The organism is Streptomyces sp. NPDC033178 (genome assembly GCF_055577685.1).
The window spans coordinates 56373-114043 of the sequence record NZ_JBVIPT010000015.1 but is presented as its reverse complement, the minus strand read 5'-3'; the positions used below and the strand labels follow the sequence as shown (position 1 = coordinate 114043).

The following is a 57671-nucleotide window of genomic DNA, read 5'->3' as shown; positions in this document are numbered from 1 at the left end:
GTTCGTTGTGGCCGAGGGTCTCGATGACCGCCGCCTGGCGGCCGGGCACGTGCATGTCGAGCTGGATCGTGCCCGTGCGGATGATCCAGAACCGGTCGGCGCGACCGCCCTCCTCGAAGAGGCGCGTTCCCTGCGGGAACGACACCTCCCGGGCGAGGTGCATCAGTCGCTGCCGGTGCTCGGCGGGCAGTGCCCGCAGCATGCTGGGCGTGGGCGAAGCGTTCATGACCGGCCTCCAGGACGGACGTTCGGACCCTACGACTTCCAGCGTGTGCCCGTGCTCCGGCTCGAACCATGGGCCACCCGGCCCCAGGGAGGGACTGTGCGGCCCCTTCGCACGCGGGCGTTCCTGTACGAGGCTCTGTATGAGATCGGGCAGGACCGGACAGGACACAGGAGGTGCCCACCATGGTTCGGCACATCACCACAGGAATCGACGGATCCGCCGAGAGCCTCGCCGCCGCGCACTGGGCGGCTAGGGAGGCGCTGCGTCGCGGCGTCCCGCTGAACCTCGTGCACGCCTGGACGTGGCACCCACGCCCCGCCCCCTCCGTCCCCGCGGACAGGACCGAGCGCGACTGGGCCGAACAGACCCTGGACCGGGCGGCGGGCAGCGTCCGTGCCGCGCACCCCGGGCTGCGGGTCGTCGAGCGACTGGTGGCCGACTCCGCGGTGGCCGCCCTTCTCGCGGCGGCCGAGGACGAGGAGTTGCTGGTGCTCGGGTCCCGTGGCCTCAGTGGCGTCACGGGGTTCATGGTCGGCTCGGTGTCCCAGCGGGTCGTCGCCAGGTCCCCCCGTCCCCTGGTGCTCGTACGTGCGGGCGAGAGTGCCGCCGACGAACACTTCACCACCCCGGACGGCGTCTCGCCCGAGGAGATACCCCGGACCCCGTATCGCGATGTCGTCCTCGGCCTGGACACCCGGCGCCCCAGTGACGAGCTGATCGGGTTCGCCTTCGAGTCCGCACGCCGATGCGGCGCCACGCTGCACGTGATCCACGCCTTCGGAACGCCGCGGGTCCAGCCGGCCGATGGACCGTGGGACCCCGTGACCGGGCCGGAGCTGATCGCGGCACAGGAACACGCCATGGTCGCGACCCTGCGCCCGTGGTGCGAGAAGTTCCCGGAGGTCTCCGTGGTCGAGACCGTCTCCGAGGAACGGCCCGCCACCGCGCTGGTGCGGGCGTCGTCCGGTGCCTCTCTCGTCGTCGTGGGGCGCCGGACCCGGGACAGCCATCTCGGCACGCACATCGGCGCCGTCACGCACGCGGTGCTGCACCACGTCGGCTGCCCCGTCGCCGTCGTCCCGCACGACTGAACCGGCGCCGTGACGGTGCTCCGGGCACCAACGGCCCCAGGGAGGGAACAGTCATGACTGCACGTCACGTGGTCGTCGGGGTGGACGGCTCCGTCACCGCCGTACGAGCACTGGACCTGGCCGCCGACGAGGCAGCCCTGCGTGCCACCACGCTGGAGGTCGTGTACGCCGTGCCCGACCTCGACGAAGCAGGCCCTGTGCTGGCGTCCGCCGCCTCACGGGTGGGCCACCGCCACCCGGGCCTACCGGTCGTCACCGTCCCTGCCGAGGGACGCTCGGCGGCCGTCCTGGCGGAACACGGACGCGAGGCCGCGCTGACCGTCGTCGGCTGCCGGAGTCTCGGCGGGCTCGCGGGCACGGTGTTCGGCTCGGTGAGCAGGCGCCTGGCCGCGCACGCGCCGGGCCCGCTGCTGGTCGTACGCGGAGACTCTCCGCCGCACCTGCACAACGAGGTACTGCTCGTCCTCGACGAGGAGGACGACGCGGACACGGCGGTGTTCGCCTTCCAGGAAGCGGAACTCCGTGGGGCGTCACTGCGGATCTTCCGGTCCTCGTTGGATCAGCACCCGGTTCCGGTCGCGGTACCGATGCCGCACCGACGGAGCGAGTCGACTGCGTCGTACCTCCCGGCCGGTGACTCGTCGGTGGAGCTCGGCGAGCGGCATCCTCTCGTCCGGACGGGGAGCCAAGACGCCGCTACGACGCAGACGCTGCTGGAGGTCACACGTACGGCGGACCTCGTCGTGACCAGCTGCCGCCCCAGGCGGAGCGGGCACGGCCGCCAACTCGGTTCCCTGACAAGTACGTTGCTGCATCGGGCCCACTGCCCGGTGCTGGTCGTTCCCGCCGGGCCGGAGAGCGCCGCGCCCTCGGCCCGGTGAGGACACTCCGCCGCGTCGCGCGCCGGGGATACGGGCCGGCGGCCTACTGAGTGTCGTCCCGGGCGCGATTCCACTCCCGGTACGCCGCGACAGCGGTGGGCAGCGTCGGGAAGACCAGACCGGCGCCGACCGACTTCGTCAGTCCGTACGCGACCAGTTCGTCCATCAGGTCCTGCTTCACGCGGGCGAGGGCGAACACGATGCCGCGCCGGGCCAGTTCGAGGCGCAGCGCGTCGACGGCGTCCAGGGCGGTGATGTCGACCTCGACGTTGGCCTCGGTGTTGAGGACGAACCAGCGGACCGGGTCCTCCTGTTCGTCGACTGCGGCCAGGGCCCGGCGCCGGAAGTCCTCGGCGTTGGCGAAGAACAGGGGCGAGTCGTAGCGATAGACCAGCAGGCCGGGGATGGTGCGGGCCTGCGGATAGTCGTCGATGTCGTGCATGCCGGCCACACCGGGGACCACTCCCTGGACGGCATCGTGCGGACGGGCCACGCGGACCAGCAGTTCCGCGACCGACAGACCGACGGCGACGATCACGCCGTACAGGATGTCCAGGGCCAGTACCCCGGCCAGGCAGCCGAGGGCCAGCAGCAGTTCCCGGCGGCGGAAGGACGCCAGTCGGCGGAAGCCCGCCAGGTCGATCATGCGGACGGCGGCGTACACGACGAGCGCGCCCAGTACGGCCGAGGGCATGCGGGTCAGCAGCGGGCTGAGGAAGAGCAGCACCGCGAGGACCGCCGCACCGGCGACCAGCGCGTACGCCTGGCTGCGGGCGCCCGCCGAGGCGGCGAGCGCGGTCCGGCTGGCGCTGCTGCTCACCGGGAAACCGTGCAGCGCACTCGCACCCAGGTTGGCCGCACCGAGGGCCAGGAACTCCTGGTTGGGGTCCAGGCCGGGGCCCTTGTCGTCGGAGGAGTCGACGGTGAAGGCCCGCGCGGTGAGGATGAAGTCCGTGTAGCCGACGAGGAGGACTCCGAGGGCCGGGAGGACCAGGTGCGCGAGTTCGGTCAGGTCGGGCAAGGCGATGCCGGGCAGCCCCGACGGGACCTCGCCGATCACCCTGATGCCGTACCGGTCGTCGAGGTCGAACATCGCCACGGCCGCCGTGCCGAGCACCACGGCCAGCAGGGGACCGGGGACCGTCCGGAAGAACCGCGCCACCGTGAAGAGGAACGCGAGCGTGACGGCGCCGAACAGCAGTGTCGCCGTATGGACCTGCGTCAGGTGCCGTACGAAGGACCAGAGTTGGGCGAAGAAGGCGGAACCCGTCGTGCGTACGCCGGTGAGCTTGGGCAGCTGGTCCACGATCATGATCAGCGCCACGCCCGCGAGGTAGCCGATCAGGACGGGCCGGGAGAGCAGGTCCGCCAGGAACCCCAGCCGCACCGCCCACGCCACCACGCACAACAGGCCCACCGTGAGTGCGAGGGCGGCCGCCAGTGCGGCGTAGCGGTCCGGGTCCCCGGCGGCCAGCGGGGCGACTACGGTCGCCGTCATCAGCGCGGTCGTCGACTCGGGGCCGACCGACAGCAGACGTGAGGAGCCGAACACGGCGTACAGCGCGAGGGCGGGCAGGATCGCCCACAGCCCGGCGACCGGCGGCAGACCCGCCACGCCCGCGTACGCCATCACCTGGGGGACGAGGTACGCGGCCACGGTCACCCCGGCCAGCAGGTCGCCCTTCAGCCACGATCGCCGGTAGCCGAGGAGCGTGCCGACTCCGGGCGCGACGTGCCCGAGGAGAGTGCCGAGCCCCGGTGCCGGACGGCCTCCCGGATCGTGCCCGCCCGCGCTCCTTGCCATGAGTCTCCTTCTGCCGTGTGACCTCAGGATCCACCGAGGGGCGGACGGCCGCGCGACGCGGCCGAAGGAAACCTACAGGCGCTGCGGTCCCCTTACCGGCAGCCCAACCGGCCCTGTGGAAAGGGTCGTTCAGCCCCGGCACCGCGGACCTTCGGCATCCGGCGACGCTCGCCCGACGCGACCAGAGTGAGCGGTGACGGACCACGACCCGACCGTCCCCGAATCCCCGAATCTCTGAATCCTCGAAGGGACCATCACCATGGCCGTGCACGAGCACCCTCACCGGAGCCCGGGGTTCCACCTGCCGTCGTTGCACAGGAACCGGACCGCCGCCACCTCCGAGTCCGCCGTGTCGGCTCGTACCGACACGCACACGGCGCGGGCCTACGCCTTGGTGTCCCTGCGCCTGCTCACCGGGTTCGTCTTCCTGTGGGCGTTCCTCGACAAGACCTTCGGCTTCGGCTACGCCACCCCGTCCGGCAAGGGCTGGATCGACGGCGGCTCGCCGACCATGGGCTTCCTCAGCGGCGTCGCCGCCGGGCCGATGGAGTCCACCTTCCACTCCTGGGCCGGTGCCACCTGGGCGAACTGGCTGTTCATGGCCGGCCTGCTCGGCATCGGGCTGGCCCTGGTCGGCGGGTTCGCGCTACGGCTCGCGGCCGTCGTGGGCACCGCGATGATGGCGCTGATGTGGGTCGCCGAATGGCCGCCCGCCAAGCTCCTCTCCGACGGGTCGCCGAGCATGTCCAGCAACCCGTTCGTCGACTACCACCTCATGTACGCCGTGGTCCTGATCGCCCTTGCCCTGGCCTCCGCCGGAGACACCTGGGGCATCGGCAGGCTCTGGGCCAGGCTGCCGTTCGTCCGCGCCAACCGCTGGCTGCGCTGACCACGGGGAACACGGCGGGACTCGTAAACGGGCCCGCCGCGCCCGCCGACCCGACTGGGGCCGATCGGCCCCAGTCAGGGACCTGCGGCCCCTGCACCACGAACTCGATCGACACGACGCTGGGATCGGATCGGATCGGATCGGAACGGACCGTGCGATGCGATTCCGATCCAGTGCGATCCGATCCCGATCCAGAAGGTGGAGACCATGCCCCGAACTGTCATCGTGGGACTTGACGGCTCGCCCGAGAGCCACGCCGCGGCCGAATGGGCGGCCCGGGAGGCTGGGCTGCGCGGACTGCCGCTGAAGCTCGTCAACGTCTGGGAACCCGATCCGGCGCCCATGGCGCAGGACCCGGTCCACGGCGCCGAAACCCAGAAGCACTGGAGCGGCAGGATTCCCCGCGAGGCCGCCGAGGGCCTGCGTCTGCGGCACCCCGGTGTCGAGATCACCGCCGAGCAGGTCTACGGCCGGCCGGGCGAGATCCTGACGCATCTGGCCGAGGACGCCGCGCTGCTCGTCCTGGGCTCGCGCGGCCTCAGCGGGATCGGCGGGTTCCTGGTGGGCTCGGTCGGCCTCACCGTCGTGGCGCACGCCGAGCGGCCCGTGGTGCTGGTCCGTGCCGGGGAACAGGCCGCCGACGAGCACGTGATGGATCCGTCCGGCATCCCGTCCGCCGCGACGCCCTTCCGGCCCGTCGTGCTCGGCATGGACCCCGACAGCCCGGACGACTCGGTGCTCACCTTCGCCTTCGAGGAGGCGGCCCGTCGTGCCACCGCCCTGAGGGTTGTGCACGGCTGGAACCTTCCGCCCTACTACGCCTACGGCCTGTCCGCCGACCTCGGCCTGCACGAGGAGATCGTCCGGCAGCAGACCGCCCGGCTCACCGAGACCCTGCAGCCGTGGCGACAGAAGTACGCGGATGTTGAGGTCGTCGAGGAGTCCCGCTCGGGCAGCCCGGCCAACCAGCTGGTCGACGCCTCCCGCGAGGCCTCCCTGGTCGTCGTGGGCCGCCGCGTCCGCCGCAGCCCGCTCGGTGCCCACATCGGCTCGGTCACCCACGCCGTGCTGCATCACGCCACCGCCCCCGTCGCCGTCGTCGCGCACGGCTGACGCATCCCGAGGAGAACGAGAACCATGAAGGCAGCGGTCGTACGCGCATTCGGCGAGCCCCTGGTCATCGAGGAGCGCCCCGATCCCGAGCCCGGCCCCGGCCAGGTCCGCGTCCGGGGCGAGGCCTCCGGGCTCTGCCACACCGACATCCACGCCGCCCACGGCGACTGGCCCGTCAGGCCGAACCCGCCGTTCGTCCCCGGCCACGAGGGCGTCGGTCTCGTCGAGGCCCTCGGCGAAGGCGTCACCCATCTGGCCCTCGGGCAGCGGGTCGCCGTGCCCTGGCTCGGCAGGACCTGCGGTCGGTGCGAGCACTGCCTGTCAGGCTGGGAGACGCTGTGCGAGCAGCAGATCAACACCGGATACGGATGCGATGGCGCGTACGCCGAGAAGATGCTGGCCTGGGCCGACTTCGCGCAGCCGGTGCCCGAGGGGATCTCCGCGCTCGACGCCGCCCCGCTCACCTGCGCCGGCGTCACCACGTACAAGGCCTTCAAGGTTGCAGGCGTCCGGCCCACCCAGCTCGTCGCCATCTCCGGTGTCGGAGGGCTGGGCCATCTGGCGGTGCAGTACGCGAAGATCGCCGGAGCGACCGTGGCGGCCATCGACGTCACCGACGAGAAGCTCGAACTCGCCGCGGAACTCGGCGCCGACATCGTGATCGACGCCCGCGAGCACGACCCCGGCGAGGTGCTCAAGCGGCACGGAGGCGCGCACGCCGCCATCGCGCTCGCGGTGAACGAGGCCGCCTTCTCCGCGGCCTATTCAGGGCTCCGGCGCGGTGGAAAGCTCGTCATGGTCGCACTGCCGGCGCACGGCACGATCCAGGTCCCGATCTTCGACACCGTCCTGGGCGGAATCTCCGTGATCGGCTCCATCGTCGGCACCCGGCAGGACCTGACCGAGGTCTTCCAGCTGCACGCGGCGGGCCGGACCAGGGTGATCCAGGAGCCCCGACCCCTCGCGAGCGTCAACGAGTCCATCGACGAGGTGCTGCGCGGCCAGATCAAGGCAAGGATCGTCTTCGACCTCGGCGAAGGAAGGTGAGGACGGTGGAGCTTCCCCTGGTCGTCGGTGTCGACGGCTCCGAACCCGGCATGCGTGCCGTGGACTGGGCGACGGACGAGGCCGCCCTGCGCGGCGTACCGCTGCGGCTGGTGTACGCGTCACTGTGGGAGCGCTACGAGGGCGCCGCACTTGCCGAGGGCCTTGGCAGGTCCTCGGAGCAAGTGCTGGCCGACAACGTCGTCGAGGCTGCCGCCAGGCGTGCGCACCGGCGCGAGGTGGACCTGAAGATCTCCACCGAGGTGCTGCCCGAGGAGCCGGTGCCCGCACTGCTGCGGGAGGGGCGCAATGCTTCCGCGCTGGTCCTGGGCACCCGCGGCCGCAGCGGAATCGCCGAGCTGCTGCTCGGCAGCGTCAGCCTCGCCGTGGCCGCCCGCGCCCACTGCCCGGTGATCGTGCTGCGCGGCGGCCACGACCATCAGGTGACGTCCAGGATGCGCAGGCGCATCGTGCTCGGCATCGGTGAGGAGCCCGAGAACTCGGCCGCCGTGCGGTTCGCGTTCGAGGAGGCGCGGGAACGCCGGGTACCGCTGGAGGCGGTACGTGCCTGGCGCTGCCCCGCGCACCAGACCACCGACCACCCTCTGCTGGCCGGCGAACCGGCCCGCCTGTACGAGCAGCAGGCCACGGAAACCCTGGAAGCGGCACTGCGTGACGCCCCGGCTGGGGTGGAACTGCACCGGCGCATCATCGAGGGCCCGGCCCGCAAGGTGCTGCTCGACGCCTCGGCCGATGCCGACCTGCTCGTCGTCGGAGCCCAGCGGCGCCGCGGCCACTTCGGGCTCCAGCTGGGCCGCGTCGCCCACGCGGTCCTGCACCACTCCGCGTGCCCCGTCGCCGTCGTCCCCCAACGGGCATGACCGGCTCAGAGGCTCGCCGCGTGATCGGGGACGTATGTCTGCAGATCGCGGGGCGGGCGCTGGTAGCCGGTCGAGGGCGGCCGGGGCGGCAGCTCCAGCACCGGCGGCGGCACTTCGTGGTACGGCACGGAACTCAGCAGATGGGCCATCATGTTCAGGCGGGCCCGGCGCTTGTCGTCGCTCTCCACGACGAACCACGGGGCCTCCGAGATGTCCGTGTGTACCAGCATCTCGTCCTTCGCCCGGGAGTACGCCTCCCAGCGGGTGATCGACTCCAGGTCCATCGGGGAGAGCTTCCAGCGCCGCGTCGGGTCCTTCAGCCGCTGCCGGAACCGCTTCTGCTGCTCCGTGTCGCTCACCGAGAACCAGTACTTGCGCAGCAGGATCCCTTCCTCCACCAGCATCCGCTCGAAGATCGGGCATTGACGGAGGAAGAGCTGGTACTCCTCCTTGGTGCAGAAACCCATGACGTGTTCGACGCCGGCGCGGTTGTACCAGCTGCGGTCCAGCAGCACGATCTCCCCGGCCGCGGGCAGATGCTCGACGTACCGCTGGAAGTACCACTGGGTGCGCTCGCGCTCGGTCGGCTTGGGCAGCGCCACGGTCCGCGCGACGCGCGGGTTGAGGTGCTCCGAGACCCGCTTGATCGTGCCGCCCTTGCCCGCCGCGTCCCGACCCTCGAAGACCACCACGAGCCGGGTGCCCTCGGCCCGCACCCACTCCTGGAGCTTCACCAGCTCCGTCTGCAGACGCAGCAGCTCCTGCTCGTACACCGCACGCGGCACCCTCGCCGTCTTCTTGCCGGCCATGCCGCCTCCTCCGCTCGATGACGTCCTTCGATGACACCCACGGAGTCACCATGACCAACGTCGAACACCAGGACAGCACCGTACTGACCGACGAGGAACTGCGCACCCTGGACGCTCACTGGCGGGCCGCCAACTACCTTGCCGTGGGCCAGATCTACCTGCTGGCCAATCCGCTGCTCACCGAGCCTCTGGCCCCCGAGCAGATCAAGCCCCGGCTGCTCGGCCACTGGGGGACCTCGCCCGGCCTCAACCTCGTGCACACGCACCTCAACCGCGTGATCAAGGCCCGTGGTCTCGACGCCCTGTGCGTGTGGGGTCCCGGCCACGGCGGTCCCGCCGTCCTCGCGAATTCCTGGCTGGAGGGCAGCTACAGCGAGACCTACCCGGACGTCTCGCGCGACGCGGCCGGCATGGACCGGCTGTTCCGGCAGTTCTCCTTCCCCGGCGGAGTGCCCAGCCATGTGGCCCCCGAGACACCGGGCTCGATCCACGAGGGCGGCGAGCTGGGCTACTCCCTCGCCCACGCGTACGGGGCCGCCTTCGACAACCCCGATCTGCTGGTCGCCTGCGTGATCGGTGACGGCGAGGCGGAGACCGGGCCACTGGCCGCCTCCTGGCACTCCAACAAGTTCCTCGACCCGGTGCACGACGGCGCGGTCCTGCCGATCCTGCACCTCAACGGCTACAAGATCGCCAACCCGACCGTGCTGTCGCGGATCCCCGAGCCCGAACTCGACGACCTGCTGCGGGGATACGGACACGAGCCGATCCACGTCACCAGCGACGACCCGCGCGAGATCCACCGCGCCATGGCCGGCGCCTTCGACCACGCCCTCGACCGCATCGCGCTGATGCAGAGCACGGCACGTGAGGACGGCGTGTCCGAGCGGGTCCGCTGGCCCATGATCGTGCTGCGCACCCCGAAGGGCTGGACCGGACCCGGAGAGGTCGACGGGGAGCCGGTCGAGGGAACCTGGCGCGCGCACCAGGTCCCGCTGGCCGGCGTACGCGAAAACCCCGACCACCTGCGGCAACTGGAGACGTGGCTGCGCTCGTACCGGCCCGAGGAACTCTTCGACACCGACGGCCGGCCCACCGCGGACGTCCTCGCCTGCATCCCCGCGGGGGCCCGCCGCCTGGGTGCCACTCCGCACGCCAACGGCGGCCTTCTCGTACGCGACCTGCCCATTCCGTCCCTCGACCGTTTCGCCGTCCACGTCGACAAGCCGGGCGAAACCATGCACGAGCCGACCCGCGTCCTGGGCGACCTCCTCGAACAGATCATGAACGACACATCGGGCCGCCGTGACTTCCGGCTCGTCGGACCCGACGAGACCGCCTCCAACCGACTGGACGCCGTCTTCAACGCCAGCGGCAAGGCCTGGCAGGCGCAGATGCTCCAGGTGGACGAACACCTGGACCGGCACGGCCGGGTCATGGAGGTCCTCTCCGAACACCTCTGCCAGGGCTGGCTGGAGGGCTATCTCCTCACCGGACGGCACGGCCTGTTCTCCTGCTACGAGGCGTTCGTGCACATCGTCGACTCGATGGTCAACCAGCACATCAAGTGGCTCAAGACATCGAGGGAGTTGCCGTGGCGGGCCCCGATCGCCTCCCTCAACTACCTTCTGACATCGCATGTCTGGCGCCAGGACCACAACGGCTTCTCGCACCAGGACCCCGGCTTCGTCGACCACGTCCTCAACAAGAGCCCCGAGGTCGTACGGGTCTATCTGCCGCCGGACGCCAACACCCTGCTCTCCGTGGCCGACCACGCCCTGCGCAGCCGCGACTACGTGAACGTGATCGTCGCCGGCAAGCAGCCCTGCTTCGACTGGCTCTCCATGGACCAGGCCCGAGCCCACTGCGCACGGGGAGCGGGCATCTGGGACTGGGCGGGCTCCGCCGACGGAGACCGCGAACCCGATGTCGTCCTCGCCTGCGCGGGCGACGTCCCCACCCAGGAGATCCTGGCCGCTTCCGACCTGCTCCGGCGCCATCTGCCCGAGCTCGCCGTCCGGGTCGTCAACGTCGTCGACATGACCCGGCTGCTGCCGCGCGCGGAACACCCGCACGGAATGGGCGAGTTCGAGTACGACGGCCTGTTCACCACCGACAAGCCGGTGATCTTCGCCTACCACGGCTATCCCTGGCTGATCCACCGCCTCGCCTACCGCCGCACCGGCCACGCCAACCTCCATGTCCGCGGCTACAAGGAGATGGGCACCACCACGACCCCGTTCGACATGGTCGTCCGCAACGACATGGACCGCTACCGCCTCGTCATGGACGTCATCGACCGCGTCCCCGGCCTCGGCGTCCGCGCCGCCGCCGTACGCCAGCGGATGGCCGACGCGCGCACCCGCCACCACGCCTGGATCCGCGAACACGGCACGGACCTACCCGAGGTCGCCGACTGGACCTGGACCGCCTGACCTCCCTTCCCCTGCGAGGAGTTCATCGGTGGCCCTACAGCCCCTCCGCAGCCGTCAGTGCTCCCAACGCGCTGGCCTGGGTGCGCCAGTCCGACGGATTGGGGCTCGTGCCCGACCAGCGCTGGCCGAGGCGGTTGAGGGGGTCCCGGTCCGTGGTCCAGATCGAGTCGGCCTGTTTCGTCACGTAGGCCCGGTAGGTGGCCGACCCGGTGGCGTCCGCCAGGTCGGCGAAGTGCCGCATGAAGATGCCCTTGAACTGTTTCTGGTTGTCGTCGCAGGAACCCGTGCCGACGTCGCAGGACTCGGTCAGCACGCCACCACGGGTCAGCGCCGACGAGGACATCGCGGCGTCGGCCAGCCGCTTCGCCGTGTCCAGGTACCGGCTGGTTCCGGTGGACCGCCACAGCTGGGTGAAGGCTCCGATGGCGAGGCCCTGGTTGTAACTCCACACGGTCTGGCCGTTGTTGGCGCAGTTCGCGTTCAGCCCGTCGTTGACGAGTCCGGAGGAGTTGATCAGCCCGCTGCCCAGATACCAGTTCGCGGCCGTGGTCGCTCGCGAGCCCCACACGGTGTCACCGGAGATCCGCTGGTGCAGCGAGGTGGTCAGCCACAGGTACTGCCCGTTGGTCACGGCGTTCTTGTACGTGCGCTCCCGGTCCCACCACACACCACCGCCGCAGGTGCCCGGATCCCAGTACTGGTGCACATAGTTGGCGATCGTCACGGCCTCGTCCAGGTAGCGCTGGTCGCCCGTGTAGTCGTAGGCCGTCAGCCAGGCGATGGCCCACCAGCCCGCGTCGTCGATCGCCCGGCTGATGAAGTGCCCCTCGATCGGGTCTGAACTGCGCACGCCCGCAGGGAAGACACCCCGATTCTGCTCGAAGGTACGGGCGATCACCCAGTCGTAGTCGTGCCGCCCGGTGCGCTCGGCGAAGTCGATGACCGAGGTGGTGGCGACGGCCGAGTTCCACCAACTGCTGCGCCACCAGCCCTCGTTGGTCTGGTACGAAGCCATCAGCGCGTCCGCCCCCGCACGTACCCGGGTCGGCGCGGGTCTGGCCCAGGCGGTGCAACTGCCTTCCTGGTGGGAGGCCTCACGGCCGCAGGCGCGGACGGCCCCGCCGTACAGCAGGCCCCGCGGGTCCCGGGTGGCGAACATGGCGGTCCGGGTCGAAGTCGCCCCGGACGGCACGCTCGTACGGCCGAGGGAAGCGCCCTCGGGCCAGCTCGCGCCACTGTCCCAGGAGCGGTCGAGCCAGATCTCGTCGCCCGCGCCGCCGCCTCCGACGACACCCCAGGCCATGCCGTTGCGCTGGTCGACATGCAGGCTGATGGTGCGCCCGAAGAGGGTGGCCGACGGTACGGGGGTGTCGTCACCCGACGCGGTGGCGGGGTCGGCGCCGTCGCAGAACGAGCCGTCGCACACCTTCGTGTACGCCCAGTCGGTGCAGGTGACACCGCCCGCGTCACCGCAGGCACGGATCCAGCCGCGCCGGTGTGCCACCGGGTCGGTGATGTTGTACATCAGCGTGCGGGTGCCGGTCCAAGTGCCGGGGATGCTCGCCTTGCCGAGCAGGCCCTCCCAGGTGGCGCCCCGGTCCCAGGAGCGGTCCAGCCAGACGGACTCGCCCGTCACGCCGTTGTCGATGCTCGCCCAGGCCATGTTGTCCGGGTCGGAGACGTGCAGCCGGACTATTCGGCCGCTGATGGTCTTGTTCGGCACCGGGAAGGTGTCCTGCCGCGCCTTCGAGGGGTCCAGGGTGTCGCAGGCCAGGGCACAGACCGGTGTCGCGGCATGGGCGGGGGGAGGGGGGAGGGCGACGAGGCCGGTCAGGGCCAGGAGCAGCGCCAGGAACAGGGTCAGGGGTCCGCCGAGGACCGGGTGGGGCCGCGCTGACATGACGTACCGCCAATCCGTGAGGGCCGTGCGCGGAAGGGAGGGGTGGCCGCCCGCCGAGGGCGGCCACCTTGCGAAGCGCCTGTTCTTCGTGGGCTGTTGACTCAGGGAGCCCAGGGTGCCGAGATCGCCCAGGTGGTGTCCGGGACGAAGCTCGCCGGGTTGTCCCAGGTGTGCGTGCCGCCCTGCTGGGCCAGCCAGAGCTCCGCGTCGATGTGCCGCAGGTACTGGCGGGGGAAGCCCGACGCCGACAGCCGGATGCCGCCGCTGCCCTGCACCGGGCACCAGGTCGCGTCCTCCTTGTAGAGCGTGGAGTTGTCGTTCGCGTCGCGCCGGACGCGGAACTCGCGGTGGCGCAGATACTCGCCCGGGTAGTTGCGGGACTCGAAGGAGTAGCAGAGCCGGTTGGCGAGACCCGGCTTCACCTTCCAGGTGGCGTCCTCCTTCAACAGGGCTGTGCTGCCGGAGTTCACCACCTCAGTGGAGCCGAGCCCGTCCTTGTGGCGGAGGTAGCGGTCGGTGTAGCCCGGCGTGGTGACCCGGATCGACACGTACTGCTCGACCGGCAGTTTCACCGTCGGGCCGACCGTGCGGGACGCCGTGATGAGCGCCTGGTTGGCCGCTCGGACGCGGGCCTCGTCGACCTTGACGACCTGACGGTCGTAGGTCAGCAGGCCGTTGGCCTCGTTCTCGACGTCCGTGATCTGTGTGTAGACGGCCGCCGAAAGCCCGCCCGCGGGCATCGAGTTCTCCCGGATGCCGTCGAGCAGCCCTACCAGCCGGTCGTTGAGGGCGGACAGGCTCGGCTGGTCCTCGTAGCTGAACCCGCCGCCCGGATACCACTCGTGGCCGGAGACCCGGATGCCGAGGCCGCCGTACTCGCCCAGCACGGAGGCCCGCACCGGCTCCGTCGGCGTGTTGCCGGGACCGACGTAGTTGTGGTTGTCGACCACGTCGCCGTTGCCGCCGTCCTGGGCTCCGCAGCAGTTGACGCCGCTCATGTTGTCGACGAGGCGCGAGGGGTCGTACGACTTGACCATGTCCGCGATGCGGGCCTGGTCGTACTGGCCCCAGCCCTCGTTCTGATTGACCCAGAGGATCAGCGAGGGCGAGCTGCGGTGCTCGTCGATGATCGCGCGGTACTCGGTCTCCCACTGGGTGCGGGCCGCGGCGGACGGGCTCTTTCCGCTGTCCATGGCCGGCATGTCCTGCCACACCAGCAGCCCCAGGCGGTCCGCCCAGTAGAACCACCGCTGCGGCTCGACCTTGATGTGCTTGCGGACCATGTTGAAGCCGAGGTCCTTGTGCTTCTGCAGGTCGTACCTGAGCGCCGCGTCGGTGGGAGCGGTGTGGAGGCCGTCCGGCCAGTAGCCCTGGTCAAGGGTGCCGCTCTGGAAGACGAACGACCCGTTGAGCACCGGGCGTTGGACGCCGTTCACGTTCTTCACCGCGATCGACCGCATGCCCGCGTACGAGCCGACCCGGTCGGCGCCCGCGCTGCCGGTGAGCTCGGCCGTGACGTCGTAGAGGAACGGGTCCTCCGGCGTCCACAGGCGGGCGTTGGGCACCGGCACGGAGAACTGCTGGCCGACCGTCCCAGTGGCTGTGCCGACCTGTGTACCACCGTTGGAAACGGTGACCTTGACGCCTGCGCCGTCGGCTCCGGCGGCGCGCACCGTCACCCGCAGGGTGTTGTCCTGGAGGTTCGGGACCATGTCGAGCCGGGTGATGCGCGCGGCGGCGCTCGGCTCCAGCCAGACCGTCTGCCAGATCCCGGACGTGGCGGTGTAGAAGATGCTGCGCCCGGCGTGCGGGGCAACGTCCTGGATGCGCTGCTTGCCGACTGCCTGGCCGCCGGTCTGCGTGGCGTCGTACGCGGACACGACGATCGTGTTGGTGGCGCCGCCGTTCAGCAGGGGAGTGATGTCGTACGAGAAGGAGTCGTAGCCCCCTCGGTGGACGGCACCGGCCTGCTGCCCGTTGACCCAGACCGTGGTCTCCCAGTCGGAGGCACCGAAGTTGAGCTGGACGCGTCGGCCGCTCCAGCCGGACGGGACGGTGAAGGTGCGCTTGTACCAGAGCTTGTCGTTCTCGGTGATCTTCCGCTGGATGCCCGAGAGCGCGGACTCCGGTGCGAAGGGCACCCGGATCTGCTCGCCGAACGTCGCCGGCTGACCGGCGTCGCGAGATGTGACGGCGAAGTCCCAGATGCCGTTGAGATTGGTCCAGTCGGGGCGGGTGAGCTGCGGTCGCGGATACTCCGGCAGCGGGTTGTCGACCGGGACCTGGTCGGTCCACGGCGTCGTCATCGGCGCGGGCTTGGGGGTCCAGGCCGCCGCGGCTGCGTCGGCCGGGGCCGTGCCGGAGGCGAGGAGGCCGGTGACGGCGAGTGCCAGCACCGCGGCGGCGGTCGTGACGCGCCGCCAGGTCGGTAGGGGTCTCAGCACGGTGATCGCTCCAGTGTCTCGGTGGCGCACGGAGGAACGCCGCCCGCAGGACGGTGGAACTTGTTCAACACGGGAGAACTTGCTGCACGAACACCACAGCATTCACCCGGCCAATTGTCCAGACCAAAGGCAGACAACGTTGTCGGGCGTTCGCTGAACTCCCGCTTCATGGCGCCGCGTTGAACAGGTCGAGGGCGCTCTGCTGCCGCGCCGCGTCCAGCTTGTCGACCGGGCCGAACCAGCGCAGTCCGTACTGGTCGAGGGCGTTCCGGTCGCTCGTATGGGCACGGTCCGCCTGGCGTTGCAGGTAGGCGGTGTACGGATGGTCCGGCAGCGCGGAGTTGAGCTTGCCCAGACCGCGCACGTGCGCACCCTTGAAGGACGGCCCGTCGCCGCCGCAGTCGCCGCTCTCGCACGGGTCGCGCAGGATGCCGTCGGCGGTGTGGAGCGAGGACGTCGTGGTCGCGGCATCGGCGATCTGCCGTGCGCGGGCGAGGAGTTGGCCGTCGCCGGTCGCCCTGTTGAGCTCGGTGAGAGCGCCGAGCAGGACACCCTGGTTGTACGACCAGACGGCCTGGCCGTTGTTGCGGCAGGTGGACAGGTCGACTCCGTCGTTGACCAGGTTCGAGCCGTTGATCATGCCTGTGCCCTGGAACCAGGACCAGCCGGCGCGGGCCCGGTTCAGGTACGTCGAGTCGCCCGGGATGCGGTTGTGCAGGGCGGCGCTGAGCTGGATGTAGAGGGAGTTGGCGATGGCGTTCTTGTACGTCTTCGCCGTGCTCCACCACACTCCGCCGCCGCAGGTGCCGTCCCAGTACGCCGCCATGTGGTCGGCGTCGGCGCGGGCGGTGTCGAGATAGCGGCCGTCGCCCGTCAGGTCGTACGCGGCGACCCAGGCGAGCCCCCACCAGCCGGTGTCGTCGATGTACTCGTTGCGGAACTGCCCGTCCTTCGCGTTCAGGTTGAGGTCGTACGTGCGGGAGATCGCGTACGAGTAACTGTTCATGCCCGTCACCCGGATGTTGTCGACGAGGGCGTTGAGGGCGTTGGCCGAGTTCCACCAGCCGGTGGTGTCGAACAGGCCGGTTCCGTAGTTGTAGAAGGTCATCAGCCCGGTGGCCGCCGCGGTGCGCCGGTTGCCGGCGTTCCACGTCGTGCGGGCCCACGGGGTGCACGCGATCTCGGTGCGGTCCCCGGCCTTGCCGCAGGCGCGCAGGGCGCCGACACCGTGGTTGTTCCAGTCGTCCACGTTGTACATGAGTGTGCGCCAGCCGCGTTGACCTGCCGGGACGGTCGTGTCGCCGAGCCTGCTGTCCGAACTCCAGGTGCGGCCGCCGTCGAAGGAGCGGTCGAGCCAGACCTCGTCGCCCGGGTTGCCGTTGCCGATGGACGCCCAGCCCATCGCGTCGGTGTCGTCGAAGTGCAGGGCGATCGACCGCCCGTGGACGGCCGCCATGACGGGAGTCCGGTCGCTCGGGGAGAGGGCGGGGTCACGGGCGTCGCAGTACCTGTTGCAGATGGTGGCTGCGGCTGAGGTTGCCGTGGCGGGGGTCGTGTCGGCGGCGGACGCGGACTGTGGGGCGAGGGACGTGAGCAGGGCCAGCGCGAGGGTCGCGGCCGATCGTCTGGGGATTCGGAGTCTCGGAAGGAGAGTCATGGGGCCTCTCTGTCAGGGCAACGCCCCTGAGCCTTGCCGTGGGATCCGTCTCGTTCCTTCGAGGACGACACGGATGCGAGCGAAGGCCGGGGCTGTGGAAACGAACATGAGAGCGCTCTCGGAAGGTAGTGAGGGGGAGGGGGAGCGTCAACGGTGTGGACGCACAAAGGAGTTGAACGAGGGGCAAGGAGGGGCATCCTCCGCGGCGGCCGGGAACCGGTGGACAGGCTCTGACGACCTCATGCCCGGTTGGCTGTGGCTCGGCGCCCAGGCTCTTCTGTCAGCGGGGGCGCATCCCGTCGAGCATCATCTGCAACAGCCGGGTCCGCCGGTGTGGGTCGGGCGGCAACTGCCCGCTGACCCAGGCTATGGCGCCGGCCAGATGCCGTACGTCGTCGGCGTCGATGTCCGCACGCAGTGCGCCGGCCCCGGCGGCGCGGCGGACGAGTGCCGTGCCGGCATCGATGGCAAGCCGGCAGTTGCCGCTCTCGTGAGCCGGTGTACGAGCGAGGGTCTGGGCCAGGCCGTCGAAGACGCTGCACTGCTCGATGTAGGCGTCCAGCCAGTGGTTGACCGCCTTCAGCGGGTCCGTCTCGTCGAGCAGTTCGACGCCGAGCCGGTGCAGGTCGGTCAGGCCCTCGTGGACCACCGCCAGGATCAGGTCGTCCCTGCTCGGAGAGTGCCGGTACAGGGTGCCGGGGCCGAGGCATGGCGCGGGCCGTGTTGTGCGCGGTGCGGGCAGCACGCTGAAAGGCGCGTCACCAGCCGGTCAGGAGCAGGTGGTTGAGAAGCAGGGCGAGCGCGGCCTGTGCCGCGAGCCAGGTGCGGGGGCGGGGCAGGAGCGCGCACGAGGCCAGTAGCCACATGGCGAACGGCAGCCAGATGCGTTCGGTCTCCGCTTTGCTCATCCCGGACAGGTCGGCGATGAGCAGAGCGGCGAATGCGGCGGCGACCAGCACGGCGAGGCGGAGTTCGGCGGAGGTGCCGGGCAGGCCTGCCCAGGGCCGGACCCATCGCCGCAGCGCCGAGCCGACCCGCGCGGAAGCGCCGTGGCGGTCGGGTGTCCGCCCGGGCGGAGGGGCGCCGAGGGAAGAGCGTGACCTGAGCCGTGTCGGGGCCTCAAGGAGCGCGGCGCCGGTGCGTCGCAGGCCCGCCACCGTTGCCGGGCCCACGATCAGGACCGTGCAGGCGAGGTTGGCCCACACCCAGTAGCCGTAGGGCCGGATGCCGCCGGCTCCCTGGTAGTAGCGCTCGACGAGCAGCCGATACGCCTCCCACCAGTTGAAGCCCGCGAGGGTGAACACGACCGGGACGACGGCGACCCCGGCGAGGGCGTAGGGCAGGGGCCGGGTTCGTCGAGGGCCGAGCAGCAGGACGGCGCCCGCGATCACGGCGAAGAGGGTGAGCCCGTAGGAGAGATAGCAGGTGAGGCCGAAGAGGAGGCCGGCGGCGAAACCGGTGAGCCGTGGCCGGTGTCCGGTGACCGCGAGGGCGAGGAACGCGATCGTCCAGGCGGCGACCGCCGCGAAGTAGCCGTCCGCGGACGTCCCCATCCACACCGCGGCCGGCGCCATCACCAGGAACGGCGCCGCCCGGCGCGCGAGCGCCTCGTCCGCGAGCGCCCGCACGGCGAGCAGTACCGCCACGCACGCCGACGCACCGACAGTGATGCAGAAGGCTCCGGCCCAGCCTCCGCCGCCGAGTCCGATCCGGTCGAGCAGGACGAACGTGACCGTCGCCGCCGGAGGGTGGCCCGCCACATGCGGGGGCCAGTGGTCGGGGGAGTGGAGCAGGATGTGGCCGGTGAAGTCCCGCAGCGTCGTGGGGATGTCCTGGAAGCGGTCGATGACCTGCAGGTACTCGTACTTGGTCGTGAGCCGGACCGCGATACCGCGCTGCCAGCCGTCGATCAGCGCCAGTGACGACGTCCACGCCATGGCCGTGCCCCATGCGGCGCCAAGCAGCGCGCGCCACGGCAGCCGGGCGGCCACTCGCGGGCCATATGCCACGACGCCGACCGCGACGACGAGCGCCGCAGGGGTGCCGGGGCCGACGTGGGGGCCCCAGTTGGCGTACAGGGGAGGCCACCCGACGTGCAGGGTGCCGTGCTCCCGCTCGATCGCGGTGCCGACCAGCGCGGCCGCCACGACGAACAGCGCGGCGGCCGCTGTCGCGTACAGGTCTCGGAGAAGATCACGGGTCACGGGGGAACGTTAGGCCGCGGGGACCGCGCCGAGGCCATTGCGCGTGCGGACGTCAGCGTTTCGTCATGTGTCGAAGGGCCCTTTCCGCAGTCGCAGCGGCCTACGGTCGGCGCATGTCACGGCTTCGCACCCCACCCACCTCGCCCACGTCCCCCGGTTTCTGGCGCAGTACCGTACGCGGTCCGTGGTTCACCTCCGTGCTCGGTCTCGTGCTGCTCGGCGGGATCACCGTGCTGTTCGTGACGGGGCTGCTGTCGTACGCCGCGTACAACCCGGACCTCGCGCCGGTCAACGACAAGACCCCGGACAAGGGACTGCTCGGCTTCTACCTCTTCGCCTGGCCGACGCATCCGTACTGGCTGTACCGGCTCACCCAGGGCGTCCATGTCACGCTCGGCATCACGCTCGTGCCCGTCCTGCTGGCCAAGTTGTGGTCGGTGGTGCCGAAGCTGTTCGCCCTGCCACCGGCCCGGTCGCTCGCGCACGCCCTGGAGCGGATCTCCCTGCTGCTCCTCGTCGGCGGAGTGCTGTTCGAGTTCGTGACGGGTGTACTCAACGTCCAGCTGGACTACCTCTTCCCCGGCTCCTTCTATCCGCTGCACTTCTACGGTGCCTGGGTGTTCTTCGCCGCGTTCCTGGTGCACGTGGTGCTCCGGGCCCCCGCCGCCGTACGCAATGTGCGTCGCATGCGGGCGGGGAAGGGCCCTGAGGAGGAGGCGGGCGGGGAGCCGGACTTCCCGCTGGTCTCCCCGCGGCCGGCCGAGCCCACCGTGTCCCGGCGTGGCGCGCTGTGGTTCGTCGGCGGCGGTTCGCTGCTGTTGTTCGGGACCACGGTGGGACAGAACTTCGACGGTCCGCTGCGGCGCACCGCACTCCTGGCGCCGCACGGTGGCGCCGATCCGGGCAGCGGTCCCGGCGGCTTCCAGATCAACAAGACGGCCTCGTCCCGGGGGATCACAGCCGCCGAGACGCGCGCGGACGTGTGGCGGCTGGTCCTCACCGGGCCCTCCGGGACCGTCCGGCTCAGCCGTGCCGAACTGCTCGAACTGCCGCTGCACAGCTCGGCGTTGCCCATCGCCTGCGTGGAGGGCTGGTCCACCGGCGACCAGTGGTGGCGGGGTGTACGGCTGCGGGAACTCGCCGTCCTCGTCGGGTACGACGCGGACGTGGCCCCCGACGTGATGGTGGAGTCCCTCCAGCGACATGGCGCCTTCCGCAAGGCCGCCCTGCGGTCCAACCAGGTGCGTGACCCGCGCTCCCTGCTCGCCCTGGACGTCAACGGCGAGCCGCTCACCCCCGATCACGGCTACCCGGCCCGGATCATCATGCCCGCGGCGCCCGGTGTGCTCAACACCAAGTGGGTGGCCCGGATGACGTTCGGAGACCTGTGATGCGCAGAGCGTTCCCTCCGCTCGGCAGCCCGCTGCAACTGCTGCTCCTGGCCTGCTCGTTCGCCCTCGCCGGATACGCGGGTGTGCGTCTGCTGTCCGACGACTGGCTCGGGGTGACGCTGTGGTTCGTGGGCGCGGCCGTGCTGCACGACCTGGTGTTTCTGCCTGTGTACGCGGCCGTGGACCGGGCCGTCACCGGAGTGCTCGGTACCGTCGGCCGCCGGACCTGGACCCTGTACGTCCGGGTGCCGGCGGCCTTCTCCGGGCTTCTGCTGCTCGTGTGGTTCCCGTTGATCAGCGGCCGGGTCGCGGACGGCTACGAGTCCGGCACCGGCCTGTCCGCGGACGGCTTCCTCGCCCGCTGGCTGCTGATCACCGCCGTACTGTTCGGCGGTTCCGCCTTGCTGCTGGTGCTGCGGCTGCGCAGGGAGACGAAGCAGCGGCCACCGGCCGACCACTGATCCACGGCGTGCCAGCCCAGCGGGCGGGCGTACCGCAGCAGCGCCCGGGTGCCGAGCCGAGCCCAGGGGAACGCGGCACCGGTGGCCCCCTGGGTTTCGGTGCCGCGCACGATACGGACGTCGGCGCGCTCGTCCACGTCCACGGGGGCCGTCTCGGCGATCAACAGGCCGCCGGGCACCAGTAGTTGGGCCACTCTGCGCAGCAGGGCGCGTGGGTCGCCGCCGATGCCGAGGTTGTCGTCCAGGAGCAGGGCGGTGTTCCAACGGCCCTCGCCCGGCAGTGGTGCGAAGACCGAGCGCCACAGGGCGGGCCCGCCGAGGCCCAGGGTGTGGGCGACGGCGGCCTCACTGACGTCGATGCCGAGCGCGGTCCGGCCCCGGGCGGCGAGTTCCGTGACCAGCCTTCCGGGCCCGCAGCCGACGTCGAGGACAGCCCCCTCGCACCGGTCCAGGACCTGCCGGTCCACGGCGTCGGCCCGCGCACACCACCGCTCGACGTCCAGCGGCAACAGCCAGCCGTCGCCACGGCGCAGGAAGAGCGGTCCCCGGCCGGCCCGGAGGGCGTCGGCGTAGGGGTCGGCCGACCAGCTGTGCCCGCCGGGATCCCGCGCCGTCACCTCATGCGCCGTGCTCATCGGCGGCCGGCCGTCCGCAGCCGGGCCAATTCCGCGGCGAAGCAGCCGTGCGGCGCCAGGGCGGCGACCGCCTCGGCGTCGGCGGACGTGTCCACGTCCCGCAGACGCGGCAGATCGCGCACCCGCAGGCCGGCGGCGACGAGCCGGGCACGCTGCACGGCGCCGGTGACGGGTGTCGACATCGGAACCCCGCGCAGCAACGCGGGGTCCGGCTCAGCCAGTCCGAGCGCCCAGAAACCGCCGTCCTCGGCCGGGCCGAAACAGGCGTCGTACCCGTCGAAGTCCGCAGTGAGCAGGCCAGGGGTGACCTGGGGTGTGTCCATCCCGATCAGCAGGGCCGGTCCGTCGCAGCCGGCGAAGGCCGCGGCCAGCCGCTCGTCGAGGCCGCCCGCACACTGCGGTACGACATCGAAGCCGGGCGGCAGCCAGGGCCCGGGCTGCCCGTCGAGGACCAGGACCCGGCGTCGGGCGGGTGTCGCGGCCACCGCGCGAAGGGTGTCGGTGAGGGCCGCTTCGGCGAGCGTCGCCGCCTCCTCGGGTGTGAACGGCGGGGTGAGTCGGGTCTTCACCCGTCCCGGGCGCGGTTCCTTGGCGATGACGAGCAGGGTGGTCACCGGCGGAATCCTCCTTTTGCCTGGGCCTGGGCCGTGGCCGCCGTGGGTACGAGGGGTCGCTCGGCCAGGACGCGGCTCATGTCCCGTACCGCCTGCCAGGTGCCGCGCCAGGTCCCGGTCACCTTCGAGGCGCCGGACCGCGGCAGATACGGGACGTCGTGCTCGGCGACGTGCCAGCCCGCGTCGGCGGCCCGCACGACCATCTCCAGCGGGTAGCCGCTGCGCCGGTCGGTCAGGTCCAGGGCGAGCAGCGCCTGCCGGCGGGCGGCACGCAGCGGACCGAGGTCGTGCAGGCGCAGACCGGTGCGGCGGCGCAGCATCAGCGCGAGGGCGAGATTGCCTGCCCGGGCGTGCACGGGCCAGGCGCCCCGGCCCCGCGGCCGACGCCGCCCGAGGACCAAGTCGGCCTCACCGCCCCGGACTTCGTCCACGAACGGCACGAGCAGGCCGGGGTCCAGCGAGGCATCGCAGTCGCAGAAGCACACGATGCCGGCCATGGCCGCGGTCAGTCCCGCATGGCAGGCGGCGCCGAAGCCGCGGCGCGGTTCGTGGACGACGGTGGCGCCCAGTTCCCGGGCGAGGTCCGCCGAGCCGTCGGTGGAGCCGTTGTCCACGACAAGGGCACGCCAGCCAGGTGGAATGCGGGCGAGTACCCAGGGCAGTGCCTCGGCTTCGTTCAGACAGGGGAGGACGACATCGACGTCCTCGGGTGTGGAAGAGGTCATCACGGCTCTCACCCTACGAACGCGAAACGCACATATCGGGCTTCGGCTCCTTACGAAACACGGACGTCAGGGCCGGTGGGCCACTTTGAGAGCGACGCTCGAAGGCATGCGGTGCGAGGCTGGGCGTATGGAACAGCAACCGTACGAGTCGGTGGCGGGCGCCTCCGCCGACAGGCGGACCGGGACGGCACGCGTCCTCGTCGTCGACGACGACCCCACGGTCGCCGAGGTCGTCTCGGGCTACCTGGATCGCGCCGGGTACCTGGTGGACCGGGCCGAGGACGGGCCGACCGCCCTCGCCGGCGCCGCCGCGCACTGGCCGGACCTGGTGGTACTCGATCTGATGCTGCCCGGCATGGACGGCCTGGAGGTGTGCCGCCGGCTGCGCGGCCGCGGCCCCGTGCCGGTCATCATGCTCACCGCCCGCGGTGACGAGGACGACCGCATCCTCGGTCTTGAGGTGGGGGCGGACGACTACGTGACCAAGCCGTTCAGCCCTCGGGAGCTGGTGCTGCGGGTGGAGTCGGTCCTGCGCCGCACGCGGCCCGTCGCGGGCACGCGTTCCCACAGCGCGGCCGGACTCACCGTCGACCCGGCCGCGCGCCGCGCCACCAAGAACGGCGGCGAACTCGCCCTCACCCTGCGCGAGTTCGACCTGCTCGCCTTCTTCCTGCGTCATCCGGGCCGGGCGTACAGCCGCGAGGACCTGATGCGGGAGGTGTGGGGCTGGGACTTCGGCGACCTCTCGACCGTCACGGTCCACGTCCGACGGCTGCGCAACAAGGTCGAGGACGATCCCGCCAGGCCCCGCCTGATCCAGACGGTGTGGGGCGTCGGCTACCGATTCGATCCCGCGGATCCCGCGGATCCCGCAGGCCCCTCTGGCCCCTCAGGCCCCGCAGGTCCCTCTGGTCCTTCCGGCTCCCCCGGCTCTTCCGGCTCTTCCGGCTTTTCCGGTCAGGGCGAGGAGTGATCATGCGCGACACCCTCCTCATCGCTCTGTACGCCTTCCTCGGCGCCGGTGCGGCCGGGCTCCTCGGCGCGGGAACGCTGTGGATGCTGCGCCGCCGCTCACTGACCACCTCCCTCACCGTGGTGGCCGCCGTTGCCGTGACCGCGATGCTCGCGGGCACCCTGGCCGTGGCGCAGGCGATGTTCCTGTCCGCACACGACCTGTCCGTGGTGACGACGGTGGTCGCGATGGCGGCCGTCGTCTCCCTGGCCGCCGCCCTGCTGCTGGGCCGCTGGGTGGTCGCCACCAGCCGCGAACTCGCCCTCGCCGCCCGCTCCTTCGGCGACGACGGCGACTTCACGGCACCCCACGGCGCGGCCACCGCCGAACTGGCCGCGCTCAGCCGCGAGTTGCAGACCACCAGCGCGAAGCTCGCCGAATCCAGGCAGCGCGAGCGTGCACTGGAAGCCTCTCGCCGTGAACTCGTCGCCTGGATCTCGCACGACCTGCGCACCCCGCTCGCGGGTCTGCGTGCGATGGCCGAGGCGCTGGAGGACGGTGTCGCCGCCGACCCGGACCGCTATCTGAAGCAGATCCGCACCGAGGTCGAACGCCTCAACGACATGGTCGGCGACCTCTTCGAACTCTCCCGCATCCACGCCGGCAGCCTGGCTCTGTCGCTCTCCCGGATGTCCGTCTACGACCTGGTCGGCGATGCCCTCGCCGGGGTGTATCCGCTGGCCCGCGAACACGGGGTGCGCCTCGTCGGGGACCGTGTCGAGCCCCTGCCGGTGGAGGTGGACGGCAAGGAGATGAGCCGTGTGCTGGGCAACCTCCTGGTCAACGCGATCCGGCGCACCCCCGCGGACGGCACCGTCATGGTGGCCGCCGAACGCCTGCCCGACGGCGTGGTGTTGTCCGTGACGGACGGCTGCGGCGGCATCCCCGAGGAGGACCTGCCCCGCGTCTTCGACACCGGCTGGCGTGGCACCCACGCCCGTACCCCACCCGCCGGGGCCGGCCTCGGCCTGGCCATCGTCCGCGGCATCGTGGAGGCCCACCAGGGCCGGGCCACCGTACGCAACATTCCCGGTGGTTGCCGCTTCGAGGTGGTGCTGCCCGCGGCCGCTTCCTGAAGCGGGCAGCACCACCGGTCCAAGGGGCGCTACGCGCCACGCATCCCGGCCCGCGCGAACTCCCGCATACCCTCCGCGAAACCGACCTCCGGCTTCCACCCCAGCTCCGCCCGCAGCCGGGAGGAGTCGGCGGTGATGTGCCGCACGTCGCCCAGCCGGTACTCGCCGGTCACGACCGGCTCGGGCCCGCCGTCCGCCGCCGCCAGTGCCCCCGCCATCTCGCCGACCGTGTGCGGCTCACCGCTGCCGGTGTTGTACGCGGTGAGCGCTCCTGCGGCCGAATCCGCCTCCAGCGCCGTCGCGTTGGCCGTCGCCACGTCCCGTACGTGCACGAAGTCCCGCCGCTGCCGGCCGTCCTCGAACACACGCGGGGCCTCACCCCGGGCGAGCGCCGAACGGAAGAAGGAGGCGACTCCGGCGTACGGCGTGTCCTTGGGCATCCGGGGCCCGTACACGTTGTGGTAGCGCAACGACACCGCCGACCCACCCGTCGAGCGCGCCCACGCGGCGGCCAGATTTTCCTGGGCGAGCTTGGTGGTGGCGTACACGTTGCGTGGGTCCGCCGGAGCGTCCTCCCCGACCAGCCCCGGTGCCAACTCCTGCCCGCACACCGGGCACCGCGGCTCGAAACGCCCGGCCGCCAGGTCGCTGACGTCCCGGGGCCCGGGCCGCACCACCCCGTGCCGCGCGCACGTGTACCTGCCCTCCCCGTAGACCACCATCGAGCCGGCCAGCACCAGCCGTCGTACGCCCTTCTCGGCCATGGCCGTGAGCAGTACGGCGGTGCCGAGGTCGTTGCGGGAGACGTACTCCGCCGCGTCGGCGAATCCGGTACCCAGACCGACCATCGCCGCCTGATGACACACGGCGTCCACACCGGCCAGGGCGCGGGCAACCGCCACCGGGGCCCGGACGTCGGCGTCAGGATCATCACGTACGTCGAACACGACGGGCTCGTGCCCGCGCGCCCGAAGCGCCTCGACGACATGGGACCCGATGAACCCGGCACCGCCGGTGACCAGTACTCGCATGCGCCCACGTTAGGACGGCACACCGGTCGCACCCCCGGGCCGCGCGCACCACGTCACGAGTCCGTAAGACGATGCGCTGTCAGCAGGGCCGGTGCCTCGTCGCGCTTGGCCCGCAGCAGTCGTCGGCGCTTGTCGTCCTTGAAGGGCCAGGTGTGCGAACCGGGCTTGCGCGCCTCGTCCGCCAGATGCTTCAGCAAGCCCTTGTAGCTGCTCTCCTTGATCTTCACGGCAAGGCGGCCACTGATGGAGAACCTGTTCGCGGTGTCGTCCTTGGAGGCGAGCTGTACGGTGGCGGCTCGGCGCCCAAGGCTGACGCACAGGCCGAAGAACCCCACCTCGACGGACGCGGGTTGCTCACCCGCGATCCGGCTGAGCACCGTGTCGGCGGCGTGGGCGCCCAGCGGACCCGCGGCCTGGCAGCTCATCCGCAGCGGCATGTCCGACGGTGCCGCCGAGTCCCCGGCCGCGACGATCCGCGCGTCGTCCACGCTCGTCAACGTCTCGTCCGTGAGCAGGCGGCCCAGGGCATCGGTGCTCAGCCCGCTGCGCACGGCCAGGTCCGGCACGCCGAATCCGGCGGTCCAGACGGTCGCCGCGCTCGGCAGCTCGCGGCCGCCACTGAGCTGTACGGCATCGCGCGTCACGGCGGTCACCTTCGCGTCGGGGCCTTCGAGCACCATCACACCGAGCTTGGCCAGCTGCTTGGCAATCGAGCGCCGAACGCGGGGATGCAGATACGGCCCGAGCACCTCGCCGCACACCAGGGTCACGGTGCGTCCGGCCTCCGCCAGCTCGGCGGCGGCCTCGATGCCGAGCGCACCGGCTCCGACCACCGTCACCGCGGCCGTCGCGGGCGCGTCGTCGAGGACCGACCGCAGTCGCTGCGCCTCCTCCAGGCCGGCGATCGGGTAGGCGAACTCGGCCGCTCCGGGCACGCTCGGGTCGGCGCTGCCGCTGCCCACCGCGTAGATCAGGTAGTCGTAGCCGACGGCGCCGCCGGCCGCCAACGCCACGCTGTGCTCGGCCGCGTCGATCCGTGCCACGGTGTCGACCACCAGACCGACGCTCTCGGCGAGGACCTCTCGGTAGTCGACGACCACGTCGTGGGACCCGCCCACCACTTGGTGCAGGCGGATCCGGTGAACGAAGACCGGGCGCGGGTTGACCAGAGTCACGGTCACGTCGTCGCGCTGCGTCAGGCGATTGGCCGCCATGACGCCGGCGTATCCGCCGCCGATCACGACCACATCAGTGTTCTCAGCCATGGTCTCTCCCTCGTTCGCAGTGGGTTCGGCCTCAAGACGCCGCCCGACCGGACCTTGTGACAGGTTGTGAGGCAGACCACTTCAGACCGAATCACACCGAATCAGACCGCTTCGCAGGCGTGGACCGGCGCGTGTGCGCCCGTGGCTTCAGCTGATCCGGGCAGTGGGGGCCGACGTGGGCTCGGGCGGAGGCGGGACGTCGTCGCTCTCCCCGCTCTCCCCGCTCTCCCCGCTCTCCCCGCTCTCCCCGCTCTCCCCGCTCTCCCCGGTCTCCCCGGTCTCCACGCTCTCCACGGCGATGCGGGGCAGCCGCCGGTCGAGCGGCCGGGGCAGCCACCAGGCGGCGTGGCCCAGCAGTGCCATGGCCGCGGGCACCAGCACCATGCGGACGATCGTGGCGTCGAGCACGATGGCCGTGGCCAGCCCCAGGCCCATCATCTTGACGAGTGGCGAGGGGTTGGCGACGAAGCTGAGGAAGACCACCGTCATGATCAGTGCGGCGGAGGTGATCACGCGGCCCGTGACCGCCATACCGCGTGCCACCGACTCGGTGGGGTCACCCGTGGCGTCGTACTCCTCGCGGACGCGCGAGAGCAGGAACACCTCGTAGTCCATGGACAGTCCGAAGAGGACCGCGAAGAAGATCGTCGGCAGGGGCGAGGCGATCGGCAGGGTCTCGTGGAGGTTGAACAGCCCTCCCAGCCAGCCCCATTGGAAGACGGCGACCACGACGCCGTACGCGCCGCCGATGGACAGCAGGTTCATCACGGCGGCCTTCAGCGGTACCGCGACGGAGCGGAACACCAGCATCAGCAGTAGGAACGACACCACGATGATCGCGGCGATGAACACCGGCAGGGTGTCGGCGAGTTGACGGGTGAGATCGTCGGTCATGGCGGTCAGGCCCGAGACGGCGACATTGTCGGGGATGATGCCGCGGACGCGTTCGAGGGTGTCGGAGGTCGCGGCGTCCGCGGGGGCGGTGGTGGGCAGCACGGGCAGTACGACCGTGTCCCCGGCCGCGGAGAAGAGGGGCTCGCCGAGCGACGCGATGCCGGGATCGTCGGCCACGCGCCGGGACAACTCGGGGATGCCCTCGGCGTCCACCCCGGGGGCGCGCAGGTCGGCGACCATGAGCAGCGGGGCATTGAAGCCGGGACCGAAGCCCTCCGCCAACAGGTCGTAGGCGCGGCGATGGGTGGTGCTGGTCGCGTCGTTACCCGCGTCGGGGAAACCTGTCTCCATGCGAAGCGCCGGGATCGCCAGCGCCACCAGCACGGCGGACCCGGCCAGCAGGTACGGCCACGGCCGGCCGGAGACGCGGTGCGCGAACCGCCACCATGCCGTCTTCTCGGGGCCATCCGACTCCTTGACGCGGCGCATACGACGGCTCCGCCGCTCCTTGTGGATGCGGTCGCCCAACAGGGACAGCAGGGCGGGCAGCAACGTCAGGGCGGTCGCCACGGCGAACAGCACGACCAGTGAGGTGCTCAGGCCGATCGAGGTCAGAAAGCCCAGGCCGGTCAGCGCGAGCGCGCTCATCGCCACGACGACGGTGCCGCCGGCGAACAGGACGGCCGCGCCGGACGAACTCATGGCGTTCGACAGCGCGGTGGAGTTGTCCTGGCCGGTCGCGCGGTTCTCGCGGCAGCGCGCCACGATGAACAGCGCGTAGTCGATACCGACGCCCAAGCCGATCATCGCGCCGATCGTGGGCGCGGCGGTGGACACGTCCGTCGCATGGGCCAGCAGCACGATGCTGCCCAGGCCTGCGGCGACGGCGACCAGGGCGAGTGCGATCGGGACCAGCGCGGCCACGATCGTGCCGAACGCCACCACAAGGATGACCAGCGCGCTCAGCAGGCCCGCTGCCTCCGCGCCCGAGGTCGGCGTCTCGGCGTTGATGAACACCGCGTCGCCCCCGAGTTCGGCGACGACACCGTCGCCGCGTACGGGCTCGATCGCGTCGTTCAGGGCGTCGATCTGCTCGGGACGCACCTCCATCGGCGGTACGTCGAAGGCGACCTGGACGTAGCCGATCCGTCCGTCGGGCGAGACCGAGCCCGCCGTGAAGGGATCGGTGACCGTGGCGACGTGCTCCACCCCGGCGACGCGGCCGACGGCCGCCTCGACAGCCGGCCGGTGGCGATCGATCCGCTGCCCTTCCGGCACGGCGAAGACGGCGACGGCGCTGCCGCCGGACGCTTCCGGGAAGCGTTCCTCGAGCAGTTCCATCGCCTCCTCGCTCTGGCTGCCGGGAGCCACGAGGTCGTCGACGAACGAGCCGCCGACCAGCCCGGCAAGAGGCAGTACGAGCGCCAGGGCGGCCACCCAGGCCGCGATGGTCACCCACGGTCGGCGGGCACTCGCGTCGCCGATACGGCGCGTGAGTCGATTCATGGCTGCAACTCCTGGAGACGGCCGCCGTCCGGCGGCACATGTCGGCTGGGCTCGTGCGGGGTGGCTGTCGTCCGGTGGTACCGGTCGGTTGGGCTCGTGCGGGACAGCTGCCGTTCGGCGGCACCGGTCGGTGCGCGGCGGCAGGAGGTGTTCGAGCGGTTCCATCGTGGGCGCAGACGCCGGTGCCGTCTCCCGCCGTCAGGGGGGTTGGACGCCCCCACCCGCGACGGGAAATCCGGGCCCACGTCTCCGCCGGGGGACGGAGGACCGCATCCGCCCGCAGGCGGGTGACGGTGCCTCGGAGCTGGACTTACGATGGCTTGCCCGGCGCGTCGCGGTGCCTGCGCCAGGCCATGGGACGTCTCCCGGCCAAGGCACCGGCCGCCTCTTGATGGAGCGACGATGATCCGCACGGCTCCGCATGCCGAGACGCCCGGCCCCGGCCCTGGCCCCGGCCGCAGGGCGCCGGGCAGGTTCCGCGGCCCGTTCACGCGCTGGCCGCGGGGCGCGGACGCCGTCCTCGCAACCGTGATGTTCCTGCTGACCGCGCTCCTGGAAGAGGGGCCGGGGGACTCCCTCGTCGTCCGCCCGGTCACCCAAATCTTCGGGCCCGCCCTCCTGCTCTTCACCATGGTCGGCGCGGCGCTCTACCTGCGTCGGCTCAGGCCGGTCCTGGTCCTGTGCGTGGCACTCGTCGCGTGGCTCCCGATGCTGGGAAGCAGCTACTCCACTCTGGGCGGGATGGTGATCGTCGCGCTTTACAGCGTCGGACGGCACGACGACGACAACCGGTGGGGCGCTCTCGGTGTCGGCGCGGCCATCGCCGCGCTCACGATCGACGGCATCCTCCTTTCCACCCCCTGGGAGGACATCGGCTTCGGCTACGTCTTCATGTTCGGGGCCTGGTATCTCGGCAGACGCCTGCGGCTTCGAGCCGGGCGCGCTGCCAGGATCCGCCAGGAACAGGCCGCCGAGGCACGGCGGATCGTGGCCGAGGAGCGCACCCACATCGCCCGTGAACTGCACGACGTGGTCGCCCACCGGGTGAGCATGATGACGGTGCAGGCCGGTGCCGCCCGGATGGTGGCCGCCGAGGATCCGCAGGGCGCCCTGGAGGCGATGGCGGCGGTGGAGGAAGCGGGACGCCAGGCGCTGGACGAACTGCGGCACCTGCTGGGAGTGTTGCGGCCGAACGCCGAGCGCGACGGACTGGGCCCTCAGCCGGGTCTGGCCGACCTGCCCCGCCTGGTGACCGAGGTCCGGGAGGCGGGTCTTGACGTCTCGGTCACCGGCGGCATCCGACATCCCCTCCCGGCCCGCGTGGATCTCTCCGCGTACCGCATCGTCCAGGAGGCACTGACCAACGTGCTCAAGCACAGCGGACCGCAGACCCGCACCGAGGTGCGCCTGCGCGCCGAAGGAGACGGCATCACCATCGAGGTCCTCGACGACGGCCGCGGCACCGCCGTCCGCTCCGTGTCGGCCGCGCACGAGGGCCTGCCCGGCCACGGCATCGTCGGCATGCGGGAACGTGCCCTCCTGCTCGGCGGAAGCCTCGACGCGCAGCAGCGTCCCGGCGGCGGCTTCCGGCTCACCGCCCATCTGCCCACCAAGGGGGAGCCCACGTGAGCATCCGCGTCGTCGTCGCCGACGACCAGGCGCTGGTACGCCGCGGCTTCGCCATGATTCTCCGGGTCCACCACGACATCGAGGTCGTGGCCGAGGCGGGGACCGGTATCGAGGCGATCGAGGCCGTACGCCTGCATCGCCCGGACGTGATCCTCATGGACATCCGCATGCCGGAGATGGACGGCCTCGAAGCGACCTCCCGGATCCTTCAGGAGGCCGACTGGGAGACCCGGGTGCTGATCCTGACCACCTTCGACCCGGACGAGTACGTCTACGAGGCGCTGCGGTCCGGCGCCAGCGCCTTCGTGCTCAAGGACATTCCTCCCGAGCAACTGGCCACCGCCGTACGCACCGTGGCCGAGGGCGGGACATTGCTGGCCCCCTCGATCACCCGGCGTTTCATCGACCGGTTCACCCAGCGCCGCGTCAACACCGTCGCCGCGGCCCGCCTGGAACGGCTCACCGGCCGAGAGGGCGAGATCATGACCGCCGTCGCCCGGGGCGCGAGCAACGCGGAGATCGCCGAGCAGCTGTCCATCGGCGCCGCCACCGTCAAATCACATGTGTCGAGCATCCTCACCAAACTGGGGCTGCGCGACCGGATCCAGATCGTGATCTTCGCCTACGAGAGCGGCCTCGTCGAAGCGGGCGACCACGACGTCGGCCACTGACGGTGTCAGGAGGTGAGCTGCTGGTGCCGTACGACGGAGAGCAGCCCGAGCTTGCTGTGGCTCCCCGTGCCGGGACGTGTGGTCAAGTACGACCGAGGTCAAACTGCTCGTCCTCCGCGCGCCGATCGTCGGCTCGCTCGTCAGCCGGTGACCGTGAGCAGCACCCGGCGGCGGCCGCCCGCGTCGACCCGGTCGTGGGCCTTGGCGATGTCCTGGAGCGGGTGGACGTCAGCGATGTCGACGGTGAGGGCACCGGCCGCGGCTGCCGCGGTGAGGTCGCGGGCGGCCTGCCGTTTGGCCGCGGCGGGGAAGTCGTCGCTGCCGAGCAGGCGCAGGGTGACGTTGTTGAACAGCAGGGGCCAGAAGGGGAGTTCGTCGTAGGAGTGCTTTCCGAGTCGCCTCACGTGGCGAGGGAGGCTCGGAGGAACTCGAGGATCTCCGTCCGTGCGGCCTCGGCCTGCGGTGCCAGGCCCGGGATGCTGAGGAACGCGTGCCCCGCTCCGGGATATTCGGTGAGCCGCGTGGGTGTCCCGGCCGCTTGCAGCCGTCCGGCGTAGCGGCGGCCGTGATCGGCCAACGGGTCGTGGGTCGGCACCACCACGAGCGCTGGGGCCAGCCCGTCCAGGTTGTCGGCGTACAGCGGCGAGAGCGCGCGAGGGCCGGTTCCCGGTGGGACCGCGAGCCGCTGGAACAGACGCAGCTGCGGCACGGCGAGGGTCGGGGTGACGGCGTGCTCGGTGACCGAGTCGTGGTCGAGCATCGTCTCGGTCACATCCACGGCGGGGTTGACCAGCACCTGCGCCGTGAGGCACAGGCCGGCCTCCCTGGCCCGGATCGCGGCCAGGGCGCTGATCAACGCGCCGCAGCTCTCGCCGAACACGGCCGTACGCGCAGGGTCGACGCCCCACTGCGAGGCATGCCGCACCACGTGCTGGAGTACGTCCCAGCCGTCGTCCACGGCGTCCGACAGCGGGCTGTCCGGGGCGACCAGACGGTGCTCGACAGAGACGACGAGCGCGGGCAGTTGGGCGGCGAGGTGGCTGGTGACCCAGTCGCTCTGCACCGCCGTGCCCACGAACCCTCCTCCGTGCACATGGAGCACGAGTGGCAGGCCGGTCCGGTCGGCGCCTTCGCCCTCGCGCCCGGGGGCCGGCCGGTACACCCGCACCGGGAGTTCGCGGCCGGGCAGCGTCACCTGCTGCCATCGGATCGCGGCACCGGGATCCGGCTCCCCGGTGAACGCCCGCGCCGCGTCGGACGCCCGGAAGCGGTTCTCCGCGTCGCGGTAGGCGACCAGCTCCTGGGCCGTCATCGCCGACCAGTCCGGCTCCGGCGGCCGCTCCACAGCAGTTACCTCATTCATGTCTTCTCCCAGCCTCAGAGAGTTTCGCGACTTCGGGTATCGAGACCTGAAGTATCGAAACCAAAGGTAGCGAAAACGGGTATCGTGTGGGAATGGCTTCGACCGAATCCGCCAGGCCGCCCGGCCGCCCGCGCGTGGGCGTCAACACCGTGGTGTTCGCCGCGACGCTGAGCACGGTCCGTGAACTCGGCTACGCGCGCGCCACCGTCGAGCGCATCGCCGCGGTGGCCGGCATCGCGAAGTCGACGGTCTACCGGCGCTGGCCGTCGAAGGGCGAGTTGATCGTGGACTGCCTCCTGGACGCGTTCGGCCCGGCGCCGCTGGAGGGCACCGGTCGAGCCGAACTCATGTCCTCGTCGATCCGCTGGGCCGCGGCGAAGATCGGTGAACCCGGGGTGGGGGACGCCTTCGCGGGCGTGTTCAGTGACGCCGTCAGCGATCCGGCCCTGCGCGAGATCCTGTCCACGCGGTTGCAGGACCCGTACCGGCTCGCGCTCCAAGAGGCGCTCGGTGAGCCGGAGGCCCGGGTCCTGTTCTTCATCGACGTGGTGGTCGGTGCGCTGCTCCACCGGATGGGCATGACCGGCGAGCCGATGGTCGATGCCGATGTCGACGCACTGGTCGAGATGGTTCTGACGTACTTCGCCGACGATCCCGGCCCGACCTAGAGCCTCGTCAGGTCACGTTCGCCCTGATGGCGCTGCCCTGCTCGCGGTGGCCGACGCGGGTACCAGGTGCCGCGCAGCCTTCGCCGACGACCGGGTTCACCGCGCCACGGTTGCCAGGACGTCGTGGCCCAGTCGCTGGATGACGTCCGTGGCGAGCCGGTGCCGCACCAGTTTGCCGTCCCGGATGGAGCGCACCAGGCCGGCGTCGCGCAGGGTCCGCAGGGCGCGCGAGACCTGCGGTTCGCTGGAGCCGAGTCGGGTGGCGAGCTCCGAGGTGGTGATGGGTTCGCCCAGCAGGTGGCGGCACAGCTCCATCCGGGCGGGCGAGGTGAGCGCCATCAGCCGGTGGTGCAGATCCCGCACGGTCAGCTCCGCGGTCGGGGTGGTGCCGCGCGCCGCGTACTGCACCACGACGCACGACGGATGCTCGTGCTTGACGGTCAGATGCGGCCACACCCGGGCGGAGGGCACGAGGACGAGTGGGCGCGGGGCCACCTTCACCTCGTCGATCTGCAGCTTGTCCAGCCGTACCCGTTCCCCCGGTCCGACCCGGGCCGCGGTCGGCAGCAGTTCGGTGAGCACCTCCGCGGGCGAGCGGGCCGCAAGTCGGCGACGTACCTCCCGGGCGTGGTCCTCCAGGGCCGGCCGCAGGATGCGCCAGTCCTCGGCGAAGAACGCGGTGTCGGCGGCCCGCAGTACCGCCAGCAGCCGGTCCCGCAGCTCCAGTGGCGCCGCCACCAACTGTCGCGCCAGCTCACCGCGGGCGTAGGAGCGGCGCTGGCAACTGCGTGCGTAGTCCTCCGCGGTGGCGGTGCCGGCGCGCAACTCGCGAACCGGCGGCATGGGCTGCGCGGTGGTTCCGAGCACTCCGGGCGCCACCAGTTCGAGGAAGTCCTCGGCCGGCAGCGTCGCGATCGCCGCCAGCTCCTCGTCCAGGGTTGCCGCGAGCGGCAACGTACGGGGAAAGAACAGACGGCAGCGGAAGCGGGCCCACAGCGGAGCGAACATGGACAACTCGTCGCGCAGTTCGGGTCCCGCGGCGACCGCGCGGGCAGCCCAGCCGGCGGCCTCCGGATGGTGTTCGGGTTCGGCTAGCACATGCAGGCCCGCCATCAGTTCCGACAGAGGGGAGGGCCCGGCCGCGACGTCCGCGGGGCCGATCCCTCCCAGGTCGAGGACGATGCTCACGCCGTCAGCGTACGGCGGAGCTCACCGCACCGGCGCACCCGGACCGAGCGGGATGCCCAGCAGATACCAGACGAAGAACAGCAGTACCCACACCACCAGCATGATCACGGCGACGGGCAGGGTGAAGGAGACCAGGGTGCCGATGCCGGCCTTGCGGCGGAGGGTCTGCAGATAGCCGACACAGAGCATGAACGAGGTGCTCATCGGAGTGATGGAGTTCGTACAGGAATCGGCGATGCGGTACAGGGCCATGGTGGTGGCCGGACTGGTGCCGAGCAGCATCAGCATCGGCACCAGTGCCGGGGCAACCAGGGCCCACAGCGCGGAGCCGGAGGTGATGAGGAGGTTCATCAGCGCGACCGTGAGGATCAGCAGGGAGAACAGCACCAGCGTGGGCGCGCCCAACTTCTCCAGGAAGTCAGCGCCCTCGACCGCGACGACCGTGGCGATGTTGGTCCACTTGAACAGGGCGAGGAACTGGGACACGGCGAAGAAGAGCACCAGCAGCGGCGCGATGGAGCGCACGCCCTCCGCCATGAACTCCGGTATCGCGCGGCTCCCGCTGATCCGCCCGGTGAGCCGCCCGTACACGGCACCGATGAGCAGGAAGAAGACGGTGAGGAAGACGGCGATGGCGTTCATGAAGGTGGACTCCACGATCGCGCCGCCCTCGCCGCGGAGCGGCGACGAGGCGGGCATCATCGCGAGCACGATCAGCGCGGCGTAGCCGAGCACGGCAAGACCGGTCGTCCGCAGGGCCCGTACCTCGGTGGCGTCGTCGACCCCGGCGGCGACGACCTGCTGTGCCGCGGCGGCCTCCAGGTCGGCGTCGGGGAGCAGGTGGTGCTCGCGCTTGGCGAGGACCTTGTCCACGACCAGGGCGATCGTGCCGGCCAGCACGAACGCCGAGACGGTGGTGAAGTACATGTTGTCCGTCGCGCGGACCACCACGTCCTTGTCGACGAGCTGCGCGGCCTCGGTGGCGACGGAGGCGAACAGCGCGTCACCGGGGGCGATCAGCGGGTTGGCATCACCCGCGGCGTTGATGGAGACGAACGCGACGATCATGCCGAGCATGGGAGAGCGGCCCACGGCGCGGAAGGCCACCGCCCCGAGCGGAATGAGGACCACGTACGCGGAGTCCGACAGGAACTTCCCCAGTACGCCGCCCAGGGCCACGCCCAGGACGACGGCGCGCGGAGACAGGCCCGACAGCATGCGACGGGCCAGTGCCTCGAAGAGACCTGACCGCTCGGCGACCGCGACGCCGAGCATCACCATGAGCACGGTGCCGAGCGGCCCGAAGGTGACGAAGGACTCCTCGGCGCCGGTGACCAGATCCCGTACAGCGTCCGCCGACAGGGCGCTGCGCACACCGACCAGGTCGCCCGAGGAGGGGTCCTCGACCCGCAGACCGGAGATGTTCAGGACCCAGCTGACGAGGGCGACCACCCCGCCCAGGATCCAGAACAGCCAGAACGGATGCGGCAGTGCGTTTCCGGCACGCTCGACCAGATCGAGGAGGCGGGAGCCACGGCCCCCCTCGTCGGGCTCGTCGGCCTGCACCTCCTGGGTGCGGCTGTCGGGTGTGCTCATGGCGGACTCCTGTGAGGACGGTGGAACGAGGGCACGACGCGACCGCGTCGCGAGCGCTGTGCGGGAGACGGGGACCCGGAGCCGTGCACTGTCCGTGGTGATGGGGCGGGGCGTGTCGCCGGGTTGCGCTGCACAGTAGGTCCCGTGTCCGATCCCGTCACCGTCCGGCGGAACAGTTGACCTGATGAGGTCAAGTGATCGCCACGACGTGGGCGACTGCCTAGCGTCACGTGGGTGATCTCGTACGACACCCCCCACGCCCGCCGGCCCGAACCTCTCCAGGGCGGTGCCCTGTGGCGCCGCGACCTGCGCGTCCCCATGCGGGACGGCATCCATCTCGCCGCCGACCTGTACTCCGCCTCACCCGAGCCGGAGGCGACCGCGCTTCCCGTGCTCCTGGAGCGCACGCCGTACGGCCGGCGCGCGCAGCGCGGTTCGGACCAGGACCGCAGCGACGCGCCCGTCCCGCGGCCCGAGGACATCGCCCGGCACTTCACCGAAGCCCGCTACCACGTCGTGCGGCAGGACTGCCGGGGCCGCGGCGACTCCGAGGGAACGTTCGTGAAGTATCTGGGCGAGGGCCCGGACGGGGCGGACACGATCGCCTGGCTCAGGAACCAGCCGTGGTGCGACGGCAGGGTCGTGATGACGGGGGTGTCCTACTCCGCCCACGTCCAGGCGGCCGCGGCCGCCGAGGGGGCGCAGGGGCTCGCCGCCATGTTCCAGGACTCGGGCGGTTTCTCCTGTGCGTACGACGCGGGGATGCGGATGGGCGGTGCCTTCGAACTGAAGCAGGTGACCTGGGCACTGCGGCACGCGGTGCAGAGCCCCGAGGCGGCGGCGGACCCGGTGCTCCGCGAGGCGCTGCTGCGGGTGGACGTGCCGGGCTGGTTCGGTGCGATGCCGTGGCGGCCGGGGTGCACGCCGCTGCGACACCTGTCGGCGTACGAGGACTTCCTGCTGGAGCAGTGGCGACAGGACACCTTCGGGGACTACTACCGCAACCCGGCGCTCTACGGGCGAGGTTTCTACGGGCGCTTCCCGGACGCGCCGAGCCTGCACATGGGCAGCTGGTACGACCCCTACGTCCGCTCCACCATCGAGAACTTCACCGCCCTGCGCGAACTGAAGTCGGCGCCTTCCTACCTGGTCATGGGCCCCTGGACGCACGGGCACCACTGCGAGACGTACGCCGGAGACGTGGACTTCGGCCCGCGGGCGACACTGGACGGCAACCTCGCCCCGTCGTACCTGGAATTCCGCCGCCGCTGGTTCGACCGCGCGCTGGGCCGGGAGGACGAGCGGAATCCGGAGAGCGGGGACCTTCCCCCCGTCCAGTACTTCCTGATGGGCGGCGGTGACGGCCGACGGGATGCGGCAGGTCGGATGCGGCACGGCGGCGAGTGGCGCACCGACACCCGGTGGCCGCCGACGTCGACGGCACCCGTCGCCCTGTACCTCACCACCGACGGCGCCCTCACCCTCGACCCGCCCGCCACGGCCGCCGCGTCGGTGACCTACGACTTCGACCCGCACCACCCGGTACCCACCATGGGAGGCCAGGTCACCTCGGGCGAGCCGGTGATGACCGGCGGGGCGTACGACCAGAACGCCCCGGACGCCCGGGTGTACGGCGCGCGTGAGCCGTACCTGCCGCTGGACTCCCGCCCGGACGTGATCAGCCTGACCACACCGCCGCTGGAGCAGGACGTGGTGCTGGCCGGCCCGGTGTCCGCACGGCTCCACATCTCCACCACGGCCCCGGACACCGACTTCACCGTCAAGCTGATCGACGTCCACCCGCCCAACCCCGACCATCCGCACGGCTTCGCCATGAATCTCACCGACGGCATCTTCCGCTGCCGCTTCCACCGCTCCTACGAGAAGCCCGAGCTGCTCAATCCCGGGGAGGTGTACGAGATCGAGGTCACCGCCCCCGACACGGCGAACCGCTTCGCCGCCGGCCACCGCATCCGGCTCGACATCTCCTCCAGCAACTTCCCCCGCTTCGACGTCAACACGAACACCGGCGAACCGGAGGCCGCCGCCCGCCGCACCGCCACAGCCGCGAACACCGTGCACATGGATGCCGAACACCCCTCCCACCTGTGCGTGTGGCTGGAAGGAGGAGCGGACGCGTTCGCCCAGCCGGAGCGGGTCCGGCCGGCCCCGCCGTCGTAGGCCGCCTCAGCCTTGACGATCTCCATGAACCTGAGGACTCTCGAAGGTAGTTGACGGCCCGTCAGTCGAGGTGGATCGAACGCAGTCGAGGGAGGAGTGCAAGGGTGTCGGACAACGAGTTGTCCCATGATGGATCGACGTTCCCCTTCCCACCGGGTCCTCACGGCAGCCCGCCGCAGGCCTACGCCGACAGGCGGAGTGCCTGCCCGCTGGCCCCGGTGGTCCTGCCCAGCGGAGACGAAGCGCTCCTGGCGACCACGTACGACGACGTACGGGCAGTCCTCGGAGACCCGCGCTTCAGCCGCAATCTGCGCTACGCGGGCGCGCCGCGCATGCTGTCCGACGCCGACTTCTCCGACGACCCGAACGCGCTGGTCAACATGGACCCGCCCGAACACACGCGGCTGCGCCGCATCGTTCAGGCGGCCTTCACCCCTCGGCGGGCCGAGAGCCGGCGGCCGCGCATCCAAACCGCCGCGGACGAACTCATCGCGGAGATGCGCGCCGGGTCACCCCCGGCAGACCTGATGACGGCCTTCGCGTTCCCGCTGCCGATCAACATCATCTGCGCACTGCTCGGCGTCCCGGCTCAGGACAGCCCTCAATTCCGCAGCTGGTCGGACAAGTTCCTGTCCACGAGCACCGCCGACGCACCGGCACGTGCCAAAGCCGGCGCGGAGTTCGCCGCGTACGTCGACGCCCTGATCGCCGGGCGCCGCCGAGCCCCGGGCGAGGATCTGCTCGACAACCTCATCGACGCCCAGGACGCGGATGACCGGCTCAACGAAGTCGAGCTGGCCCGCATGGTCCGAGGGCTGATCATCGCGGGACACGAGACCACCGGCAACGTCATCGGCCGGGGCATCCTCACGCTCTTGCGGCACCCGGACCAACTCGCCGTACTCCGCGATGATCCAGCACTCCTGACTGCCGCCGTCGAAGAGATCCTCCGCATGGAGGTCCCCGGCCACGGAGGGCTGTTGCGTGTTGCCACCGAAACCCTGTCGCTCCCCTCAGGGGCCACTGTCAGCCAGGGACAGGGCGTTCTTGCCCCGGTCGTCGCCGCGAACTTCGATCCCCAGCACTTCCCGGCCCCGCACACGTTCGATGTCCGGCGTGCCGACAACAAGCACGTCACCTTCGGACACGGGCCGCACTTCTGCCTGGGCGCCAACCTCGCGCGCGTCGAACTGCAGGTCGCCATCGGATCGCTGATCCGTGAACTCCCCGGCCTCGCGCTCGCGGGCAGCGCCCAGGAACTCACCTGGGCCAGCGGAAGCCGGGTCTGCGGCGTTTCGCAGCTCCCCGTCACCTGGTAGGCAACCCGTCGAACCATCCGTCACTTACGGAGCCGCTTGCGCAGCACGGGGGCCGAGGCGCGCGCCCACACCGCGGGCACCTCCTGTTCCCGGGTCCCCGCCACGGCCTGCTCCGCGCCGTACAGCAGCCCCCAGGTGAAACCGGCTTCGCCCACCCCCTGGGCCGCCACGGCCAGATCCCTGATCGTGCCGCGGGCGACCACACTGTCCTGATGATCGCCGAGGACCTTCTGTACCGCCTTGACCCGCTTGCCCAGACGCTTGGCCGGTTTGCCGAGGGCAGGACGGGCCACCTCGGTCGCGTACCGCACCTTCTTCGCCGCCTTGCGGGCCTCGTGCAGCGCCACGTCGCGCTTCGGACCGGGTGACAGGTCCAGGGCGGGGGTCATTCGCTCGGCCAGACGGTCGTACTCCTTGAGGACAGCCCTGGTCATGACCTTGCCCGCCTTCTTGCGGGCCTTGGCGCGCAGCGGAGGCTGTTCCACCAGCGTGGCGAGGGATTCGAGCAGGGTCAGGTAGCGGCTGGAGCCCAGGGCATCGAGAGTGCGCCGATGGGACTCGGTGCCACGGGCGACGTTCCATGTCTGGAGCCGCGCCACCACGGGGCCGAGAACGAGTTCCTCCGGCAGGACATCGATCCGGTCAGTGAGGCGCTCCATCAGTACTTCCTGATCACGCTCGGCCCCCAACTCGCCCGCCAGCCACTTCAGTTCGGCCCTGATCGGGTCCGTGACATCGCGGTGGAGGACGGACCGGTAGGAGCGCAGACAACTGCGCAGCCTGCGGCAGGCGACGCGCATCTTGTGCACCGAGTCCGGCCGGTCGCGTCGTACAGCCGGGTCGAGGGCGGTGAGGTTGCGGATCTGTTCTCGCACGTATGTGAGGACGTGTTCGCCTGCCGAGCCCGGGTTCAGGTCCAGGTCGCCGGACTGATCGGTGCCATCGGCTCGGGCGGCGGGCGTCGCCGTCTCGTCGAGGGCACGGGCCAGCTTCGACGGGGACTGCGCACGAGCGACGCCCTTCTTGCGCAGCTTCTTGTCCACGGCGTCCAGCAGAGCGGGATCGGTGCCCTCGGCCAGCTCCACTTCCACCTCGTTCCACACAGCATGCCTGCCCTCCGCACGCAGGGACTCCGCGCGAACCGTGTCGATGTTCAACGCGGCACGGAGAGTGCCTTCGGCGTCGACAAGATGCCGCACCTCGCGGGTCGAGCGGATACGAACCACCGGGGTCAGCGTTGCCCCGCGCGTGCGGGAGACGGTCAGGTCGAGCATGGAGTCCGGGACGGCGTCGGAGAGAGCCGACTGGATCTCCTCCCGGCTGTCGCCAGGCAACGGCAACTTGAGATGCCACCCGGCGTCGGAGCCGCCGGTCCTGCGGCGCAGCGCGGCCGAAGAACCGGACAGGCGAAGGTCGGCGGTGTCGTAGTAGACCGCGTCCAACTCCTCGGGTCCCCGGTCGACGACCGCCGTGACACCTTCCACACGCTTCAACCGCGACAGCCAGGAGGCATCTGACAGCCAGGAGGTGTCGGAGGACGAAGGGACGGCGTACTTTCGTTCTGTCTCGCGCATCGACTGGACCATGTAGTACCGGTAGGCACGATCCGCCGGGCGAAACACGGCCTTGGACGTGATTTCGCAATTCGATACGCGGGCCGCCGTCTGTTCTGTGCGCGGGCCGCCGCCTGTGCGACGAGGGTCTCTGTTTGCCGACCGTGGGGCTGGATACCCGGCGCGTATGGCTGGAGCAAGCAACAAGACGACGAACGGACAGTCGCCGACCGCGAGCGCGCGAGCGGCGAAGAAGACCGTGACCGAAGGCGCCGCGGCGCCGGCGAAGGAGTCGCAGCAGGCTGCCGCCCAGGCGGCGGAGAGTGCCGGAGAAGCTGCCGCCGCCGTGGGCCACGGCAGCAAGGAAGCCGTGGTGAGTCTCGGCGGAGCGGCGTCGGAGAAGGCCAGGGAAGCGGCCAGGACAGTGCAGGGCACCGTCTCCTCGGCCGCCCAGCAGACGATCGGGAAGGCCGGTATGGCATGGACCCTCCTGAAGGCCAGGAAGGTCCTGGCGGTCGCTGCCGGAGCGGGCACCGCCACCGTGGTTCTCTGCTCCTACACGCTGGGCCGCCGTGCCGGTCTGCGTCGGCGTGGACCGCTCTCCCGTCTCAGCGGCGGCCGTCTCTGAGCAGCAGAACGCCACCGAGGCGCTCCTCGGCACGGGCCCGCGAGAGCTTTCCGCTCTGGCGGGCCCGGCCGTTTGACCGGCGTGTACGGGACCTACCTGGGCCGGCTCGTACGGGAACCGACGGCCGGCGCGGGATGGTGTCCGCCGCCCGCGCCGGCACCGGTCAGCGTTTCCTTGGTACACCGGCCGCCAGGTCGGCGCCGACGACGTGCCCGAGCAGGTGGAGCGGCGCCGCCGTCACCCCGGCCCGGTCCACGGCCTGGGCATAGGCGTGAGCCGTCTCCTGGTCCACCAAGCCGTGCACCAGCGGCAGTTCCGGCAGGGTGGCATGCAACAGGGACTCCGTACGGCACGAGGCGAGGGTGTCCTCGATCCAGGGCTGGGCGAGGTAGCCGGCCGCCGCCGCGGGGGGCAGTCCCTCGGCGGGCTCACGGCGGGTGCGGCCGATGTGGAGCAGTCCGCCGCCCAGGACCAGTACGTCCTGCTGTTCCCGCATCCGGGAGAGTGCTCGGGCGGTGTCGAAGCAGTGGGGGAACGAGTCGTCGACCACCGTGGTGCCGGGCCTCAGCCGGTCCACGTCCAGGACCGCGGAGCTGCCGCTGACCGCCGTCACCAGCAGATCGGCCCCGTACACGGCGTCCGGCAGTGTCTGCCGGGATTCCACCACCTCGACCTCGTCGGCCAGCCCGCGCTCACGCAGGTTCCGGGCCAGCTCCGTCAGCCGCGGTTCGCTGCCGCGTACGTCGCACAGCAGGAGCCGCCGTGGTGGACGCGTGGCCCCCGAGAGGAGCAGTTCCAGCGAGGAGGAGCCGATCGAACCCAGCCCCACGAACGCGACGTCGAGGTCCGCGAGGTTCTGGCCGGTGGCGTCGAGGGCTGCCTGGACCGTCTTGACCACCGACACAACGGTCGCGGCGTGGCCTGTGGTCACGGCCGCAGCCCCCTCGACGCAGGACAGCACGTCGAAGCCGTAACCGGTCAGCGACGGGATCATCCCCGCCAGTGAGACACAGCGTGCGCCGAGCGACGAAGCCAGCGACACCGCGCGGCCGGCGTGCCGGACGAGACCGGGATCCCGGCCGAGTTCGTCGGCGAACAGCGGCACGCAGACGAAGCCCGATCGGCCTAGTGGCGTCTCCACCGTCTCCAGGAGGCGCGGCGCATCGTCGGGGAACAGCATCGTGCGGAGTTCGGCGCGTGGCAGTGCCCCGTCGGGCAGGCCCGCCAGCCGCGCCAGATGGTCGGGGGCGGGCAGGTATCCGACCAGCGCGGCGTCCATGATCTCCCGAGGCCTCTGCCGTCGAACCGCGGACCCAGGGCTTGATGCCCGTGTCAGCCGGTCGCGGACCGAGTCCGCGAAGCCGCCCAGCGCGGGAGGCGAGAAGGCCCTCGCGGACCCTCGGAGCGTCACGCGCAGCCCGGCCCCGTCCGGCCGCACCGCCATGAACACGTCCGTCGCCGTCGACGGCGGAGCGAACGCGCTGTCCGCGTCCTGCCACGACACCGTCAGCGTGCCGCCACTGGGGGCGGCCAGCGCGGAGAAGTCCAGGAAAGTGAAGAAGAACTGCGACGTCAGCGGCAGCCCGTTGGCGTGCCGCGGCAGGACGTCCTCGTGGGTCCGCGCCTCCTCGGCCTCGGCCACGATCCGGCGCAGGGCATCGGCGAAGTGTCCTTGCGTCGGCTCCTGGCCCGCTGCGGCGCCCGGCCGCACCGGTACGGCCGCGGCGAACGGGCCGAAGATCCGGTGTACGTCCGGCAGCGGAAGGTCCCGCCCGCTCACCGCCAGCCCGAGGATCAGGTCCGCCTGGCCGGTCGTCTCCGCCAACTGCTGGTAGTAGGCGGTCAGCAGAGGCGCGTACAGGGTCGCCCCCGCCTCTGCCGCGAGTGCGCGCAGCGCTGCCGTACGGCTCGCGTCGAGCACGAAGTCCGCGGAATGGAAGGCCGGGGTGGTGCCGTCCATCGTCGTACTGCCGCCGCTGGTGTCGTCGGCGGCGCGGAGCACCGGGGGTTGGTACGGGGCGCTCAGCCGGGCCCGGCGTTCCGCGGCGTCCGGCTCTGAGCCGGATCCCGCTTCCGTACTCGCTTCCGCTCCAGCTGCTGCTTCGATGGCAGTCTCGGCCAGCAGCAGGCAGTGGTCGCGGAAGGTGGCGTGAGGTGTGGACGGTTCGGCTGTGCGGTCGGTGGTCAGCAGGTCGTACGCGTCCGTCAGTTCCTGCATGAGCAGGGCGGCGCTGTACCCGTCGCCGATGAGGTGGTGTGCGTGCACGAGGAGTACGTGGTCGTGCGGAGCCGTGGTGAGTACGCGAAGTCGCAGCAGGGGCCACGTCCACGACTCGAAGCGTCGGTCGGCCTCCGCCGCGACCCGCTCGTCCACGTCACCGCGGTCGCGGAGCGTCTCGAAGACGACCGGCAGCCGCAGTGAGCGCGGCAGTTCCTGCTGGACTGGCGGCCGCGCGCCGGAGGGGAAGACAGTGCGCAGCATCGCGTGGCGTGCCACCAAGAGGTCCACCGCAGCCTGGAAGACCTCCTGGTCCAGTGGGCCGGACAGCCGCAGCCGCGCCAGCCAGGCACCGCCGCCCGGTGAGAGCTCCTCGGCGAGGAGAAATCCGCGCTGGCCCGGAGTGAGGGGGAAGGGGGCCGTGTGGTCCTCGCCGGTCGGGCGAGAACCCGCACTCGTGACCGTCCCCGTCCCCGTCCCGCACGCTTGCCCGGCGGCAGCATCAACCGCCATGTCCACTGCCGTGTCCACCGCCGTGTCTATTGCCGCGGCGAGCGTGGCGAGGGTCCGGTGCCGGTAGATGGCGGTCGGCCTGGGCAGCGGCCCCTCCTGCTCCCCGAGCCGGGCGAACACCTGGAGGACGAGCATCGAGTCCCCGCCGAGGTCGAAGAAGTCGTCCTCGCGGCAGACCTGGCCGACCTGCAGCAGTTCGGACCAGATCGCCGCCAGCCGCCGTTCGGTCGGCGTCGCCGGGGGAGTACCACGACCGGCGGTCATCGACGGTTCAGTTGATGCCTTGCCCGCACGGTCCGCCGGGGCCGTTGCCCGGTCGGACAGAGCGCGGCGGTCGACCTTGCCGGTCCCGGTCAGCGGCAGCGCGTCGACGACCGAGATGTGCGCCGGGATCATGTATGGGGGCAGGATGTCCGACAGGTGTCGGCGCACGTCGCGGGTGTCCGGCCGGTCGGAATCGGACCGGTCGGAACCGAGCCGATCGGAATCGGGCCGGACGGTCACGAACGCCAGCAGCCGCCCTTCGTGCGCGGTGACCGCGGCCCGTGCGATGCCGGGGTGCGTCTGGAGGGCCGCTTCGACCTCTCCCGGTTCCACCCGGTTCCCACGGATCTTCACCTGGTCGTCGACACGTCCCAGGAACTCCAGGGTGCCGCCCTCGCCGCGGCGTACCCGGTCCCCGCTGCGATACCAGCGGCGACCGTCACGTACGGCGAACGCACGGGCCGTCAGGTCCGGCTCGCCCAGGTAGCCGGGTGTCAACCCGACGCCCGCGATGAGCAGTTCGCCGCACTCGCCCGGCCCGCACGGCGTGCCGTCGGGGCCGACCACCCGCAGGTCGGTACCGGCGACGGGCCGTCCGATCGGCAGCAGCTGTACGTCGTCGCCGGGGCGGACGTCGATGACATGGCAGGTGGCGTTGATGGTCGCCTCCGTGGGCCCGTACAGGTTGGCGATCCGTGTGCCGGTACCGAACAGGTCGAACCACCGGCGTACGTGCGCGGCGGGCAGCGCCTCGCCTCCGACGTGCACCCAGCGCAGCGCCGACAGATCCGGTCGGCCCGCCCCGCGTCGCACCTGCTCCTCGGCGGTCGACAGCAGTTGCTCCCACAGTGTCGGCACGGAGCTCCATACGGTGATCCGCGCCCGCTCCACGTACGCGAGCAGCAGTTCGGGGTCGCGCCGCAGGTCCTGCGGCACGGTCACCACGGTGGCGCCGACCAGGAGCGGTGCGAGCAACTGGCGTACGGAGGCGTCGAAGCACGGCGACGCCGTCTGGGCCAGGCGGTCCTGCGGGCCGTAGCCGAAGGTGGCGACTGCCCAGTCGAGGTAGTTCTCCATCGCCCGGTGGGTGATGGGTACCGCCTTGGGGCGCCCGGTGGATCCGGAGGTGAAGATGACGTACGCGATCGCCTCGGCCTCGATCTCCGCCGCGGACACGGGGACGGGCACGGGGACGGGCGCCGGTACGTCGTCGTCACGCATCGAGGCCGATGAGCCCGATGCAGCCGGGGTGGCCTGGACGGGCGGCAGGTCGTCGACGGACACGGCCCGAACTCCCCGGAGGGCAGTGGCGGTTGGCAAGGTCGACGCATGGCACGCCACGACGGTGGCACCCGTGCGGGCCAGCTGATCCGCCAGCCGTGCCGTGGGGTGGCCCGCATCGAGCGGGACCCAGCCGGCACCGGCCCGCAGGATGCCCACCACGCCGATCACGGTGTCAGGGCCCGGCTCGGTGAGGAGTCCGACCAGGTCGCCCGGCCGCACACCGAGGGCCCGCAGGCGCGCGGCGAGCAGAGCCGATGCGTGGTCGAGGGCCGCATAGGTGAGTGTCGTCGTTCCGTCATCGACCGCGGTTGCCGTGGGCGTGACACGGAACCGGTCGAGCAGCCGGGCGACCAGGCGCGAACCGCCGTCCGATCCGGCGAGAGGCGCGGACGTCACGGCGGAAGCAGGGGAGGCGACCTCAGTGGGCGCAGGGGCAAGCGCAGGCGGTGCGGGGAGCGCACACAGCGCGGCCAGTTCCTCCAGTTCCGCGCGGTACTCCCGGTCCAGACGCGCCACCGTCCCCCGCTCGAAGAGCGGCAGCGGGAAGTTCCACGACATGCGCAGCACAGGGCCGTCCGCCCAGCACAGCAGGCTCAGCCGGGTCGCGGCCGAGCCGGTGCCGGCCGCGGTCGCCCGCACTTCCACCGGGCAGTCGGCCGCCAGGCGGGCCGGGAAGCGGGCGAAACTGAAGCCCGCCGGGCTCGCCGTGCGAGGGCCGCCGTCGGCACCGGACAACAGCCCGGCCAGGTCGAGACTGCTCAGATCGGCGTGCCGCTCGCTCTCCAGCCATGCCGGGCGCAGCCGCGCCGCCAATGCCACGAGCGGCTCCTCCGGGTCCGCCTCGCACAGCAGCGGAAGCGTGTCGGCCAGCGGACCGACAAGCCGGTCCACCCCCTCGAACCGGTCCTCGCGCCGGGCCCGGGCCACGTTCACGGCGATGTCCCGGCGGCCCGTCCACCGCACCAGGCAGCGCACGTAGGCGGCGAGCAACAGGTGGAACAGCGATACGTCATGCGCCGCGGCCAACCGTTCCAGGCGGGTGGTGAGGGCCGAGTCGAGTACGCCGTGGTGCTGCACGAGCGGGCCCGACGGGGGTGCGTCGGGATCACCGTCGTACGGCAGCCGCAGCGGTTCGCCCCGCCCGGCCAGGCGCTCCGCCCAGTAACGCCGCGTGTCGTCCGGGCTGTTGGAACCGGGGGAGTGGACGCGCGCCGCTGCGTATGTCGCGAAGTCCAGCGACGGCGGGAGCAGTTGGGGGCGTTCTCCGCGCCACAGCGAGGTGTACAGGGCCCACAGGTCTTCGGCCAGGACGTTGAGGCTGTACCCGTCCGCCGCCGCGTGATGGACCACCAGCAGCAGGTGCGCGAGGTTCGGTTCCTGACGGAGCACGACGGCCCGCACCGGCGGGTCGACGGCCAGGTCGAAGGGCCTGTTGCACAGGGCCGATTCGACGTCGGCCACGCTCTGGGCGGTCCCCTCGCGTACCTCGTACCAGGTCCGCAGGGGCATCGTCGGCGCCAGCCGCTGCATCGGCGCGGCGCCCGCGTCGTCGATACGCAGCCTCAGCATGCCGTGCCGCTCGGCCAGCGCTGTCAACGCCCGGCCGAGGACGTGGGTGTCCAGCGGGCCGCGGATCGTCAGGCGCAGATGGCCGCGCGCCTGGACGTCCGGGTGCAGTCGGCTGCTGGTGTGCAGGGCCAGTTGTACGGGGGTGAGGGCGAAGGGCGTGCCGTCGTCCGCCACGGGCGGTAGCGGGGCGCGGCGAGCGTCCCGCCCCCGCTCGACGGCATCAGCATCAGGATCGGCTCCGGCTCCGGCTCCGGCTCCGGCTCCGGTTTCGGGTCCGGCCGCGGCCTGCGCGTCGACGTGGGCGGCCAGCTCGCGCACGGTCCGGTACTCGAAGAAGAGCGTGGTGGGCCATGGCCGTCCCGTCCTGCGCTCCAGCCTCTTGACGAGGTCGACGGCGCCCAGCGAGTCCAGCCCGAGCGACAGGAACGGGGCGTCGTCGTCGACGGCCGACGCCGGTACGCCCAGGGACTGCGCAAGTAGTTCCCGGAGCACGGAAGCGGATCCGGAGCTGGAGACGGAACTGGTGGAGCTGGACACGCACGTCGGCCCCTCCGCGCCGGAGGGCTGACGTGCCACCGGTGAAGCGGTCCGCGGCGGCGGTATCACCGCAGGCCGCCCCGGCGAGTCGCCAAGGACCGGACCCCGCCCGGACGTCAGATCGGCGAGTACCAGTTGCGCCGCGTCCGTGTCGCACGCCGAACGCAGTGCGGCCAGCGCGGGCGCGGTCGCCAGCGGCTGACTCCCGGCGCGCGGGAGGCCGCCGGCGCCGGGCGAGGAGGCGAGCGAGGAGACGAACGACGAGGCGAGTCCCGTCTCGGCGAACGGCCCGAGGTTCACCGACAGCCACGCCCGTCCGGCCCGCCGCTCGGCGGCCGCGAACGAGTCGAGGAAGGCGTTCGCGGCCGCGTAGACGCCCAGCGCCCCTGCCAGCCCGGGCAGCACCGAGGACACGGAGGAGAACGCGACACACACCCCGGGACGCTGCCCGTGCCGGTGCAGTGCCTCCGACAGCAGCATCGTGCCGAGCGTCTTGGCCCCAAGCGCATCCACCGCTTCCTGTACGTCCGTTGCGCGCAGGCTCCCGGGGCGCACCACTCCGGCCGCGTGGAAGACACCGTCCAGCGGGGGCAGTTCGGCGACGAGCTTGGCGACATCGTCCTGCACCGCGAGATCGGCCGGGTGGTAGCGGGCACCTGCGCCGAGCGCCGCGAGTTCCTCCACCAGGCCCTGGGGCGGCTGCGGAGAACGGCCGGTGAGGATGACCACCGGCCGCCCACGGCCGGCGAGGTCGCGGGCCAGAGCGGAACCGATGCCCCCGCAGCCGCCCGTGATCAGGAAGGTGCCGTCGGCGGGCAGCCGCTCCCCGGCGTGGGGCGTCTCGGCCGGTTGCGGGACGACGGTCCGTACGAGCCGCCGCCCGTCCCGCCAGGCGGCCACCCCGGCCGCCTGCGGCGCCGCAGCCTCGGCGAGGACGGCCCGGAGCCGTTGCCCGACGTCGTCGAGGGACGCGAGGTCGACCCAGTTCGCCACCACTCCGGGGAACTCCTCGGGCACGGCCAGAGCGAGGGCTCCCAGCACGGCCTGGGCCGGGCCCGAACGCTCGGAGCCGTGTCCCGTGACGTGCACGTCCTCGGTCACGACCAGCAGACGGCCGACTCCGGCCCGGTCGAACAGCGCGAGTGCCTCCCGGAACGCCGTGACCCACCGACGTTGCAGCAACTCGAACTCGGCGGCCGCCGTCCTGTGCTTGGCCGGCCCGGCGAGCAGGATCACCGTCTGCGCCGCAGCGGTTCCGGAGTCCGTGGTCGCCTCGATGCCCCGCCCCGCGAGCTGTTCCGCGAGCGCGCGCGCCGCCGTCGCGTCCGGGCCGGTCACCAGTACGGGTCCGGTGGGAGCGCCGTCGGCGAGGGGCGCCACCTGCCACGTGACGCGGTGCAGGAGCTCGTGTGCCGCGGTGTCGGGCAGGAGCTCGTGCGCCGCCGTGCCGGGCAGGAGCTCCTGCGCCGCGGTGTCGGGCCAGTACCGGCGCCGCTGATAGGGGTAGGGCGGCAGCGGCACACGCCGACGGCCCGTGTCGAGCGCCGTACGGTCCAGCGTCACGCCCCGCGCCCACAGGCGCCCCACCGTCTCCAGCAACTCCCGAGCCCCGCCCGGGGCATCGCCCTTGGCGGACCCGGCCCGGTCCGGCTCCCCGGGCGCGGTCACGACGAGCACACGACTGCCGTCCGTGCCGTCGGCCCGGTGATGGGCTGCCGCCGCGCGGATCGGTCCCGCGAGGTTCTCGTCCGGCCCGAGTTCGACGAACGTGTCGTAGCCCTCGTCGAGCAGCCGTGCCACCGCCCGGCCGAACAGCACCGGCCGCAGGGCGTGTTCGCGCAGGTGGTCCGGTTCCATGCGCGGCTGCCACTCGGCGGTGAGCGTGCTCATCACGGGCAGGTCGGCAGTGTCGGCGTCCAGAGTGCGCGCAGCCTCGGCCAGGGACTGCGCGACCGGCTCCATCAACGGTGAGTGAAAGGCGTGCGACACCCGCAGCGGGCGCACCGCCGCTCCCAGCCCGGCGAGCTTCTCGGCCGCCCGCCCGACCGCGTCGGGGCTGCCGGAGATCACCAGCCGGCCGGGACCGTTGTATGCGGCCACCGCGAGCTCGCCGGGTGCTGCGGCCACCAGGGCCGCCACGTCCTGTTCGGCGGCTCCCCGTACGGCGAGCATCGCGCCCGGCTCGGTCAACGTGCCCATGAGTCGCCCGCGTTCCGCCGCGAATCCCACCGCGTCGGCAAGCGACAGCGCCCCGCCGACACAGGCGGCCGCGAGCTCGCCGACGCTGTGTCCGACGAGTGCGTCGGGCCGTACGCCCCAGGCCGTCAACTGCCGGGCGAGGGCCACCCCGTGGGCGACCAGCAGCGGCTGTGCCACCTCGGTGGCGGCCTGCGTCTGCGCATCCACCTCCGCGTCCACGCACCAGGACGTCAACTGCCGTCCGTGCACGGCGCCGACGCGGACCGACGCCTCGTCGAGCGTGGCGCGGTACACCGGTGCCGTCGCGTACAGCGCACGACCCTGGCCCGGCCGCAGAGCGCCCTGGCCGGGGAAGACGAAGACGGTCCGCGGCCGGTTCGACACCGTCCCGGTGACCACTCCGGGCAGTCGGCCGTCACGCGCGGCGGTCGCCTCGGCGAGCCGTTCCCGGAGGTCCCCGTCGGCCACGACGGCCAGGCGGTGCGGTCCCTCGTCCCGTGCCGTGGCCGCCGTCAGACAGACATCGCCCTCATCGAGTTCCGGGTGGTCGCGCAGATGGTCCGCGAGGCGGGACGTCCAGGCGGCCAGACCGTCCGCACTGCGTGTGGAGAGGGTCAGCAGGTGCGGCCCGCCTCCCGCGCGTGGCGCAGGGGCAGAATCCGGGGTCGGCGGTGCCTGTTCCAGGACCGCGTGTGCGTTCGTGCCGCCGAAGCCGAAGGCGTTGATGCCCGCCCTGCGCGGACCGTGCGACTCCCAGTCGGTCAGTTGGGTGACCAGGGCGAACCCGGACCGCTCGACCGCGGGGGAGGGCGACGTGTGGTGCAGCGAGGCAGGCAGCCGCCCGCGTCCGAGGGCCAGTACCACCTTGACCAGCGAGGGCAGGGCGGCCGAGTTCAGCAGGTGTCCGACGTTCGTCTTCACCGAGCCGAGCAGCCGCGGCCGCCCGTCCGGACGGGCCGGGAAGGCCTGTGCGAGTGACCGCAGTTCGATCGGGTCGCCGACGGCCGTACCCGTCCCGTGGGCCTCGACATACGTCACCGACTGCGGATCGACGCCGCAGATCTCGTACGCCCGGCCGATCACCTCGTGCTGCCGCAGCGGATTGGGCGCCATCAGGCTCAGGGAGGTGCCGTCGTTGTTGACGGCGGTGCCGCGTACGACGGCCAGGATCTCGTCGTTGTCGCGGCAGGCTGACTCAACTGGCCGCAGGACAAGGGCAGCTCCGCCCTCACCGGGTACGAACCCGTCGGCCGCGGTGCTGAAGGCGCGGCTGCGGCCGGTCGGTGACAGTGCCTGCGCAGACTCCAGTGCCTGGTATCCGTCGGGCGTGAGGTGGAGGTTGACGCCGCCGACCACGGCGATGTCGCACTCCCCGTCCGAGAGGCTGCGCCGGGCCAGGTGCAGCGCCACCAGACCCGACGAGCACGCGGTGTCCACGGTGAGCGCCGGCCCGTCGAGATCGAGGCAGTGTGCGACACGCGCGGCTACCAGGTTGGGCAGGTTCCCGGTCAGGGCCGTGGCCGCGGGGGGCGTACCGGTCGGGGCCGCGTCGGCGAGGATCTGCCGGTAGCCGCTGTCTCCGACGGCGGCGAAGACGCCGACGCGCAGGCCGCGGCGGCGGTCTCCTGCGTAGCCCGCGCGTTCCAGTGCCTCGTGGGCGAGTTCGAGGAAGATCCGTGCCTGCGGGTCGAGTGTGCGGGCCTCATCGTCACCGATGCCGAAGTGCCCGGCGTCGAAGGCGGCCGGGTCGTCGAGGAAGGACCCCCAGCGTCCGCCGGAGCCACCGGGGGATGCCTGCTCACCCGCCTGTGTCGGTGGTGTGCCTTCCCAGCGTCCCGGCGGCACCGTGGTCACAGCGTCCCGCCCGGCGGCCAGCAGGTCCCAGAACTCCTCGGGCGTGTTCGCGCCGGGGAACCGGCAGGCCACCGCGAGGATCGCCGTCCCGGGTGTGCCGGCTCGGGCGGGCCCTGCCACCGTCCCGGGTGTGCCGGCTCGGACGGGCCCCGTCATCGACCCATCGGCGGCGTACGACCGCCGGCCCGCCGTGTCGTCGACTGCTGCCAGAAGCTGGTCGGCGAGGGCGTTGACGGTGTCGTTGCGCATCACGGCCGGAGCGAGGGTGGCATCGAGGGCGTGCTCCAGGTCGGCGAGCACTTCCATGGCCTTGAGTGAGGTGCCGCCCAGATCGGCGAACCGGTCCCGGTCCGTGAAGGACGCCTCCGGCCGTGCAAGTACGCGCGCCCACACGTCGCGCACCAGCTGCCGCACGTCGGCGCGCGAACGGGGTGGCGCCGATCGCCGTACGTTGTCGGGTTGCCGCGGTCCGCCCGCCGCTCTGTCAGGGCTGGACGAGGCCACGGGCCGGTACGACCCCGCCTCGAAGCCGGCCCGCATCCGCTGCCGCTGCAGCTTGCCGCTCGTGGTGCGGGGGAAGGCCGACGGCGGGAGAGCGAGGACATACACGTCGTCGTGGCCCAGCGCTCCACGAACCCGCCGCGAGACCTGGTCCAGTACCTCCGTCGCGGTGTGCGGCGGGCGGCTCCAGGACACGAACACCACCACGCGCTCGCTCCCGGTCACCGGGTCGGTCGAGCCGACCACGGCCGTGATGCCCGCAGGCAGCCCGGGCGTCGCGGCGGCCACCTCCTCCATGTCCGGGGCGTGGAAGGTGCGGCCGTTGAGGAAGAGGACATCCTTGTGGCGGCCGCTGACACACAGTCGTCCGTCCCGAAGGAAGCCGAGGTCCCCGGTGCGCAGCCAGCCGTCCGCGAAGGTCTGTGCGGTCGGCTCGGGAAGGCGGTGGTAGCCGCGCGCGATCTGCGGGCCGCTGACCTCGATGTGACCCACCCGCCGGTCACCCAGCAGCCGGCCCGCCTCGTCGGTGATTCGCACCGCGCAGCCGGGCACCGGTACGCCGACGTCCATCACTTCCACGGCGTCGCCGCCAGGCTCCCCTTCCACTTCCACCGCCCGGCCACGGCTGAGAGCGGCCCGGTCCAGCGCCACGGGGGCCGCCACTTCGCCGGGCGGCGGGAAGGTGACGGCCAGCGTCGCCTCGGCGAGCCCATAGACGGGCGCGGCCGCGCGAGGGTCCAGTCCGGTCGGCCGCATCCTGGCCACGAAATCCCGCCACCCCGTCGCCGAGATCGGTTCGGCCCCGACCAGCATGAGCCGCACCGGGCTCAGGTCCACAGCGGCGAGTACCTCGTCGGGGACCCGGCGGACGGTCAGGGCGAGCGCGAAGTTGGCGGCCGACAACACCGTGGCCCGGTGCGCGGTGGCCACGTCGAACCACAAACGCGGCGACTTCGCGAACGACAGGGGACCGATCTTCACCTGCTTAGCCCGCACGGCCAGCGGTGCCAGATGGGTGCCGATGAGACCCATGTCGTGGAAGTAGGGCATCCAACTGACCACGACATCCTGCTCGTTGAGCGCCGAGGCGGAGGCCATCTGCCGCAGGTTCGCCACGACCGCCGCGTGCGTCAGTTCAACCCCCTTGGGAGACCCGGTACTTCCGGAGGAGAACTGCAGGAAGGCCAGATCGTCCGGGCCCGGCATGACAGGCGAGACCGGTTCGGCGCACTCCCGCAGCGTCTCCAGCCGCAACACCCGTGCGCTGTCGGGCAGTTCGGCAGCCACCCCCGCACAGGCCGCGTCCACCACGACGGGCGGACGGCCGAGGTGCTCCCACACCGGGGCGACCCGCCGCGCGTCGGGAGCCAGCGGCACCGGCACCAGGCCGGCGGCGAGCGCGCCCCAGAACATCGGCTGGAAGTCCTCGCTGCGGTCCGCGAGCAGCGGCACGCAGGTGCCCGGCTCTACGCCCGCGGCGCGATAGCCACCCGCGACGCGCAGGGACTCGTCGAGCAACTCCCGGAACGTGACTGCCAGTTCGCTCCCGTCCCCACGGACATGTACGACGACCTGCTCAGGGGCCTGGCGGGCTGCGTCCAGCAGTACGTCGAACAGCGATGCAGTCTTCATGGGTCCGTTCGTTCGTGCGTGGGTGTATTGAACCGGTACAGCGGTGGGTCAAGCCGGGTGGCGAGCCGAAGGCCCTTGACCTCGTCCTTTCATTCATTCGGGAGCCTGCCGGAGCCTGTGTCTCGTTTCATGAGTACGCATACTCAAACGGAGTTCCGAATCGAACCGCGGTCCGGGCGCACGACGTGTTCGCATTCCCGGCCGAAGGCGGGGAACGTGGAGTACATGGGAGTCGGGAGCACTGCACGCGAGTCGGGCGCACGAGCCATGCCGTCCGCCCGTCCGCCCCGTGAGGCCCCCGACGGACCAGGCATCCTCGTAAGGAGTTCCAGTGACCACGTACGTCATCACCGTTCCCGGCACGTTCGTCCGCAGTGTCTCCGACGCCGCGCGCTCCGACATCGAGGACAGGCTCCGGCCTCGTGATCCGCAGAACACGGACCTGGGCGAGAGCGAGGAACTGAGCCTGCTGACCGTCGAGGAGGGTGGCATGTTCTCGGCCAGGATCGAGGTCGAGGCGGCGGACCGCTCCAGTGCCGAGAGCGAGGCGGTGGGGCTGGTGTCGAAGGCTCTGCGCGACAGCGGATTCGCCGAGGACGACGCCCCGCTGGGGCAGGCGGTCGTGACCGGTATCGACAGCGAGTTCTGAGTCGGCCGGCGCCTGACCTGCGCCGAGCGGATCAGCCCTCGCGCAGCGGCTGAAAGTGTCCGTCGGCGGTGATGAACTCACAGCAAACAATGGTCAATTCAAGCCGTTGTCTTGTCACTTCCATGACAACCCTGTGCGAGTGGTGTCACTCTGCTGTGGAACATTCACTGTTCGTTCACATCGTCACACCTGTCACACCTCCATGTCCCCCACTCGTACATCCCCGCACCCTCACGTCGCACGCGTCGCCACGTCCTCGGGCGCCTGTGCGTGTCGGCCGGTGCGGAGCTCCTTCCCGCTCCACCCCCCATTCCGGACCGGCCGCAACCCAGCCGGTCCGCTCGCCGTCGGCCCTCACCAGGGGCCGGCTGTCGCAGGAGGAGAAGACCTTGTCCGGGTATCACCGTTCCACCCACCGGCGCAGACGCGCCGCGGCACTGGCCCTCACGACCGCGAGCTCGCTGCTCGTCCTCGGAGTCCAGTCCGGACCCGTGTCCGCCGCACCCGCGGATCCCGGTTCCTCGAAGATCACCGCCACACCGCGTGCCGGTGCGGCCCAGACCGAGCTGTCACCCGCCAAGCGCACCGCGCTCCTCAAGAGCGCGACCGCCAACGCAGGCGACACGGCCGAGCAACTCGGCCTCGGCTCGCGGGAGAAGCTCGTCGTCAAGGACGTCATCAAGGACGCCGACGGCGCGACCCACACCCGGTACGAGCGCACCTACGCGGGACTCCCGGTCCTCGGCGGTGACCTGGTGCTGCACCTCAAGAACGGCCGGACCACCACGTCCAAGGCCACCCGTGCCACCATCTCGGTGCCCACCACCACGCCGAAGATCACCGCGGCCCGTGCCGCCACCAAGGCGCTCGCGATCGGCAAGGCGGCCGACGTGGAGCGGTCCGAGGTCGAAGGCAAGCCCCGGCTCGTCGTCTGGGCCGCTCCCGGATCCAAGCCGGTCCTGGCCTGGGAATCCGTGGTCGAGGGGTTCCAGGAGGACGGCACGCCCAGCGAACTGCACGTCGTCACCGACGCGGCCACCGGCAAGGTCGCCTCGAAGTACGAGAGCGTGCACACCGGCACGGGCACGGGCCAGTACAACGGCTCGGTCCCGATCGGCACCACGGCGTCCGGTTCGTCGTACCAGATGGTCGACGGGGACCGCGCGGGACAGCGCACGTACGACCTGAACCAGGGAACCTCCGGCACTGGCACACTCTTCACGGATGACAACGATGTCTGGGGCGACGGCACCCCGGGCAACCGGCAGACCGCCGGTGTTGACGTCGCCTTCGGGGCGGCCGCGACCTGGGACTACTACAAGAACGTTTACGGCCGCAACGGCATCCGGAACGACGGTGTCGCCGCCTACAGCCGCGCCCACTACGGCAACAACTACGTCAACGCCTTCTGGCAGGACTCCTGCTTCTGCATGACGTACGGCGACGGGTCGGGCAACGCCAAGCCGCTGACCTCGCTGGACGTGGCGGCCCACGAGATGACCCACGGCGTCACCAGCGCCACCGCCAACCTGACGTACTCGGGGGAGTCGGGCGGCCTGAACGAGGCGACCTCCGACATCTTCGCCGCGGCGGTGGAGTTCAACGCCGGTCTGGATGCCGACGTTCCCGACTACCTGGTCGGCGAGAAGATCGACATCAACGGCAAC

37 protein-coding genes and 1 pseudogene (2 of these 38 cut by a window edge) are annotated in these 57671 nt (G+C 71.5%); 18 read left to right on the top strand and 20 right to left on the bottom strand.

Annotation, left to right across the window (positions count from 1 at the left end; translation table 11 throughout):
- Window positions 1-226, bottom strand: the 5' portion of a protein-coding gene (locus ACZ5VQ_RS32785) for a Crp/Fnr family transcriptional regulator (RefSeq protein WP_469108102.1). The gene continues 239 nt to the left of window position 1, outside the view; 226 of the gene's 465 nt are visible here — the first part of the coding sequence; it begins with the start codon at window positions 224-226; its stop codon lies beyond the left edge, outside the window.
- A 182-nt stretch (window positions 227-408) separates the two neighbouring features.
- Here ACZ5VQ_RS32785 and ACZ5VQ_RS32780 point away from each other — a divergent pair, with 182 nt between their 5' ends.
- Complete coding sequence (locus tag ACZ5VQ_RS32780) at window positions 409-1317, top strand: universal stress protein (protein WP_469108101.1); 909 nt, start codon at window positions 409-411, stop codon at window positions 1315-1317.
- Between the two features lie 53 nt (window positions 1318-1370).
- Entirely contained in the window at window positions 1371-2198 is an 828-nt protein-coding gene (locus tag ACZ5VQ_RS32775; protein ID WP_469108100.1) for a universal stress protein, read from the top strand.
- 43 nt (window positions 2199-2241) lie between these two features.
- Here the strand turns inward: ACZ5VQ_RS32775 and ACZ5VQ_RS32770 are convergent, their stop codons facing one another.
- On the bottom strand, window positions 2242-4002 hold the full coding sequence (locus tag ACZ5VQ_RS32770; protein WP_469108099.1) for a SulP family inorganic anion transporter: 1761 nt from the start codon (window positions 4000-4002) through the stop codon (window positions 2242-2244).
- A 259-nt stretch (window positions 4003-4261) separates the two neighbouring features.
- Here ACZ5VQ_RS32770 and ACZ5VQ_RS32765 point away from each other — a divergent pair, with 259 nt between their 5' ends.
- The 4 genes from ACZ5VQ_RS32765 (at window position 4262) to ACZ5VQ_RS32750 (ending at window position 7929) form a co-directional block, all read left to right on the top strand.
- Window positions 4262-4891, top strand: a complete 630-nt coding sequence (locus ACZ5VQ_RS32765; protein ID WP_469108098.1) for a DoxX family protein — start codon at window positions 4262-4264, stop codon at window positions 4889-4891.
- Window positions 4892-5098: 207 nt separating this feature from the next.
- Window positions 5099-6004, top strand: coding sequence for a universal stress protein (locus ACZ5VQ_RS32760; protein ID WP_469108097.1), 906 nt, complete (start codon window positions 5099-5101; stop codon window positions 6002-6004).
- A 24-nt stretch (window positions 6005-6028) separates the two neighbouring features.
- The gene (locus tag ACZ5VQ_RS32755) at window positions 6029-7051 is read left to right on the top strand and encodes a zinc-dependent alcohol dehydrogenase (protein ID WP_469108096.1); all 1023 of its coding nucleotides are present in this window, start codon (window positions 6029-6031) and stop codon (window positions 7049-7051) included.
- 5 nt (window positions 7052-7056) lie between these two features.
- Complete coding sequence (locus ACZ5VQ_RS32750) at window positions 7057-7929, top strand: universal stress protein (RefSeq protein WP_469108095.1); 873 nt, start codon at window positions 7057-7059, stop codon at window positions 7927-7929.
- A 5-nt stretch (window positions 7930-7934) separates the two neighbouring features.
- Here the strand turns inward: ACZ5VQ_RS32750 and ppk2 are convergent, their stop codons facing one another.
- Complete coding sequence (gene ppk2, locus ACZ5VQ_RS32745) at window positions 7935-8738, bottom strand: polyphosphate kinase 2 (protein WP_469108094.1); 804 nt, start codon at window positions 8736-8738, stop codon at window positions 7935-7937.
- A gap of 50 nt (window positions 8739-8788) precedes the next feature.
- Between ppk2 and ACZ5VQ_RS32740 the strand changes: the two genes are divergently transcribed.
- On the top strand, window positions 8789-11173 hold the full coding sequence (locus ACZ5VQ_RS32740) for a phosphoketolase family protein (RefSeq protein ID WP_469108093.1): 2385 nt from the start codon (window positions 8789-8791) through the stop codon (window positions 11171-11173).
- 34 nt (window positions 11174-11207) lie between these two features.
- On the opposite strand, the gene ACZ5VQ_RS32735 is transcribed toward ACZ5VQ_RS32740, so the two are convergent.
- The 5 genes from ACZ5VQ_RS32735 to ACZ5VQ_RS32715 form a co-directional block, all read right to left on the bottom strand.
- Entirely contained in the window at window positions 11208-13073 is a 1866-nt protein-coding gene (locus tag ACZ5VQ_RS32735; protein ID WP_469108092.1) for a glycoside hydrolase family 76 protein, read from the bottom strand.
- A gap of 101 nt (window positions 13074-13174) precedes the next feature.
- Entirely contained in the window at window positions 13175-15517 is a 2343-nt protein-coding gene (locus tag ACZ5VQ_RS32730) for an AbfB domain-containing protein (RefSeq protein ID WP_469108091.1), read from the bottom strand.
- A 166-nt stretch (window positions 15518-15683) separates the two neighbouring features.
- A complete protein-coding gene (locus tag ACZ5VQ_RS32725) occupies window positions 15684-17174 on the bottom strand; it encodes a glycoside hydrolase family 76 protein (protein ID WP_469108090.1) in 1491 nt (496 codons plus the stop codon).
- Window positions 17175-17454: 280 nt separating this feature from the next.
- Complete coding sequence (locus tag ACZ5VQ_RS32720; protein ID WP_469108089.1) at window positions 17455-17919, bottom strand: TetR/AcrR family transcriptional regulator; 465 nt, start codon at window positions 17917-17919, stop codon at window positions 17455-17457.
- A 13-nt stretch (window positions 17920-17932) separates the two neighbouring features.
- Complete coding sequence (locus tag ACZ5VQ_RS32715; protein ID WP_469108088.1) at window positions 17933-19378, bottom strand: hypothetical protein; 1446 nt, start codon at window positions 19376-19378, stop codon at window positions 17933-17935.
- Window positions 19379-19491: 113 nt separating this feature from the next.
- Here ACZ5VQ_RS32715 and ACZ5VQ_RS32710 point away from each other — a divergent pair, with 113 nt between their 5' ends.
- On the top strand, window positions 19492-20769 hold the full coding sequence (locus tag ACZ5VQ_RS32710) for a molybdopterin-dependent oxidoreductase (protein ID WP_469108087.1): 1278 nt from the start codon (window positions 19492-19494) through the stop codon (window positions 20767-20769).
- Window positions 20770-21085: 316 nt separating this feature from the next.
- Here the strand turns inward: ACZ5VQ_RS32710 and ACZ5VQ_RS32705 are convergent, their stop codons facing one another.
- Genes ACZ5VQ_RS32705 through ACZ5VQ_RS32695 form a run of 3 tightly spaced genes read right to left on the bottom strand, consistent with a single transcriptional unit; the run spans window position 21086 to window position 23204 of the window.
- Window positions 21086-21865 carry a class I SAM-dependent methyltransferase gene (locus ACZ5VQ_RS32705; RefSeq protein WP_469108086.1) on the bottom strand — a complete coding sequence of 260 codons (780 nt, stop codon included), beginning with the start codon at window positions 21863-21865 and terminating at the stop codon, window positions 21086-21088.
- Entirely contained in the window at window positions 21862-22479 is a 618-nt protein-coding gene (locus tag ACZ5VQ_RS32700; protein ID WP_469108085.1) for a TIGR04282 family arsenosugar biosynthesis glycosyltransferase, read from the bottom strand. The genes ACZ5VQ_RS32705 and ACZ5VQ_RS32700 overlap by 4 nt, the downstream gene beginning before the upstream one ends.
- Window positions 22476-23204 carry a glycosyltransferase family 2 protein gene (locus ACZ5VQ_RS32695; RefSeq protein WP_469108084.1) on the bottom strand — a complete coding sequence of 243 codons (729 nt, stop codon included), beginning with the start codon at window positions 23202-23204 and terminating at the stop codon, window positions 22476-22478. The genes ACZ5VQ_RS32700 and ACZ5VQ_RS32695 overlap by 4 nt, the downstream gene beginning before the upstream one ends.
- A gap of 127 nt (window positions 23205-23331) precedes the next feature.
- On the opposite strand from ACZ5VQ_RS32695, the gene ACZ5VQ_RS32690 reads away from it, so the two are divergent.
- Window positions 23332-24177: a response regulator transcription factor gene (locus tag ACZ5VQ_RS32690; RefSeq protein WP_469108083.1), complete on the top strand. Its 846-nt coding sequence runs from the start codon at window positions 23332-23334 to the stop codon at window positions 24175-24177.
- 2 nt (window positions 24178-24179) lie between these two features.
- Window positions 24180-25292, top strand: a complete 1113-nt coding sequence (locus tag ACZ5VQ_RS32685; protein ID WP_469108082.1) for a sensor histidine kinase — start codon at window positions 24180-24182, stop codon at window positions 25290-25292.
- Window positions 25293-25321: 29 nt separating this feature from the next.
- On the opposite strand, the gene ACZ5VQ_RS32680 is transcribed toward ACZ5VQ_RS32685, so the two are convergent.
- The 3 genes from ACZ5VQ_RS32680 to ACZ5VQ_RS32670 form a co-directional block, all read right to left on the bottom strand.
- Entirely contained in the window at window positions 25322-26323 is a 1002-nt protein-coding gene (locus tag ACZ5VQ_RS32680; protein WP_469108081.1) for an NAD-dependent epimerase/dehydratase family protein, read from the bottom strand.
- A 53-nt stretch (window positions 26324-26376) separates the two neighbouring features.
- Window positions 26377-27588: an NAD(P)/FAD-dependent oxidoreductase gene (locus ACZ5VQ_RS32675; RefSeq protein ID WP_469108080.1), complete on the bottom strand. Its 1212-nt coding sequence runs from the start codon at window positions 27586-27588 to the stop codon at window positions 26377-26379.
- Between the two features lie 147 nt (window positions 27589-27735).
- The gene (locus ACZ5VQ_RS32670) at window positions 27736-29988 is read right to left on the bottom strand and encodes an MMPL family transporter (protein ID WP_469108079.1); all 2253 of its coding nucleotides are present in this window, start codon (window positions 29986-29988) and stop codon (window positions 27736-27738) included.
- A gap of 402 nt (window positions 29989-30390) precedes the next feature.
- Here ACZ5VQ_RS32670 and ACZ5VQ_RS32665 point away from each other — a divergent pair, with 402 nt between their 5' ends.
- Together ACZ5VQ_RS32665 and ACZ5VQ_RS32660 are read left to right on the top strand one after the other, a co-directional pair.
- Window positions 30391-31617, top strand: coding sequence for a sensor histidine kinase (locus tag ACZ5VQ_RS32665; RefSeq protein WP_469108078.1), 1227 nt, complete (start codon window positions 30391-30393; stop codon window positions 31615-31617).
- Entirely contained in the window at window positions 31614-32288 is a 675-nt protein-coding gene (locus tag ACZ5VQ_RS32660) for a response regulator transcription factor (protein WP_200400947.1), read from the top strand. Before ACZ5VQ_RS32665 ends, ACZ5VQ_RS32660 begins: the two co-directional genes overlap by 4 nt.
- A gap of 140 nt (window positions 32289-32428) precedes the next feature.
- On the opposite strand, the pseudogene ACZ5VQ_RS32655 reads toward ACZ5VQ_RS32660, so the two are convergent.
- Together ACZ5VQ_RS32655 and ACZ5VQ_RS32650 are read right to left on the bottom strand one after the other, a co-directional pair.
- A pseudogene (locus ACZ5VQ_RS32655) lies at window positions 32429-32662 on the bottom strand (NADPH:quinone reductase); the annotation flags it as partial.
- Between the two features lie 26 nt (window positions 32663-32688).
- Window positions 32689-33651, bottom strand: coding sequence for an alpha/beta hydrolase (locus tag ACZ5VQ_RS32650; protein ID WP_469108077.1), 963 nt, complete (start codon window positions 33649-33651; stop codon window positions 32689-32691).
- 92 nt (window positions 33652-33743) lie between these two features.
- Here ACZ5VQ_RS32650 and ACZ5VQ_RS32645 point away from each other — a divergent pair, with 92 nt between their 5' ends.
- A complete protein-coding gene (locus ACZ5VQ_RS32645; protein WP_469108076.1) occupies window positions 33744-34319 on the top strand; it encodes a TetR/AcrR family transcriptional regulator in 576 nt (191 codons plus the stop codon).
- Window positions 34320-34415: 96 nt separating this feature from the next.
- Here the strand turns inward: ACZ5VQ_RS32645 and ACZ5VQ_RS32640 are convergent, their stop codons facing one another.
- Window positions 34416-35507 (bottom strand): ArsR/SmtB family transcription factor, encoded by a 1092-nt coding sequence (locus ACZ5VQ_RS32640; protein WP_469108075.1) that lies wholly within the window; start codon window positions 35505-35507, stop codon window positions 34416-34418.
- A gap of 21 nt (window positions 35508-35528) precedes the next feature.
- Window positions 35529-37103, bottom strand: coding sequence for an AbgT family transporter (locus ACZ5VQ_RS32635; RefSeq protein ID WP_469108074.1), 1575 nt, complete (start codon window positions 37101-37103; stop codon window positions 35529-35531).
- A 234-nt stretch (window positions 37104-37337) separates the two neighbouring features.
- Between ACZ5VQ_RS32635 and ACZ5VQ_RS32630 the strand changes: the two genes are divergently transcribed.
- Window positions 37338-39284, top strand: coding sequence for a CocE/NonD family hydrolase (locus ACZ5VQ_RS32630; RefSeq protein WP_469108073.1), 1947 nt, complete (start codon window positions 37338-37340; stop codon window positions 39282-39284).
- A gap of 104 nt (window positions 39285-39388) precedes the next feature.
- Window positions 39389-40603: a cytochrome P450 gene (locus ACZ5VQ_RS32625; RefSeq protein WP_469108072.1), complete on the top strand. Its 1215-nt coding sequence runs from the start codon at window positions 39389-39391 to the stop codon at window positions 40601-40603.
- A gap of 20 nt (window positions 40604-40623) precedes the next feature.
- On the opposite strand, the gene ACZ5VQ_RS32620 is transcribed toward ACZ5VQ_RS32625, so the two are convergent.
- Complete coding sequence (locus ACZ5VQ_RS32620; protein ID WP_469108071.1) at window positions 40624-42189, bottom strand: CYTH and CHAD domain-containing protein; 1566 nt, start codon at window positions 42187-42189, stop codon at window positions 40624-40626.
- 154 nt (window positions 42190-42343) lie between these two features.
- Here ACZ5VQ_RS32620 and ACZ5VQ_RS32615 point away from each other — a divergent pair, with 154 nt between their 5' ends.
- Window positions 42344-42784, top strand: coding sequence for a hypothetical protein (locus tag ACZ5VQ_RS32615; protein WP_469108070.1), 441 nt, complete (start codon window positions 42344-42346; stop codon window positions 42782-42784).
- A 163-nt stretch (window positions 42785-42947) separates the two neighbouring features.
- On the opposite strand, the gene ACZ5VQ_RS32610 is transcribed toward ACZ5VQ_RS32615, so the two are convergent.
- Window positions 42948-55355, bottom strand: a complete 12408-nt coding sequence (locus ACZ5VQ_RS32610; RefSeq protein WP_469108069.1) for an amino acid adenylation domain-containing protein — start codon at window positions 55353-55355, stop codon at window positions 42948-42950.
- A 331-nt stretch (window positions 55356-55686) separates the two neighbouring features.
- On the opposite strand from ACZ5VQ_RS32610, the gene ACZ5VQ_RS32605 reads away from it, so the two are divergent.
- Together ACZ5VQ_RS32605 and ACZ5VQ_RS32600 are read left to right on the top strand one after the other, a co-directional pair.
- Complete coding sequence (locus tag ACZ5VQ_RS32605; RefSeq protein WP_200400956.1) at window positions 55687-56004, top strand: hypothetical protein; 318 nt, start codon at window positions 55687-55689, stop codon at window positions 56002-56004.
- A gap of 389 nt (window positions 56005-56393) precedes the next feature.
- A protein-coding gene (locus ACZ5VQ_RS32600) for a M4 family metallopeptidase (RefSeq protein ID WP_469108068.1) crosses the window boundary here: on the top strand, window positions 56394-57671 show its 5' portion. It continues 996 nt past the right edge of the window; only the first 1278 of its 2274 coding nucleotides appear in the window; its start codon is at window positions 56394-56396; its stop codon lies beyond the right edge, outside the window.

Coding starts and splice junctions, on each gene's coding strand:
- ACZ5VQ_RS32765 (WP_469108098.1), top strand. CDS start 4,262: ATGGCCGTGCACGAGCACCCTCACCGGAGCCCGGGGTTCCACCTGCCG.
- ACZ5VQ_RS32680 (WP_469108081.1), bottom strand. CDS start 26,323: ATGCGAGTACTGGTCACCGGCGGTGCCGGGTTCATCGGGTCCCATGTC.
- ACZ5VQ_RS32755 (WP_469108096.1), top strand. CDS start 6,029: ATGAAGGCAGCGGTCGTACGCGCATTCGGCGAGCCCCTGGTCATCGAG.
- ACZ5VQ_RS32695 (WP_469108084.1), bottom strand. CDS start 23,204: ATGACCTCTTCCACACCCGAGGACGTCGATGTCGTCCTCCCCTGTCTG.
- ppk2 (WP_469108094.1), bottom strand. CDS start 8,738: ATGGCCGGCAAGAAGACGGCGAGGGTGCCGCGTGCGGTGTACGAGCAG.
- ACZ5VQ_RS32675 (WP_469108080.1), bottom strand. CDS start 27,588: ATGGCTGAGAACACTGATGTGGTCGTGATCGGCGGCGGATACGCCGGC.
- ACZ5VQ_RS32710 (WP_469108087.1), top strand. CDS start 19,492: ATGTCACGGCTTCGCACCCCACCCACCTCGCCCACGTCCCCCGGTTTC.
- ACZ5VQ_RS32665 (WP_469108078.1), top strand. CDS start 30,391: ATGATCCGCACGGCTCCGCATGCCGAGACGCCCGGCCCCGGCCCTGGC.
- ACZ5VQ_RS32740 (WP_469108093.1), top strand. CDS start 8,789: ATGACCAACGTCGAACACCAGGACAGCACCGTACTGACCGACGAGGAA.
- ACZ5VQ_RS32620 (WP_469108071.1), bottom strand. CDS start 42,189: ATGGTCCAGTCGATGCGCGAGACAGAACGAAAGTACGCCGTCCCTTCG.
- ACZ5VQ_RS32610 (WP_469108069.1), bottom strand. CDS start 55,355: ATGAAGACTGCATCGCTGTTCGACGTACTGCTGGACGCAGCCCGCCAG.
- ACZ5VQ_RS32760 (WP_469108097.1), top strand. CDS start 5,099: ATGCCCCGAACTGTCATCGTGGGACTTGACGGCTCGCCCGAGAGCCAC.
- ACZ5VQ_RS32670 (WP_469108079.1), bottom strand. CDS start 29,988: ATGAATCGACTCACGCGCCGTATCGGCGACGCGAGTGCCCGCCGACCG.
- ACZ5VQ_RS32705 (WP_469108086.1), bottom strand. CDS start 21,865: ATGAGCACGGCGCATGAGGTGACGGCGCGGGATCCCGGCGGGCACAGC.
- ACZ5VQ_RS32775 (WP_469108100.1), top strand. CDS start 1,371: ATGACTGCACGTCACGTGGTCGTCGGGGTGGACGGCTCCGTCACCGCC.
- ACZ5VQ_RS32690 (WP_469108083.1), top strand. CDS start 23,332: ATGGAACAGCAACCGTACGAGTCGGTGGCGGGCGCCTCCGCCGACAGG.
- ACZ5VQ_RS32770 (WP_469108099.1), bottom strand. CDS start 4,002: ATGGCAAGGAGCGCGGGCGGGCACGATCCGGGAGGCCGTCCGGCACCG.
- ACZ5VQ_RS32635 (WP_469108074.1), bottom strand. CDS start 37,103: ATGAGCACACCCGACAGCCGCACCCAGGAGGTGCAGGCCGACGAGCCC.
- ACZ5VQ_RS32650 (WP_469108077.1), bottom strand. CDS start 33,651: ATGAATGAGGTAACTGCTGTGGAGCGGCCGCCGGAGCCGGACTGGTCG.
- ACZ5VQ_RS32685 (WP_469108082.1), top strand. CDS start 24,180: ATGCGCGACACCCTCCTCATCGCTCTGTACGCCTTCCTCGGCGCCGGT.
- ACZ5VQ_RS32735 (WP_469108092.1), bottom strand. CDS start 13,073: ATGTCAGCGCGGCCCCACCCGGTCCTCGGCGGACCCCTGACCCTGTTC.
- ACZ5VQ_RS32725 (WP_469108090.1), bottom strand. CDS start 17,174: ATGACTCTCCTTCCGAGACTCCGAATCCCCAGACGATCGGCCGCGACC.
- ACZ5VQ_RS32615 (WP_469108070.1), top strand. CDS start 42,344: ATGGCTGGAGCAAGCAACAAGACGACGAACGGACAGTCGCCGACCGCG.
- ACZ5VQ_RS32645 (WP_469108076.1), top strand. CDS start 33,744: ATGGCTTCGACCGAATCCGCCAGGCCGCCCGGCCGCCCGCGCGTGGGC.
- ACZ5VQ_RS32780 (WP_469108101.1), top strand. CDS start 409: ATGGTTCGGCACATCACCACAGGAATCGACGGATCCGCCGAGAGCCTC.